53 protein-coding genes and 1 rRNA gene (1 of these 54 running past the window's edge) are annotated in these 56,327 nt (G+C 73.3%); 20 read left to right on the top strand and 34 right to left on the bottom strand.

Annotated features, from left to right (window positions below; all coding sequences use genetic code 11):
• Positions 1-84: the 5' end (the start) of a MarR family winged helix-turn-helix transcriptional regulator gene (locus RM844_RS29375; RefSeq protein ID WP_311670457.1), read on the bottom strand. 405 nt of this gene lie to the left of the window's left edge; only the first 84 of its 489 coding nucleotides appear in the window; the start codon lies at positions 82-84; its stop codon lies beyond the left edge, outside the window.
• 361 nt (positions 85-445) lie between these two features.
• On the opposite strand from RM844_RS29375, the gene RM844_RS29370 reads away from it, so the two are divergent.
• The 7 genes from RM844_RS29370 (at position 446) to RM844_RS29340 (ending at position 8,401) form a co-directional block, all read left to right on the top strand.
• Positions 446-1,396: an alpha/beta hydrolase gene (locus RM844_RS29370; protein ID WP_311670456.1), complete on the top strand. Its 951-nt coding sequence runs from the start codon at positions 446-448 to the stop codon at positions 1,394-1,396.
• A 271-nt stretch (positions 1,397-1,667) separates the two neighbouring features.
• A complete protein-coding gene (locus RM844_RS29365; protein ID WP_311670455.1) occupies positions 1,668-2,030 on the top strand; it encodes a helix-turn-helix domain-containing protein in 363 nt (120 codons plus the stop codon).
• A 20-nt stretch (positions 2,031-2,050) separates the two neighbouring features.
• Complete coding sequence (locus tag RM844_RS29360) at positions 2,051-2,665, top strand: hypothetical protein (RefSeq protein WP_311670454.1); 615 nt, start codon at positions 2,051-2,053, stop codon at positions 2,663-2,665.
• 153 nt (positions 2,666-2,818) lie between these two features.
• Positions 2,819-3,160 carry a DUF2516 family protein gene (locus tag RM844_RS29355; protein ID WP_394814625.1) on the top strand — a complete coding sequence of 114 codons (342 nt, stop codon included), beginning with the start codon at positions 2,819-2,821 and terminating at the stop codon, positions 3,158-3,160.
• Positions 3,161-3,252: 92 nt separating this feature from the next.
• Positions 3,253-3,873, top strand: a complete 621-nt coding sequence (locus RM844_RS29350; protein WP_311670452.1) for a DUF47 domain-containing protein — start codon at positions 3,253-3,255, stop codon at positions 3,871-3,873.
• A 7-nt stretch (positions 3,874-3,880) separates the two neighbouring features.
• Positions 3,881-4,879, top strand: a complete 999-nt coding sequence (locus RM844_RS29345; RefSeq protein ID WP_311670451.1) for an inorganic phosphate transporter — start codon at positions 3,881-3,883, stop codon at positions 4,877-4,879.
• 165 nt (positions 4,880-5,044) lie between these two features.
• Positions 5,045-8,401 (top strand): S8 family serine peptidase, encoded by a 3,357-nt coding sequence (locus RM844_RS29340; protein WP_311670450.1) that lies wholly within the window; start codon positions 5,045-5,047, stop codon positions 8,399-8,401.
• An 80-nt stretch (positions 8,402-8,481) separates the two neighbouring features.
• Here the strand turns inward: RM844_RS29340 and pstB are convergent, their stop codons facing one another.
• The 4 genes from pstB to pstS are packed head-to-tail and all read right to left on the bottom strand — an operon-like array spanning position 8,482 to position 12,468.
• Positions 8,482-9,261 (bottom strand): phosphate ABC transporter ATP-binding protein PstB, encoded by a 780-nt coding sequence (pstB, locus tag RM844_RS29335; RefSeq protein WP_311670449.1) that lies wholly within the window; start codon positions 9,259-9,261, stop codon positions 8,482-8,484.
• A gap of 14 nt (positions 9,262-9,275) precedes the next feature.
• Positions 9,276-10,352, bottom strand: coding sequence for a phosphate ABC transporter permease PstA (gene pstA / locus RM844_RS29330; RefSeq protein WP_311670448.1), 1,077 nt, complete (start codon positions 10,350-10,352; stop codon positions 9,276-9,278).
• The gene (gene pstC / locus RM844_RS29325) at positions 10,349-11,335 is read right to left on the bottom strand and encodes a phosphate ABC transporter permease subunit PstC (RefSeq protein WP_311670447.1); all 987 of its coding nucleotides are present in this window, start codon (positions 11,333-11,335) and stop codon (positions 10,349-10,351) included. Before pstC ends, pstA begins: the two co-directional genes overlap by 4 nt.
• Complete coding sequence (pstS, locus tag RM844_RS29320; RefSeq protein ID WP_311670446.1) at positions 11,332-12,468, bottom strand: phosphate ABC transporter substrate-binding protein PstS; 1,137 nt, start codon at positions 12,466-12,468, stop codon at positions 11,332-11,334. Before pstS ends, pstC begins: the two co-directional genes overlap by 4 nt.
• Positions 12,469-12,664: 196 nt before the next feature.
• Here pstS and RM844_RS29315 point away from each other — a divergent pair, with 196 nt between their 5' ends.
• Positions 12,665-13,021, top strand: coding sequence for a metal-sensitive transcriptional regulator (locus tag RM844_RS29315; RefSeq protein ID WP_311670445.1), 357 nt, complete (start codon positions 12,665-12,667; stop codon positions 13,019-13,021).
• A 17-nt stretch (positions 13,022-13,038) separates the two neighbouring features.
• Here the strand turns inward: RM844_RS29315 and RM844_RS29310 are convergent, their stop codons facing one another.
• Positions 13,039-13,860 carry a hypothetical protein gene (locus RM844_RS29310; RefSeq protein ID WP_311670444.1) on the bottom strand — a complete coding sequence of 274 codons (822 nt, stop codon included), beginning with the start codon at positions 13,858-13,860 and terminating at the stop codon, positions 13,039-13,041.
• Positions 13,861-13,951: 91 nt separating this feature from the next.
• Between RM844_RS29310 and RM844_RS29305 the strand changes: the two genes are divergently transcribed.
• Positions 13,952-14,152: a hypothetical protein gene (locus tag RM844_RS29305; protein WP_311670478.1), complete on the top strand. Its 201-nt coding sequence runs from the start codon at positions 13,952-13,954 to the stop codon at positions 14,150-14,152.
• Positions 14,153-14,199: 47 nt separating this feature from the next.
• Here the strand turns inward: RM844_RS29305 and RM844_RS29300 are convergent, their stop codons facing one another.
• Positions 14,200-14,904, bottom strand: a complete 705-nt coding sequence (locus RM844_RS29300) for a phosphatase PAP2 family protein (RefSeq protein WP_311670443.1) — start codon at positions 14,902-14,904, stop codon at positions 14,200-14,202.
• A gap of 259 nt (positions 14,905-15,163) precedes the next feature.
• Entirely contained in the window at positions 15,164-16,162 is a 999-nt protein-coding gene (locus RM844_RS29295) for a C40 family peptidase (RefSeq protein ID WP_311670442.1), read from the bottom strand.
• Between the two features lie 396 nt (positions 16,163-16,558).
• Between RM844_RS29295 and RM844_RS29290 the strand changes: the two genes are divergently transcribed.
• On the top strand, positions 16,559-16,867 hold the full coding sequence (locus RM844_RS29290; protein WP_311670441.1) for a hypothetical protein: 309 nt from the start codon (positions 16,559-16,561) through the stop codon (positions 16,865-16,867).
• 65 nt (positions 16,868-16,932) lie between these two features.
• Positions 16,933-18,147, top strand: coding sequence for a PQQ-dependent sugar dehydrogenase (locus RM844_RS29285; protein WP_311670440.1), 1,215 nt, complete (start codon positions 16,933-16,935; stop codon positions 18,145-18,147).
• A gap of 49 nt (positions 18,148-18,196) precedes the next feature.
• On the opposite strand, the gene mqnP is transcribed toward RM844_RS29285, so the two are convergent.
• Positions 18,197-19,111 (bottom strand): menaquinone biosynthesis prenyltransferase MqnP, encoded by a 915-nt coding sequence (gene mqnP / locus RM844_RS29280; protein WP_311670439.1) that lies wholly within the window; start codon positions 19,109-19,111, stop codon positions 18,197-18,199.
• A complete protein-coding gene (locus RM844_RS29275) occupies positions 19,108-20,559 on the bottom strand; it encodes a menaquinone biosynthesis decarboxylase (RefSeq protein WP_311670438.1) in 1,452 nt (483 codons plus the stop codon). Before RM844_RS29275 ends, mqnP begins: the two co-directional genes overlap by 4 nt.
• Before the next feature lie 86 nt (positions 20,560-20,645).
• Here RM844_RS29275 and RM844_RS29270 point away from each other — a divergent pair, with 86 nt between their 5' ends.
• Positions 20,646-21,065, top strand: coding sequence for a PLD nuclease N-terminal domain-containing protein (locus RM844_RS29270; protein ID WP_311670437.1), 420 nt, complete (start codon positions 20,646-20,648; stop codon positions 21,063-21,065).
• A gap of 50 nt (positions 21,066-21,115) precedes the next feature.
• Here RM844_RS29270 and RM844_RS29265 read toward each other — a convergent pair whose 3' ends face one another.
• From RM844_RS29265 to hemL, 9 genes are all read right to left on the bottom strand, one after another.
• Positions 21,116-22,000 (bottom strand): M23 family metallopeptidase, encoded by an 885-nt coding sequence (locus RM844_RS29265; RefSeq protein ID WP_311670475.1) that lies wholly within the window; start codon positions 21,998-22,000, stop codon positions 21,116-21,118.
• 145 nt (positions 22,001-22,145) lie between these two features.
• Positions 22,146-22,688, bottom strand: a complete 543-nt coding sequence (locus RM844_RS29260; protein WP_311670436.1) for an ArsR/SmtB family transcription factor — start codon at positions 22,686-22,688, stop codon at positions 22,146-22,148.
• A 142-nt stretch (positions 22,689-22,830) separates the two neighbouring features.
• Positions 22,831-23,532 carry a M23 family metallopeptidase gene (locus RM844_RS29255; RefSeq protein ID WP_311670435.1) on the bottom strand — a complete coding sequence of 234 codons (702 nt, stop codon included), beginning with the start codon at positions 23,530-23,532 and terminating at the stop codon, positions 22,831-22,833.
• A gap of 465 nt (positions 23,533-23,997) precedes the next feature.
• Entirely contained in the window at positions 23,998-25,113 is a 1,116-nt protein-coding gene (gene ccsB / locus RM844_RS29250) for a c-type cytochrome biogenesis protein CcsB (protein WP_311670434.1), read from the bottom strand.
• The gene (gene resB, locus RM844_RS29245) at positions 25,113-27,206 is read right to left on the bottom strand and encodes a cytochrome c biogenesis protein ResB (RefSeq protein ID WP_311670433.1); all 2,094 of its coding nucleotides are present in this window, start codon (positions 27,204-27,206) and stop codon (positions 25,113-25,115) included. The genes ccsB and resB overlap by 1 nt, the downstream gene beginning before the upstream one ends.
• Positions 27,207-27,209: 3 nt before the next feature.
• Positions 27,210-27,953, bottom strand: coding sequence for a cytochrome c biogenesis CcdA family protein (locus RM844_RS29240; RefSeq protein WP_311670432.1), 744 nt, complete (start codon positions 27,951-27,953; stop codon positions 27,210-27,212).
• A gap of 7 nt (positions 27,954-27,960) precedes the next feature.
• On the bottom strand, positions 27,961-28,551 hold the full coding sequence (locus tag RM844_RS29235) for a TlpA family protein disulfide reductase (RefSeq protein ID WP_311670431.1): 591 nt from the start codon (positions 28,549-28,551) through the stop codon (positions 27,961-27,963).
• 101 nt (positions 28,552-28,652) lie between these two features.
• Complete coding sequence (locus RM844_RS29230) at positions 28,653-29,330, bottom strand: histidine phosphatase family protein (protein ID WP_311670430.1); 678 nt, start codon at positions 29,328-29,330, stop codon at positions 28,653-28,655.
• 94 nt (positions 29,331-29,424) lie between these two features.
• Positions 29,425-30,747: a glutamate-1-semialdehyde 2,1-aminomutase gene (gene hemL / locus RM844_RS29225; protein ID WP_311670429.1), complete on the bottom strand. Its 1,323-nt coding sequence runs from the start codon at positions 30,745-30,747 to the stop codon at positions 29,425-29,427.
• A 117-nt stretch (positions 30,748-30,864) separates the two neighbouring features.
• On the opposite strand from hemL, the gene RM844_RS29220 reads away from it, so the two are divergent.
• The 4 genes from RM844_RS29220 to RM844_RS29205 all read left to right on the top strand — a co-directional run bounded on the left by RM844_RS29220 (position 30,865) and on the right by RM844_RS29205 (position 35,116).
• Positions 30,865-31,437 carry a hypothetical protein gene (locus RM844_RS29220; protein WP_311670428.1) on the top strand — a complete coding sequence of 191 codons (573 nt, stop codon included), beginning with the start codon at positions 30,865-30,867 and terminating at the stop codon, positions 31,435-31,437.
• 175 nt (positions 31,438-31,612) lie between these two features.
• A complete protein-coding gene (locus RM844_RS29215) occupies positions 31,613-32,362 on the top strand; it encodes a DUF3558 domain-containing protein (protein WP_311670427.1) in 750 nt (249 codons plus the stop codon).
• A gap of 106 nt (positions 32,363-32,468) precedes the next feature.
• Positions 32,469-33,275: a DUF3558 domain-containing protein gene (locus RM844_RS29210; RefSeq protein ID WP_311670426.1), complete on the top strand. Its 807-nt coding sequence runs from the start codon at positions 32,469-32,471 to the stop codon at positions 33,273-33,275.
• Positions 33,276-33,643: 368 nt separating this feature from the next.
• Positions 33,644-35,116 carry a DUF2637 domain-containing protein gene (locus RM844_RS29205; protein ID WP_311670425.1) on the top strand — a complete coding sequence of 491 codons (1,473 nt, stop codon included), beginning with the start codon at positions 33,644-33,646 and terminating at the stop codon, positions 35,114-35,116.
• A 551-nt stretch (positions 35,117-35,667) separates the two neighbouring features.
• Here RM844_RS29205 and lysS read toward each other — a convergent pair.
• Positions 35,668-37,380, bottom strand: a complete 1,713-nt coding sequence (gene lysS / locus RM844_RS29200) for a lysine--tRNA ligase (RefSeq protein ID WP_394814627.1) — start codon at positions 37,378-37,380, stop codon at positions 35,668-35,670.
• Between the two features lie 365 nt (positions 37,381-37,745).
• On the opposite strand from lysS, the gene RM844_RS29195 reads away from it, so the two are divergent.
• Positions 37,746-38,951, top strand: coding sequence for a S8 family peptidase (locus RM844_RS29195; protein ID WP_311670423.1), 1,206 nt, complete (start codon positions 37,746-37,748; stop codon positions 38,949-38,951).
• Positions 38,952-39,004: 53 nt separating this feature from the next.
• On the opposite strand, the gene RM844_RS29190 is transcribed toward RM844_RS29195, so the two are convergent.
• The 8 genes from RM844_RS29190 to RM844_RS29155 all read right to left on the bottom strand — a co-directional run bounded on the left by RM844_RS29190 (position 39,005) and on the right by RM844_RS29155 (position 47,849).
• Positions 39,005-40,198 carry a serine hydrolase domain-containing protein gene (locus RM844_RS29190; RefSeq protein ID WP_311670422.1) on the bottom strand — a complete coding sequence of 398 codons (1,194 nt, stop codon included), beginning with the start codon at positions 40,196-40,198 and terminating at the stop codon, positions 39,005-39,007.
• Positions 40,195-40,986 carry an SDR family NAD(P)-dependent oxidoreductase gene (locus RM844_RS29185; protein ID WP_311670421.1) on the bottom strand — a complete coding sequence of 264 codons (792 nt, stop codon included), beginning with the start codon at positions 40,984-40,986 and terminating at the stop codon, positions 40,195-40,197. The genes RM844_RS29190 and RM844_RS29185 overlap by 4 nt, the downstream gene beginning before the upstream one ends.
• A gap of 359 nt (positions 40,987-41,345) precedes the next feature.
• Positions 41,346-42,371: a porphobilinogen synthase gene (gene hemB / locus RM844_RS29180; protein ID WP_311670420.1), complete on the bottom strand. Its 1,026-nt coding sequence runs from the start codon at positions 42,369-42,371 to the stop codon at positions 41,346-41,348.
• A gap of 241 nt (positions 42,372-42,612) precedes the next feature.
• The gene (locus RM844_RS29175; RefSeq protein ID WP_311670419.1) at positions 42,613-44,274 is read right to left on the bottom strand and encodes a bifunctional uroporphyrinogen-III C-methyltransferase/uroporphyrinogen-III synthase; all 1,662 of its coding nucleotides are present in this window, start codon (positions 44,272-44,274) and stop codon (positions 42,613-42,615) included.
• A complete protein-coding gene (gene hemC / locus RM844_RS29170) occupies positions 44,271-45,242 on the bottom strand; it encodes a hydroxymethylbilane synthase (RefSeq protein ID WP_311670418.1) in 972 nt (323 codons plus the stop codon). Before hemC ends, RM844_RS29175 begins: the two co-directional genes overlap by 4 nt.
• The gene (locus tag RM844_RS29165; RefSeq protein ID WP_311670417.1) at positions 45,239-46,564 is read right to left on the bottom strand and encodes a glutamyl-tRNA reductase; all 1,326 of its coding nucleotides are present in this window, start codon (positions 46,562-46,564) and stop codon (positions 45,239-45,241) included. The genes hemC and RM844_RS29165 overlap by 4 nt, the downstream gene beginning before the upstream one ends.
• Positions 46,561-47,331: a redox-sensing transcriptional repressor Rex gene (locus tag RM844_RS29160; RefSeq protein ID WP_311670416.1), complete on the bottom strand. Its 771-nt coding sequence runs from the start codon at positions 47,329-47,331 to the stop codon at positions 46,561-46,563. Before RM844_RS29160 ends, RM844_RS29165 begins: the two co-directional genes overlap by 4 nt.
• Positions 47,332-47,561: 230 nt before the next feature.
• On the bottom strand, positions 47,562-47,849 hold the full coding sequence (locus tag RM844_RS29155) for a glutaredoxin family protein (RefSeq protein ID WP_394814624.1): 288 nt from the start codon (positions 47,847-47,849) through the stop codon (positions 47,562-47,564).
• 75 nt (positions 47,850-47,924) lie between these two features.
• Between RM844_RS29155 and RM844_RS29150 the strand changes: the two genes are divergently transcribed.
• The 3 genes from RM844_RS29150 to RM844_RS29140 all read left to right on the top strand — a co-directional run bounded on the left by RM844_RS29150 (position 47,925) and on the right by RM844_RS29140 (position 51,757).
• Positions 47,925-48,908, top strand: a complete 984-nt coding sequence (locus tag RM844_RS29150) for an HAD family hydrolase (protein ID WP_311670414.1) — start codon at positions 47,925-47,927, stop codon at positions 48,906-48,908.
• A gap of 350 nt (positions 48,909-49,258) precedes the next feature.
• Positions 49,259-50,047: an ECF subfamily RNA polymerase sigma factor, BldN family gene (locus RM844_RS29145; protein ID WP_311670413.1), complete on the top strand. Its 789-nt coding sequence runs from the start codon at positions 49,259-49,261 to the stop codon at positions 50,045-50,047.
• Between the two features lie 438 nt (positions 50,048-50,485).
• On the top strand, positions 50,486-51,757 hold the full coding sequence (locus tag RM844_RS29140) for a DUF5667 domain-containing protein (RefSeq protein WP_311670412.1): 1,272 nt from the start codon (positions 50,486-50,488) through the stop codon (positions 51,755-51,757).
• Positions 51,758-51,839: 82 nt separating this feature from the next.
• On the opposite strand, the gene RM844_RS29135 is transcribed toward RM844_RS29140, so the two are convergent.
• The 6 genes from RM844_RS29135 to rrf all read right to left on the bottom strand — a co-directional run bounded on the left by RM844_RS29135 (position 51,840) and on the right by rrf (position 56,327).
• Positions 51,840-52,814 carry a lysophospholipid acyltransferase family protein gene (locus RM844_RS29135; RefSeq protein WP_311670411.1) on the bottom strand — a complete coding sequence of 325 codons (975 nt, stop codon included), beginning with the start codon at positions 52,812-52,814 and terminating at the stop codon, positions 51,840-51,842.
• Positions 52,807-53,841: an NAD-dependent epimerase/dehydratase family protein gene (locus RM844_RS29130; RefSeq protein ID WP_311670410.1), complete on the bottom strand. Its 1,035-nt coding sequence runs from the start codon at positions 53,839-53,841 to the stop codon at positions 52,807-52,809. The genes RM844_RS29135 and RM844_RS29130 overlap by 8 nt, the downstream gene beginning before the upstream one ends.
• A gap of 65 nt (positions 53,842-53,906) precedes the next feature.
• Entirely contained in the window at positions 53,907-54,005 is a 99-nt protein-coding gene (locus RM844_RS29125; RefSeq protein ID WP_003948845.1) for a 30S ribosomal protein bS22, read from the bottom strand.
• A 127-nt stretch (positions 54,006-54,132) separates the two neighbouring features.
• On the bottom strand, positions 54,133-54,342 hold the full coding sequence (locus RM844_RS29120) for a helix-turn-helix domain-containing protein (protein WP_019431885.1): 210 nt from the start codon (positions 54,340-54,342) through the stop codon (positions 54,133-54,135).
• A gap of 622 nt (positions 54,343-54,964) precedes the next feature.
• Positions 54,965-56,134 carry an acetoin utilization protein AcuC gene (locus RM844_RS29115; protein WP_311670409.1) on the bottom strand — a complete coding sequence of 390 codons (1,170 nt, stop codon included), beginning with the start codon at positions 56,132-56,134 and terminating at the stop codon, positions 54,965-54,967.
• A 77-nt stretch (positions 56,135-56,211) separates the two neighbouring features.
• Positions 56,212-56,327, bottom strand: a 5S ribosomal RNA gene (gene rrf, locus RM844_RS29110).

The raw sequence follows: 56,327 nt of genomic DNA, 5'->3' as shown, positions 1-56,327 counted from the left end.
CTCGATCTCGGCTTCCATCTCGGCCACCAGCTGGTGGAGCGGGCGCCAGGGGTCGGGCACCGCGGTGGGATCGGAAGATGTCACAGCGCTAATATAACAGCGCTGTGATAATTTCGGGCCCGTCCGGCGCCCCTGCCCGGGTACCGCCAACGCCGTTACCGAAGTACTGTGTTCGCATGTGTTATCAGTACGTCCGAGTGCGTCTCCGCACCGTCTGAGAGGCGCACGCGCCGCTGGCCGCTGAGGGCCCGGCGCTCGCCGGTTGACCGCTGTCGCCGCCCGGATCCCGGGCCGCCCGGCGCGCTTCCGCGCGCCCAGGCGCCGGCCCCTCTCCTCGACGCACCTCAGTCTCACCACTGACTCGGCGACGCGCCGTGCCATCCCGTGCCGGCAGCCGCCCGCGGGCCCGCCCGCGCGCCGCCTCGGACCACAGGACTCATCACACATGACCGCCACCCCTGACCACGCCACCCACCCGCGCCCGACCGACGGCGCGCGCCCCACGTTCGTGCTCGTGCACGGCTCCGGCTCCAGCTCGTTCATGTGGGCCACGATCCAGCGCGAGCTGGCGCTGCTCGGCCACCGCAGCTACGCCGTCGACCTGCCGGGACACGGCTTCGACGCGCAGTACCCCGTCGCCTACCAGGCCCCGCAGGACCTCGCCGCCTGGGCGGCCGAGGAGTCGACCCTGGCCGGGGTCACCCTGGCGGACAACGTCGCCCAGGTGACCGACGTCGTCCGCCGGCTGGCCGGCCACGGCCCGGTGGTACTGGTCGGCGCCAGCCTGGGCGGCACCACCATCACCGGAGTGGCCAACGAGGTCCCCGAGCTGGTGAGCCGGCTCGTCTACATCTCGGCCTGGTCCTGCGTGACCCACCCCAGCCCGGTGGCCTACATGGGGGAGCCCGAGTTCGCCGCCAGCCTGCTCCCCAGGCTGGCCGGACTGAACGTGGGCGACCCCGGCCAACTCGGCGTCGGCCGGGCCAACTACCGGACCGCGGACCGGGAGCTGCTGGCCGCCCTCAAGGCGGCGACGATGGCGGACGGCACCGACGAGCAGTTCCTCGCCTTCCTCAACATCCTGCAACCGGACGAGTCGCTCGCCGTCATGACGTCCGACGCGCGCGGCCACGTCGACACCTGGGGCACGGTCCCCCGGAGCTACGTCCGACTCACCGAGGACCTCTCCCTGCCGATCGCCATGCAGGACCGGCTGATCGCCGAGGCCGACGCCCTGACCCCGGACAACCCGTACGACGTGCACACCCTGACCACCAGCCACGCCGGCTTCGTACTCAGGCCGGCCGAGGTGGCCGCCCTCCTCGACCGCCTGCCGCGCGCCACCCCGGCGCACGGACCGGCCGAACCGACCGAAGCCCCCGCGTCCGCGCACTGACCGAACCGACCAGCTGACCAGCTGACCACGCCAACCGGCCGCCACGCGCGGCCGGTTGGCCCCGGCCGGCGTGCCGTTCGGGCCCGCTCGAACGGCACGCCGCGGCCTCACCACCAGCCGCGCGCCCCGCCGCCCTCACGCAGCACCCCGGTCACCAGCGGGGTCCACCTCGGAGCCGGCCGCACCGGGCAACCCCGGCGGGTGACGTCGAACACAGCCTGGAGCAAGCATGTCGCTTGCAATAGTTAGCACGCTGCGGCACGCTGGAGGCATGGCTTCACTCGGGGTGGGAGATCTGGGGGCGTTCCTGCGGGAGCAGCGGCGGCAGGCCAAGCTGTCGCTGCGACAGCTGGCCGACGCCGCCGGGGTGTCCAACCCCTACCTCAGCCAGATCGAGCGGGGGCTGCGCAGGCCGAGCGCGGAGATCCTGCAACAGATCGCCAAGGCGCTGCGGATCTCGGCCGAGACGCTGTACGTGCAGGCCGGCTTCCTGGACGAGCGGGTGGCGGACGAGGCCGCCCCGCCGCCGGTGGTCGGAGTGCGGGAGGCGGTGCTCGCCGACCCGGCCCTGTCCGAGCGGCAGAAGGAAGCGCTGCTCCAGATCTACGCCTCGTTCCGCGGCGAGCACGACTGACAAGCAACCGGAGGACCACCATGGCCATCACCGACGACCTGCGGAAGAGCCTGAGCGACTCCACTCCGCTCTATGTCGCGGCGGGCACCGCCGACCTGGCGGCGCAGAAGCTGCGCGAGCTGCCGGCCGCCCTGGAGCGGCTGCGCGCCGAGGCGCCCGAGCGGCTGCCGCAGCTGCGCGAGCGGGCCCAGCACGCGGCGCTGACCGGCGTCGGGCTGGCGCTGGAGTACGCGGTCAAGGCGCGGGAGACGTACGACGGGCTGGCCGAGCGCGGCAAGACCGTGGTCGAGCGGCGGCGCGGCGAGGAGCGGGCGGCGGAGGACGACTGGTCCGAGGTGCGGGTGGAGCGCGAGCCGGCCCCGGCTGCCGCCGAGCCGGTCACCGAGCCGGCCGTGGTGACCGAGGAGGCCGCGGCCGCCGAGGCCGCCGCCGCGCCGGCGACCCCGAAGACGGAGCCTGTGGCCGAGGCCGCGACCAAGCCCGAGCCCGTCGCCGGAACCACGACCACGACCGAGACCGCGACCGCGACCGAGCCGGCCGCCGAGGCCGCCGCCGAGCCGGCCAAGCCCAAGCGGGCCAACGGCAACCGCCGGACCGCCACCCGGGCGCCCAAGAAGATGCCGCCCAAGAACTGACCGCCCCGCCGGATCGGCCGAAGCGACGAGGCGTCAACAACGAGGTGTGAACGGCCGGGAACCCGGGCATTACCGGCCAGGGCTCCCGGCCGGTAGCGTGGAAGACGACACATCGGCAAAGAGACCGCAAACAGACACAGTGGGTGGCGGAGTATGTTTTACGAGACGTTTATGTCGCTGTGGTTCTACCTCTTCCTCGCGCTGCTGCTGATGAGCGGATACGCGCTGATCCACGCGGCGTTGCAGCGCGAGGACGCGTTCCGCGCGGCGGACAAGCAGACCAAGCCGTTCTGGCTGGTGATCCTCGGCGTCTCGGTGGCGGTGCAGCTGGCCATTCCGATGCTGCTGCTGGTGCTGGTGGGCACGGTCGCCACCATCGTCTACCTGGTGGACGTGCGCCCGGCGGTGCGCGCCGTCTCCGGCGGCGGGGGCGGCGGCCGTGGCGGCTGGAGCAGCAGCGACGGCCCGTACGGCCCGTACAACGGCAACCGCTGACCTGAAGCGGCCCCGCGGACAGGTTAGCCGTGGCTGGTTTCTGCCCTTAGCATCGACGGGACAACAGCCACTGAATGCCAGAGGAAACTTCCGTGCGCTTTCGCCTGACGCCGAGGGAGACCAGCTTCTACGAGCTGTTCGCCACCGCGGCCGACAATGTGCTCAGTGGCTCGAAACTACTGATGGAACTGCTGGGCGCCGACCGTGCTACGCGGGTGGAGATCAGCGAACGCATGCGGGCCGCCGAGCACGCCGGCGATGACGTGACGCACGCCATCTTCCACCAGCTGAACTCGTCGTTCGTCACCCCCTTCGACCGGGAGGACATCTACCGGCTGGCCTCGCTCCTCGACGACATCATGGACTTCATGGAGGAGGCCGTCGATCTGGTGGTCCTCTACGAGATCGACGAGCTGCCCAAGGGCGTGGCGAGCCAGATAGAGGTCCTCGGCCGGGCCGCCGAGCTGACCGCCGAGGCGATGCCCAGGCTGCGGACCATGCGGGACCTCAACGAGTACTGGATCGAGGTCAACCGGCTGGAGAACCAGGCGGACCAGGTGCACCGCAAGCTGCTCGCCCAGCTGTTCAACGGCGGCTTCGAGGCCATCGAGGTGATGAAGCTCAAGCAGATCGTGGACGTGCTGGAAGAGGCCGCCGACGCCTTCGAGTCGGTCGCCAACACGGTGGAGACCATCGTGGTCAAGGAGTCCTGAACCCGCCGTGGAGACCTTCGCCCTGGTCGTCGTCATCGGCGTCGCCCTCTTCTTCACCTACACCAACGGCTTCCACGACTCCGCCAACGCGATCGCCACCTCCATCTCCACCCGGGCGCTGACCCCGCGGGTGGCGCTGGGCATGGCGGCACTGATGAACATGGCCGGCGCGTTCCTCGGCTCCGGGGTGGCGAAGACCGTCAGTGAGGGGCTGATCGCGACCCCGACCGGCAAACAGGGCATGGTAATCCTTTTCTCCGCCCTGGTCGGGGCCATCGCCTGGAACCTGGTCTCCTGGCGCTACGGGCTGCCCTCGTCCTCCTCGCACGCGCTCTTCGGCGGCCTGGTCGGCGCCGCGCTGGCCGGCAGTTCCACGGTGCACTGGGACGGGGTGCTCACCAAGATCATCCTGCCGATGTTCCTCTCGCCGCTGATCGGCCTGGTGCTCGGCTACCTGGTGATGGTCGGCATCCTCTGGGCGTTCCGGCGGTCCAACCCGCACCGGGCGCAGCGCGGGTTCCGGATGGCGCAGACGGTGTCGGCGGCCGGGATGGCGTTGGGGCACGGCCTCCAGGACGCGCAGAAGACCATGGGCGTGGTGGTGATGGCGCTGGTGATCGCCGACGTCCAGGACGAGAGCGACGCCATCCCGATCTGGGTGAAGATCTCCTGCGCGGTGATGCTCTCGCTGGGCACCTACGCGGGTGGCTGGCGGATCATGCGGACGCTGGGCCGGCGGATCATCGAGCTGGACCCGCCGCGGGGCTTCGCGGCCGAGACGACCGCGGCCTCGGTGCTGTACACGGCCTCCTACTTCTTCCACGCGCCGATCTCCACCACCCACGTGATCACCTCGGCGATCATGGGCGTCGGGTCCACCCAGCGGCTGAGCGCGGTGCGCTGGGGGGTGGCGGGGAACATCGTGCGGGGCTGGTTCGTCACCATGCCGGCGGCCGGCGGGGTGGCCGCGCTCTGCTACCTGCTGGTCCACCTGGTGGTGGGCTGACCGCGGCCGGCCTCCGCCGATCACGGAACGCCACGGTCACCGACTGAGCACGATTCCCGCACAGAGTTCGCTCCTGCAATCGTGGTTCTGACCGCTTCCCTCTGTTGATGATCGGTTGGGGGGATGAATGACGTCCCCTGCCAACTTCTGTCATCAGGGGGACAGTTGAGGTTCGAATCCGATAGGGATCGACAGCTGGTCAGCCGGCGGCGCCGCCGCCGGCGGGGGACGACCGCCGTCGCGGCCACCGCCGTGGCGCTGGCCATGACGGCGGGGCTCGCGGCCTCGGCCGGCGCCGACGAGGCGACCGGCGGGGCGACCGGCGAGACGCTGCCCACCGTCGCCGAGGCGCGGGCCGGCGGTGAGCGGCTCACGCTGATCACCGGCGACCAGGTGGTGCTCGACGCGACCGGCCGGGTCACCGGGATGCTGCCGGCCGAGGGCCGGGAGGACATCCCGGTACGCACGTTCGACCTGGATGGCCGCGTCCAGGTGCTGCCGGCCGACGTGCTGCCGCTGATCCAGGACGGCACGCTGGACCGCCGGCTCTTCGATGTCACCGCGCTCGCCGAGCAGCGCCAGCACGCCGCGGACGGGCTGCGGCTGATCGTCTCGTACACCGAGGCGGCCGCCGCGGGCGGGGCCGCGGCGCTCTTCACCGAGGCCGACCCGGAGGTCGGCGCCACGCTGGAGGCGGTCGGCGGCGAGGCGCTGACCGTCGCCGCCGAGGACGCGGCGGCGCTGTGGGCCGAACTGACCCGGCCGGCCGACGGCGTCGGCACACTGGACGCCGCACCGGGCATCGCCTCGGTCGCGCTGGACGGCGTGGTCACCAAGTCGCTGGACGTCAGCGTGCCGCAGATCGGCGCGCCCGACGCCTGGGAGAGCGGCTTCGACGGGACCGGCGTGACGGTGGCCGTGCTGGACACCGGCATCGCCAAGGAACACCCGGACCTCGGCGCCGAGCGGGTCGTCGCCGAGCAGAACTTCTCCGAGTCCGACTCGGCCACCGACCGGGACGGCCACGGCACCCACGTGGCCGCCACGGTCGCCGGCACCGGCGGCGCCTACACCGGCGTCGCGCCGGGCGCCGCCCTGATCAACGGCAAGGTGCTGGACGACTCCGGCAGCGGCTTCGAGGCCGACATCATCGAGGGCATGCAGTGGGCCGTCGACGAGGGCGCCGACATCGTCTCGATGAGCCTGGGCGGCGGCGCGGGCAGCGAGATCGACCCGATGGAGGAGGCGGTCAACACCCTCTCCGCCGAGAGCGACGCGCTCTTCGTGATCGCCGCCGGCAACAGCGGCCCGGCCGCCGGCACCATAGGCAGCCCGGGCACCGCGGACGCGGCCCTCACCGTGGGCGCGGTGGACGACGCGGACGCGCTGGCCGACTTCTCCTCGGTCGGTCCCAGGACCCGGGACGGCGGGCTGAAGCCGGACGTCACCGCGCCCGGCGTGGACATCGCCGCCGCGGGCGCCGAGGGCGCCGCGATCTGGGACTACGGCACCCCGGTCGACGACACCCACGTGGCCATCTCCGGCACCTCGATGGCCACCCCGCACGTCTCCGGCGCCGCCGCGCTGCTGGCCCAGGCCAACCCGGAGCTGTCCGGCGAGCAGCTGAAGGCCGTGCTGGCCGGCTCCGCCGTCACCGGCGCCGGCTACTCCGCGTTCCAGCAGGGCAGCGGGCGGATCGACGTGCCGGCGGCGCTCGCCCAGCGGGTGATCGCCGAGCCGAGCAACCTCAGCTTCGGCGCGGTGCCGTTCCCGCACGAGGACGCCGAGCCGGTCACCAGGGAGCTGACGTACCGCAACCTGGGCGAGGAGGACGTCACCCTCCAGCTGACCGCCGAGGGCCTGGACCCGGAGGGCGGCCCGGCCCCCGACGGCCTGTTCACGCTGGGCGCGGACGAGGTCACCGTCCCGGCCGGCGGCACCGCGACCGTCGAGGCCACCGCCAGCACCGCGGCCGGCGAGCTGTTCGGCGGGCACTCGCTCTACGTGACCGCCACCGCCGAGGACGGCAGCACCGTCACCACGGCAGGCGGGGTCGAGCGCGAGGAGGAGAGGTTCACCCTCACCGTGGAGGCCACCGACCGCGCGGGCGCCCCGGCCGCCGAGGTGCCCGCGCTGGCGGTCAACCTGGAGACCTGGGACCTCTACGACGTGTACGGCACCGACGGCACCGCCACCGCGCGGCTGCCGGAGGGCGAGTACGTGGTGGACATCTCGCTCTACCACCAGCCGGCGGGGGCCGAGTACCCCACCGGCGTGGACTGGCTGGTGGAGCCGGTCGTCGAGCTGACCGAGGACACCACCCTCACCGCCGCCGCCGAGGACGCCCGGCCCGTCGAGTGGACGGTGGACGACGAGGCGGCTGAGCTGCTCGACCTGACGGCCGGCTTCGAGGTCCTCGACCCGGCCACCGGGGAGTCGCTGATCAGCACCGGCTGGGCCGCCTTCGGCCTGCCGGACGGCTTCCACACCGCCCAGCTGGACGAGGAGGAGCCCGGCCGGGTCGTCGGCCACGCCAACGCGACCTGGGAGAACCCGGAGACGCTGGCCCAGTACCGGGCGGCCTACCACGACCCGGACGGCTTCTACACCGGGCTCACCGAGCACCTGGACCTGGCCGACACCGCCCGGGTGAACGCCGCCATCGGCGCCTCGGTGCCGGACACCACCGGCGTGCTCTTCGTCTACCCGGAGTCCTTCGGCTTCGCGTCCGGGATCAGCCAGCCGCTGCCGTACGGCGTCGAACTGCACCTCCAGGAGGGCACCGCCTGGGGCGCCGAGTACTTCCAGGACGTCGGCGAGATCTGGGGCGCCATGGTCGGTATCGCGCCGCCCACCGAGTACCCGGCGGGCAGCACCCACGACCTCACGTTCAACGTGGGCGTCTTCGGCCCGACCACGGCCGAGGGGCTCTACCGCGAGGGTGACCTGATCTACGGCTGGATCAACCCGTACACCGACGGCGCCGGGCACCTGTCCTGGGGCGTCCACGAGTCGGGCAGCACCACGCTGTACCGCGACGGCGAGGAGTTCGCCACCGCGAACGACCCGCTGGACGGGGTCGAGTTCGAGGTGCCGGCGGACGAGGCGGAGTACGAGCTGGTCACCACGGTCTCCCGGGGCGCGCCGCTGACCAGTGTGTCCACCGAGATCACCGCCTCCTACACGTTCACCTCGGCGGCCTCCGACGAGGAGCTGGTGGAGCTGCCGTACAGCGCGGTCCGCTACTCCCCCGAGCTGGCGCTGGACAGCACCGCGCCGGCCGGCGAGGCGTTGACCGTGCCGGTGACCGTCGAGGGCGCGGCGGCGGACCACCCCGACGCGCTGACCGTCTCCTTCTCCACCGACGGCGGGGAGACCTGGGAGCCGGTCGAGGTCGTGGACGGCGCCGTGGAGATCGTCGGCCCGGCGGCCGGCGGCAGCGTCTCGCTGCGCGCCGAGACCACGGACGACGCGGGCAACGCGCTGGTCCAGACGATCATCGACGCCTACCGCACCGCCTGATCCCACCCGCACGACCGGCGGCCCGTGGCCCCCTCGACCGGAGGGGGCCGCGGGCCGCCGCGGCGTGCGTGGGCCGCCGGTCAGCCGAAGCGACCCGAGATGTAGTCCTCGGTCGCCTGCACCGACGGGTTGGAGAAGATCCGCTCGGTGTCGTCGATCTCGATCAGCTTGCCCGGCTGGCCGATCGCCGCCAGGTTGAAGAAGGCGGTGCGGTCGGAGACCCGGGCCGCCTGCTGCATGTTGTGGGTGACGATCACGATGGTGTACTCGGACTTGAGCTGGTCGATCAGGTCCTCGATGGCCAGCGTGGAGACCGGGTCGAGCGCCGAGCAGGGCTCGTCCATCAGCAGCACGTCCGGCGCCACCGCGGTGGCCCGGGCGATGCAGAGCCGCTGCTGCTGGCCGCCGGAGAGGCCGGAGCCGGGGCGGGCCAGCCGGTCCTTGACCTCGTTCCACAGGTTGGCGCCGCGCAGGTTGCGCTCCACCAGGTCGTCCATCTCGGACTTGCGCCGCCCGCCGCCGTTGAGCCGGATGCCGGCGGCGACGTTGTCGTAGATCGACATGGTGGGGAACGGGTTGGGCCGCTGGAAGACCATGCCGATGGTGCGGCGCACGGAGACCGGGTCGACGCCGGGACCGTAGAGGTCCTCGTTGTCCAGCAGGACCTTGCCCTCCACCCGGCCGCCCGGGGTCACCTCGTGCATCCGGTTGAGGGTGCGGAGGAAGGTGGACTTGCCGCAGCCGGAGGGCCCGATGAACGCGGTCACCGCGCCCGGCTCGACATGCATCGAGATGTCCTCGATCGCCTTGTGGGCACCGTAGTAGGCGGTCAGCCCGCTGACGTCGATGCGCTTTGCCATGGGGGGCACCTCTCCTAACGACCGGTCTTGGGGGCCTTCCAGCGGGCGATGCCGCGGGCGACCAGGTTGAGCAGCATCACCAGGGCGATCAGCACCAGCGCCGCCGACCAGGCACGGTCGTAGGCGGACTCGGTGCCGTACGCCCACTGCTCGTAGACATAGAGCGGCAACGAGGACTGGGCGCCCTCGAAGACGTTGGCGTTGATCATGTTGTTGCCGAACACCAGCAGGATGATCGGCGCGGTCTCGCCGGCGATCCGGGCCAGCGCCAGCATCACCCCGGTGGTGATCCCGCCGATCGCGGTGGGCAGCACCACCTTGAGGATGGTGCGCCACTTCGGGATGCCGAGCGCCAGGGACGCCTCGCGCAGCTCGCCGGGGACCAGCTTGAGCATCTCCTCGGTGGAGCGGACCACGATCGGCATCATCAGGATGGCCAGCGCCAGCGACCCGGCGAAGCCGGAGTAGCCGAGGTCCAGCATCATGATCCACAGGCTGAGGACGAAGAGGCCGGCCACGATCGAGGGGATGCCGGTCATCACGTCCACGAAGAAGGTGATGACCTTCGCCAGCCGGCCCCGGCCGTACTCCACCAGGTAGACGGCGGTCAGCAGGCCGATCGGGATGGCCAGCAGCGAGGCCAGCGCGACCTGCTGGAGGGTGCCGAGCAGCGCGTGGTAGATGCCGCCGCCGTCCTGCCAGCTGAGCACGCCGTTCATGGAGTGGGTCAGGAAGTACCAGTCGACGCCGGGGGCGCCCCGGGCGATGGTCTCCCACAGCAGCGAGGCCAGGGGCAGCACGGCCACCACGAAGCTGGCCCACACCAGGGTGGCGGCCAGCCGGTCCACGGCCTGCCGGCGGCCCTCGACGGCGCTGGTCAGCACGAACCGGGTGACCACGAAGACCAGGGCGGCGATCAGCCCCCACTGGAGGCGGCTCTCCAGGCCGCCGAGCAGCCCGGCGGCCACCCCCACGGCGGCGGAGCCGAGCAGCAGCGCGGCCAGCGACCAGCGGGGCAGCCGCGGCGGGCGCAGCGTCTTGGGCCGGAGGTCGGCGGTGACGCGGGTGGGTTCCGAGGTGGTCTGGCTCATGCGTTGGCCCCCGAGTACTCCTTGCGGCGGGCGATGATCAGCCGGGCGGCGCCGTTGACCAGCAGGGTCAGCAGGAAGAGCACCAGTCCGGAGGCGATCAGCGCGTCCCGGCCCATCGAGCCGGCCTCCTTGAACTGGCTGGCGATGTTCTGCGCGAAGGTGCCGCCGCCGGACTCCAGCACGGAGGCGTTGATCAGGAAGCTCGGCGAGAGCACGGTGGCCACCGCCATCGTCTCCCCGAGGGCGCGGCCCAGGCCCAGCATCGAGGCGCTGATCACGCCGGACCGGCCGAAGGGCAGCACGGTCACCCGGATCACCTCCCAGCGGGTGGCGCCGAGCGCGAGCGCGGCCTCCTGGTGCGCCTTGGGCGTCTGCTGGAAGACCTCGCGGGTGACCGAGGTGATGATCGGCAGGATCATCACGGCCAGCAGGATGCCCACCGTCATCAGGGACCTGGCGGGGCTGCCGTCGTAGGCGAAGACCCCGGTCCAGCCGAAGTAGTCGTCCAGCCAGTCGTAGAGTCCGGTCATCCTGGGCACCAGGAAGAGCGCGCCCCACAGGCCGTAGATGATGCTGGGCACGGCGGCCAGCAGGTCCACCAGGTAACCGATGGGGGTGGCCAGCCGGCGCGGCGCGTAGTGCGAGAGGAACAGCGCGATACCGACCGCGACCGGCACGGCGAGCGCCATCGCGATCACCGAGCTGACCACGGTGCCGAAGAGCAGCACCGCGATGCCGAAGTACGGCGGGTCGGCGTTGGCGTCCCAGGCGAAGGTGGTGAGGAAGTTGCCGTCGTTGGCCCGGATGGCGACCACCGCGCGGATGGCGAGGAAGACCGCGATGGCGGCCATGATCGCCAGCAGCACGATGCCGGAGCCCTTGGCGAGGTTGCTGAAGACCCGGTCACCCAGCCGGACGGTGCGCTGCCCGCCGCCCGTGCTCGGAGGGGTGGGCGGGGAGGTCGTCGTGTCGTTGCTGGTCATCCCTGGCCTCGGTCCATCGCCTCGACGCGGTCGCGCACCTGCTCGATGATGTCGTCCGAGATCGGCGCGTAGTCGATCTCGGCCAGCGCCCGCTGGCCCTCCTCGCCGGCGGTGTACTCAAGGAAGGCCCTGGTCAGCTCGGTGGTGGCCGGGTCGTTCCCGGTGTCGCAGACGATCTCGTAGGTGACCAGCACGATGGGGTAGACGCCTTCCTCGCGGGTCGCGTAGTCCAGCTCCAGGGCCAGGTCGCCGTCCTCGCCGACGACCTCGGCCTCGGCGATGGCGTTGGAGGAGTTGTCCACCGTGGCCGCCACCGGCTCGTCGGCGCCGGTGTCGATCCGGACGGTGTCCAGGCCGTTCTGGTGCGCGTAGGACAGCTCGAAGTAGGCGATGGCGCCGACGTTCTGCTGCACCATGCCGACCAGCCCGGAGGAGCCGTCGGCGGACTGCCCGCCGTGCCCGCGCCAGGCCTTGTCCGGCTCGTAGGGCCAGGACTCGGGCGCCGAGGCGTGCAGGTAGCTGGTGAGGTTCTCGGTGGTGCCGGAGCCGTCCGAACGGTGGAACGGGGTGATCGCCAGGTCGGGCAGCTCGACGCCCGGGTTGAGCGCGGCGATCGCCGGGTCGTTCCAGCGGGTGATCCGGGAGTCGAAGACCTGGGCCAGGGTGTCGGCGTCCAGGTTCAGCTCGGGGACGCCCGGCAGGTTGTAGCCCAGCGCGATCGGGCCGGCGGCCATCGGCAGGTGGATGGCGCGGCCGTCGTCGCGGCAGACGCGGCGGGACTCGGCCACCTCGCCCTCGGACAGCAGCGAGTCGGAGCCGGCGAAGGCGGTGGTGCCCTGGAGGAACTCCTGGACGCCGGCGCCGGAGCCGGTCGCCTTGTAGTTGATCTGGCTTCCTTCACAATTGGCCTGGTAGGTGTTCACCCAGACCTCCATCGCGTTGGCCTGGGCACTCGATCCGGAGGCCAGCAGCGTCCCGGCGGGGCCGCAGCGCAGGTCGTCGACGGAGAAGTCCACCGCTCCCGGGAGTCCGGAGTTGTCGTCCGAGCCACAGCCAGTGAGGACCAGGGCGCCCGCCGCCAGCGCGGCACCCAGGCTGAGCGCCCGCCGCCCGCTCGTGCGCGAAAGCTTCACTGTCGTTCGACTCCTTCCCGTGAACCGTCTCCACCCGAAAGTAGGTTGATCAGGTGAATCGGCTTACGGTCAAAAGTGAATAGCAAATGAATCAGACAGGACGGTCAGGTTGCCGACGAGGTGCACGATAGTGCCTGGTTGGCGGACGATTCGTTACGCTATACCCGTCAGGGGTATATGAGCAGAAGGCGGCGCTATGACCACGGTAGAGACGATCGCCGACCACGGCGCGGCCGGCGAGGAGGGCTCCGCCGAGCAGCCCCAGCCGGGTCCGCACGGCTACAGCAAGGACAAGGACGCCCACCTGAAGCGGCTGCGCCGCATCGAGGGGCAGATCCGCGGCCTCCAGCGGATGGTCGAGGAGGACGTCTACTGCATCGACATACTGACGCAGGTCTCCGCCTCCACCAAAGCGCTCCAGTCCTTCGCCCTCCAGCTGCTGGAGGAGCACCTGCGGCACTGCGTGGCGCACGCGGCCCGGGAGGGCGGCCCGGAGATCGACGCCAAGGTCGAGGAGGCCACGGCGGCCATCGCCCGGATGCTGCGCACCTGACGGCGGCCGGCCGGCGGTCAGGCGACGGCGCCCCAGTAGACGTCCGCCGGCTCGGGCAGCGTCACCTCCACGGCGACCCCGAAGCCGAAGAGCGTCACCGTGGACGTCACCTCCACCGCCCGCACGCCCTGCGCCAGGCTGAACCGGTGCTGCACCCGGCGCGGCGCCCCGGCCTCGTCCAGATAGGCGTCGAACGGCACCTCGGTGCTGGTGAAGCCGGCCACGGCGGCGGCCAGCTGCTCCCTGGTGGGGGCCGCGGGCGCCACCTCGGCCGCCACCGCGATGTCCGCCACCCCCCGGTAGTGCCGCACCGGCTCGCCGTCGAAGCTCGCCTCCCCCAGGTCGTCCGCGCGCCGCGCCCCGCGCAGCAGCTCGACGGCGGTGATCGGGTCCGTCGCCCCGCCCGTCACCAGGTTCCCGTCGGGGACGCCGGCCACCTCGACCCGCACCCACTTGTCGGCCGGCACCCCGGCGCCCCGGTTCTTCATGAAGAGTTCACCCGGCGCGAAGACCTCGGTGACCGGCCCCGGGCTCCGGGCCCCGCCCGGATCGGGCGGCAGGCTCACGCTCAGCTCGCCGAGCCCGCGGGTGTAGTCGAAGGCGCCCTCGCCGTGGATGGTCAGCTGGGTGCCGCCGGAGGCCATCCGCATCGCGGTGCGGGCCCGGGAGCTGCCGGCCTCGACCAGCTGGTCGGCCGCCTGCCGGACCCGGGTCAGCGGATCGTCCCCGGCCGATCCGTCGGAGGCCGCCGAGCCGGTGCCGGAGCACCCGCTGACCGCCAGCACCACCACCAGCAACCCGCCCCAGCCCAGCGCGGACGCCCACCGCCACACCACCATGGACCCCCTGGCACCCCGGGCTCCTCGCCGCACCGCCGACCGTTCCGACGACCGACTAACGAGGTCCGCGCGGGCCCGTTACGGTAGTGGGGTGAACAACCGCGGGGACGAGCCGGGCCAGCCGTCGATCTCCCCGCCCGACGCCGCCGGCGGCCACCGGATGGAGCTGCTCGAACGCGGACCGTTCCTGGCCGCCCGGTGCAGCTGCGGCTGGTCCAGTCCGGCCCGCCGCTCCCGGCCGCTGGCCAGGACCGAGGCCGCCGCCCACCTGGGGCACCGCTTCCCCGCCTGACCACACCGGCGCCGGCGCGCGTCCGGGACGCGGCCGGGGCTCGGCCGTCAGCCGCTCCGCGCCGGCCGGCCGGTACCCGCCGGCTGGGCCGGGCCCCGGCCGACGGCCGCGTTCCCGCCGGCCAGGCGCGAGGCCGCCGTGCCGCTCGGCCCGAGGAGCCAGCCCAGCCAGCGGGTCCCGGCACCCAGCCGGACCAGCGGCGTCAACGCGGCCAGCGCCAACGGCGCCAGCAGCAGCGCGACGGCCATGCCGAGCGCGTAGCCGCCGACCACGTCCGTCGGGTAGTGCACGCCCAGCACCACCCGGGCCACCCCCTGGGCCAGCGCCAGGGCCAGCGCCAGCAGCCCCAGCGTGCGGTGCACCAGGAAGAGTCCCACCGCGATGGCCATCGCCACCCCGGCGTGGTCGCTGACGAAGGAGTAGCCGTCCTTCTCCGGGATCAGCACCGTGAGGTCCGGGTGGTTCTCGTGCGGCCGGGAACGGGCGACGAACGAGCGGATCGGGACGTTGGCCAGGCAGGTGACGCCGGCGGCCAGCAGCGCCCAGAGGCAGCCGGGCACCGCCTGCGCCGCGTCCGGACGCCGGCGCACCAGCAGCCAGGCGACGAGGACGAGCCCCACCAGCACCAGCGGCAGGCCCCACTCCCCCACCAGGGTCACCGCGGAACGCGCCCAGCCAGGCAACCCGTCCGCGAGGCCGTTCACCCCGTAGAGCACGTCCAACTCAAAGTCTGGATCGTCGAGTTCAGCCATCTGCCGTGCGGCCCCTTCGTGCGGTGGGGGACCCCGCCAGGGTGGGCGGGGAGGAGGAGCCCCTGTTCGGTACAGGTAACGCCCATTGCCTCCCCCGGAGTGCCGACGTCCACGGAATGCCGGCCACAGCGTTATCGAACAGCAACGCGTTGCCGCAGCTCAGCGCGGTATCACTGGCCAAAGCCCTGCCGAGAGTGACCATGCCGGGGGCATGGGACAGCCACCGGCGACGAGCGGCCGAGCGTCGCCGCCGGCCCGGTCAGCTGGCCGAGGGCCGGGTGGCGCCGTAGTAGCCGGCGGTGTCGATCGGGTCGAAGCGGATGGTCGCCCCCGTGTAGGGCGCGTTGATCATGTAGCCGCCGCCGACGTAGATGCCGACGTGGTTGATGCTCCGCGGATCGTTCAGGTCGGTGGCGAAGAACACCAGGTCGCCCGGGAGCAGCTCGTCGCGGGACGGGTGCGGTCCGACCGTCCACTGGTCGTTGGCCACCCGCGGCAGCTCGATGCCGACCGACTCGTAGGCCGCCTTGGTCAGGCCGGAGCAGTCGAACCGGCCGTCGTCCTCCGGGGTGCCGTCGCCGCCCCACAGGTAGGGCGTCCCCAGGTGCTCCTGGGCGAAGGTCACGGCGCCGGCGGCCTGCTCCAACGGGGGCAGCCGGACGTCTTCCGCCTCCTCGGGCGGCGCGGCGAAGCCGGCCTCGGCGGCGCGGATGATCCGCACGTAGTTCTGCGTCTCCTCGTACGGGGGGACGCCGTTGTACCTGATCACCGCGTACGGGCCGGCGTTGTAGGCGGCCAGCATGTTGTCCACCGGGTCGCCCGGCACGTCGGCCACGTAGCCGGCCAGCGCGCAGTCGTAGGCGGCGGCCGAGGGGATCGCGTCCTCCGGGTCCCAGACATCGGCCACCCCGTCGCCGTTGGCGTCCAGCCCGTGGGTGGCCCAGGTGCCCGGGATGAACTGCGCGATGCCCTGCGCCGCCGCGTGGCTCTGGGCGTCCGGGCGCCAGCCGCTCTCCTGGCTGAGCTGCGCCGCCAGGATGGCCGGGGACAGCTCCGGGCAGGTGTTGCCGTACTGCTGCACGAGGTCCGCGTACTCGGGGGGCACGGTGTTCGGCGCGAGGCGCCCGTCCCCGCCGCCCGGCCGGCCGGAGCCGCCGAACAGGTCGGCGGCGGTCCCGTAGACCCCGATCACCAGGAAGCCGACGAAGGCCAGCAGCACCCCGAAGCCGGCACCGACCACCAGTACGACCCGGCGCATCGTCCGCCCCTTCTCCGCACGTTCCCCTGGAGCCGGCGCCAGGACCACCGCGACCCGGCTGGCCGGGAACGGCGGTCACGTCGCCGACCGGCGCCACTCGCCGGCTCGTTCGATGGTGACATGGGTTGCCGGCCGAGCGTCCGGTCTTCCGCCGGTTGTGATCCGGAGAACGCGCCCAGGGCACGGTTTTGCGTCAACCCCGGCCCCCGGCTGGCGAGATCCGGCCAAAGCGGCGGGCCAGGACCCGATGTCCGCGCCCCCGGGCGGGACTTGGCCCGGGCCGCCGCCGAGCGCCGGGCCGGTGAACGGTCGTCACCATCCGGACTCGGCTGTCGGCGGGGCGTGGCACAATCCGATGAGGAGGGGACAAGAGAGCGAGTGAGGCGGTGAGTTCGAATGCTCCTAGCGGCGGAAGAAGACGACATCACCAACATCATCGGCGGCATCGCCCCTGACTGGGGGCCGTTCGCCGCGGTGGGCAACGAGGCCAGGACGTTGATCCAGGTCATCATGGCGTTGGCCATCCTGATCTGCATGGCCATCGCGATCTGGGGCGCGGCCAAGCAGCGGATCGGGTCCACGGCCATGCGGGACAGTTTCAGCGCCGAGCAGGGCAAGGGCCTGATCGTGGCCGGGCTGACCGGCATCTTCATCATCGGCTCGCTGGGCACGTTGTTCACCATCATCTACGGGATGGCGATCTGAGGCGCCGGGCGGTGCGCGCGGGCGCCGGCGGGCGTCCCGGGGTGTGACGGAAGGAACGGCAGCTGATGGGTGAACGCGCCGGGCGCCGGCGGCCGTTGGCGCGCGCGCTGCTCGCCGCCACGGCCGGGGCCGCACTGCTGGCCGGCTGCGCGGGCGGCCCGGCCGCCGACCGCGCCGCCTCCCAGCCCACGGACCCCGAGACCTCGGACACCGGCGGGACCGACGGCCAGGCCGGGGGCCCGAGCGAGGAGCCGGCCGCGGAGGAGCCGCCCCCGGAGGAGACCGCGCCGCCGGCGCCGGCCACCGGCGCGGCCACGCCCGCCGGCGCGCCCGTCGAAGGGCTGGACGACGCCTGCTGCGTGGCGCGGCTGCCCGACGGCGACCTGCTGGTCGGCGCCCGCACCACCGGTGCGTTGACCCGGGTGACGCCGGCCGGCGAGGTGACGCCTTTCGGCCAGGTGAGCGGCCTGACGGGGAACAACGCCGGGGAGTTGCTCGGCCTCGCGGTCGACCCCGCCTTCGAGGGCGACGGCGGGAACGGCGACGGCATCTACGCCTTCTACAGCGGCGCCGACGGCAACCAGCTCTACCGCTACCTCTACCAGCCGGATGCCGAGCCCGGCGCCCAACTGGGCGGCAGCGGGAGCAACGTCCTCCGCAACGTGGCCGCCCCCCTGCCGCGTGGTGACCAACGCAACGGCGGGGTGCTCGCCTTCGGCGCGGACGGGATGCTCTACGTCGGCACCGGGGACGCCGGCGAGGCCGGGCTGGCCGACGACCCGGACTCCCCGGCCGGCAAGATCCTGCGCCTGGAGCCGGACGGCTCCGTCCCGGACGACCAGCTCAGCCAGGGCTCCCCGATCTACTCGCGGGGACACCCCGAGGTGCTGGGCATGGCCTGGGACGAGCGAACCGAGCTGCTCTGGTCGGTCAGCCGCACCGCGGAGGGGACGGTCGAGGTGGCCTCCAACGCGCCGGGCTCCGCCGGCGGCGACGCGCTGCACAGCTGGACCACGGACGAGGTCGAGCCGGCCGGGCTGGCCCTGGTGGCCGGCTCGCTCTGGGTGCCATCGACGGTGGGCCCGAGCCTGTGGCGCCTTCCGCTGGCCGGCGCCGAGCTGGCCGGCGCACCGCAGGAGCTGCTGGCCGGCGAGCTGCCGGCGCCACTGGCCGTGCTGCCCGGCGCCGAGCCGGACGAGCTGCGGCTGCTCGCCGGCGGCGGCACCGACGCCGCGGGCGAGGAGGGCCCGGGCAGCCTCCTCGGCTTCACCGTGGAGTGACGCCCCCGGCCGCCGCGCCCGCCGCCACGACGGCGCCGGCCCGCGGGGCTCAGAACGTCAGCCCGCGGGCCACCAGATCGAGCAGGGCGAAGCCGAACAGCGCTATCCCGACGAAGCCGTTGACCGTGAAGAACGCCCGGTTGAGCCGGCTGAGGTCGTCCGGCCGGACGATGGCGTGCTCGTAGCAGAAGGCAGCGGCGACCACCAGCAGCCCCACCCACAGCAGTGGCCCGGCGCCGCTGGCCGCCGCGTACCAGGCGAACAGCCCCAGCGTCAGCAGGTGGCAGACCCGGGCGCCGCGCAGGGCGCCGGCCACGCCGAACCGGGCCGGCACCGAGCGGACCGCGCCGGCCCGGTCGGACGCCACGTCCTGACAGGCGTAGATCAGGTCGAAGCCGCCGATCCACAGGCCGACGGCCGAGCCGAGCAGCACCGCGTCCCAGGACCAGCTGCCGGTGACCGCGAGCCAGCCGCCGACCGGGCCCATCGCCTGGGCCAGCCCCAGGATGGCGTGCGGGTAGTCGGTGAACCGCTTGCCGTACGGGTAGACCACCATCGGCACCACGGCGAGCGGGGCCAGCGCCAGGCAGAGCGGGTTGAGCAGCGCGGCGGCGCCGAGGAAGACGGCCAGCGCGACGCCGGCGCCCACCCAGGCGGTGCGCACCGAGACGGCGCCGGTGACCAGCTCCCGGCCGGCGGTGCGCGGGTTGCGGGCGTCGATCTCCCGGTCGATGACCCGGTTCGCCGCCATCGCGAAGGTGCGCAGCCCGACCATGGCGACGGTCACCAGCAGCAGGGTCAGCCACTGCACGGTGCCGTCGTCCAGGAACATGGCGGTCAGCGCCGCCATGTAGCCGAAGGGCAGCGCGAAGACCGAGTGCTCGATCATCACCAGCCGCAGGAAGGCCCGGACCCGGCCGCGTCCCGCCGCCGGCGCGCCGGCCGGGGAGGACACCGCCGTCACAGCCCGTACTCCTTCCAGCGCTTCGTCACCCGGTCCACGACGGCCGGGTCGGAGACGATCATCTCCGGCCAGCCGCCGTCCCGGGTGTAGCCCTCCTCCGGCCACTTGGCGGTGGCGTCGATCCCCGCCTTGCCGCCCCAGAACTGTTGGTAGGAGGCGTGGTCCAGGTGGTCGACCGGCCCCTCGACGTGCAGCACGTCGCGCGCGTAGTCGACGTTCCCCAGGGCCCGCCAGGCGACGTCCCGCGGATCGTGCACGTCGCAGTCGGCGTCCACCACGATGACCAGCTTGGTCAGCGACATCATGTGGGCGCCCCAGACCGCCGACATCACCTTCTGCGCGTGCTTCGGGTACTTCTTGTCGATCGAGACGATCGCGCAGTTGTGGAAGCCGCCGCTCTCCGGCAGGTGGTAGTCGACGATGTCCGGGATGATCACCTTCAGCAGCGGCAGGAAGAACCGCTCGGTGGCCCGGCCCAGCGGCCCGTCCTCGGTGGGCGGCCGGCCGACCACGATGGACTGGAGGATCGGCTTGCGGCGCATGGTGACGCAGTCGATGGTGAGCGCGGGGAACGGCTCCTGCGGGGTGTAGAAGCCCGTGTGGTCGCCGTACGGCCCCTCGGGCAGCGTCTCGCCCGGCTCCAGCCAGCCCTCCAGCACCACCTCGGCGGCGGCCGGCACCTGGAGCGGCACCGTCTCGCAGTCCACCAATTCGACGCGCCGACCGCCCACGAATCCGGCGAAGAGATATTCGTCGATATCGCCGGGCAGCGGCGCGGTGGCGGCATAGGTGACGGCCGGCGGGCAGCCGAACGCGATGGCGACGGGAAGTCGCTCACCCCGGCGGGCGGCCACCTGATAGTGATTCCGGCTGTCCTTGTGGATCTGCCAGTGCATTCCGATGGTGCGTTTGTCGTGGCGCTGGAGCCGGTAGAGCCCGAGATTACGCACCCCGGTTTCCGGGTCCTTGGTGTGGGTGAGTCCCAGGTTGAAGAACGAGCCGCCGTCCTTGGGCCAGGTGAAGAGTGCCGGCAGCCGCTCCAGGTCGACCTGGTCGCCGCGGAGCACGACCTCCCGCACCGGACCGCTCTTGACCTTCTTCGGCGGCACGTGGGTCATCGTGGCGAGCTTGCCGAACGCCTCGCGGAAGCCGACGAAGCCCTGGGGCAGCTCCGGCTTGAGCAGGCCGCCGATGCGTTCGCTGATCTCCTCGTAGGAGCGCAGGCCGAGGGCCTTCAGCAGCCGGCGGTCGGTGCCGTAGACGTTCATCGCCAGCGGCAGGTCGGAGCCTTTGACGTTCTCGAAGAGCAGTGCGGGGCCGCCCGCCTTGTTCACCCGATCCGTGATCTCGCCCACTTCGAGATGGGGATCGACCTCGGCTTTGACCCGCTTGAGGTCGCCGTCCTTCTCCAGGGCCTTCAGCAGGGCACGAAGGTCGTCGTATGCCATGGGCCTCAGTATTCCGGACGCATTACCCTGGGCCTTAGTCAGGGGTTGCGCTCCGCGCCCACGCCATCTCGCCCTGGGGGACTACCATGCTGCGGGTGCTGTTGTTTCTGGTACCGCTGGCACTGGCCATCTACGCCTTGGTTGACTGCATCAGCTCCAAGGACGAGGAAGTACGCCACCTGCCCAAGCTGGTCTGGCTGGCGCTGATCGCCCTGGCCTGGGTCATCGGTCCGCTCGCCTGGATCCTGGTGGGCCGCAAGCGCGGCGCGCGCGGCGGTGCCGCCCGGCGCGGGAGCGGCGGGTGGGTCGCGCCCGACGACAACCCCGAGTTCCTCCGTTCGCTCAACGACGAGCGGGACCGCGGCCAGAGCGAGCAGGACAAGGAGCTGCTGGAGAACTGGGAAGAGGACCTGCGCCGGCGCGAGGACGAGCTGCGGCAGCGCGGCGACGGGGACGAGGGCCCCGGCACCCCGCCCGAGCCGCCGGCCGGCGGCGGCAAGCAGTAGCCGCCCCGCACACCGCGCGTACCGAGGCCGGCGCCCTGGAGGCGCCGGCCTCAGCGCTGTCCCGGGGGCGCCTCGCCGCCCGCGCCGGCCTCCGGGGCGGGGGTGCCGGCGTCGGCCGGCTCGGCGTCGTCGGCCGGCACGGTGAACCAGGTCCCGGCCGCCGGGACCCCGACGCCCGCCCAGCGGAACGGCAGCCCGCTGGCCACGTCAGGGACCGGGTGGTCCATCAGCTGGAAGTGCAGGTGCGGCTCCGAGGAGTTGCCGGTGTTGCCGCAGCGCGCCACCAGCTGACCGGCGCGCACCCGGTCTCCGGGGCGCACGGCGAGCGATCCGCGCCGCAGGTGCGCGTAGAGCGCGTAGGTGCCCCCGCCGAGATCGAGCACCAGGTGGTTGCCGATCACCCGACGGGCGCCGAACAGGTCCCGCAGCACGCCCTCCGCCAGCAGGTAGGGCAGGGCGGGCCAGGAGTTCCGGCTGAGGTGGTCGCGCTGCCGGTCGGTGGCCCGCACCACCACCCCGTCGGCGACGGCGCGCAGCGGGGCATCGAAGCCCGGGAACGCGGCGTTGCGCCGGGCCGGCGGCCACCAGCCGAAGCCGGGGCGGGGCGGTCCTGGCGCGCCCGGCCCGACCTCGGCGACCACGTCGATGGCGTGGCTCTGGCCGTAGGCGCGGGTGCCGTGGCTCGGCACCCGGTCCGCCGGGCTGTTCAGCGCGGACCAGGTGCCGGTCACCGGGGGCCGCACGGTCCGGGGCGCGGCGTCCGGCCGCTCGTCCCGGCGGCCGACCAGGGCGGCGGCGAGCTGGCTGGCCAGCGCGGCGCCGATCGGCAGCCAGCCGCCGAGCCAGGGCAGCCGGCCGGTCGCCAGGTCGATCAGCAGGTAGGCGAGGAAGACCAGCCAGCAGGCCCGGCCCAGCCGGACCAGCGTCCGGCGCAGCCGGCGCGGTGGCGGCCCGGCCGCCCGGGGGCCGGCGGTGGGCCGGGCGGTGGGCCGGTGCTCGGTCTGTGGCACGGGGCTCTCGTCTCCTCCGTCGCGGGTGAGCCGTTCGCCGCCCGGCGGGGCGGCCGCGGGGCCCGGGGGGTCAGGGGCGGGCGGCGGTGACGGCCACCAGCAGCGGCACGACCCGCACCGGGGGCACCTGCCACTGGCCACGGCCCGCGCTGGTCAGCCAGCCGGCCGCGGCGAGCTGCCGCAGGTGGTGGTAGATCTGGCCGGTGGTGCCGGTCTCGGGCAGCTCGGCCAGCTCGCCGGCGGTGCGGCGGCCGGCGAGCACCGCGCGGAGCAACCGCAGCCGCACCGGGTGCCCGAGCGCGGCGAGGGACTCGGCGGTCAGCGCCCAGTCGGCGTCCAGCAGCGCTTCCAGGGCCTGGCCGTACTGCCACTCGTACCGCTCGTCGGTGGGCAGCCGGACCGCGCCGGTGAAGAGCACGCCGCCGTCCGGGGCGGTGTCCCGCAGCCGGCTCTTGAGGCCCTCCAGGGCCCAGAAGTCGCCGCCATGCGCCCGCTCCGTGGGCTCCGGGGCCTCCGTCGCCCCAGCCGCGGGCGCGGGCGCCTCCCGGGCTTCCAGCGCCGCGAGCCGGGCCTCCAGCGCGGCCACCCGTTCCGCCAGTTCCGCCACATCCATGACCCGGAGATTACGTAATTACGTAATCCCTGGCAAGCCGCCCCGGCCCGGCCACCGCCCGCCCAGCCGACGACGGCCCGGGCGCGGCTTGCGCGCCCGGGCCGTCGTCACGGGTCATCCGGTGCGGGGGGCGACCCCCGCGTCACACCTTGGCGTTCTCGGCCCGCAGGAACTCCATCGGGTCGATGGCGGTGCCGTACTCGGCGCTGGTGCGGACCTCGAAGTGCAGGTGGGGGCCGCTGCTGTTGCCGGTGTTACCGGACAGCGCGATCCGCTCGCCGGTCTCCACCCGGTCACCCGCGGCCACGTCCACCTCGGAGAGGTGCGCGTACTGGGTGAAGGTGCCGTCGTCGTGCTCGATCACCACGGCGTTGCCGTAGGCGGGGCCGTCACCGGCGCCGTTGCCGCCGGCCTTGACCACGGTGCCGCCGTGCACGCTCTGCACCTCGGTGCCGGTCGGGACGGCGAAGTCCTGACCGCTGTGCTTGGCGGTCCAGCGGTCACCGCTGTTGCCGTAGGTGGCGGACAGCTCGTAGTCGCCGTCGATCGGCGCCACCCAGTCCTCGGCGGTGGGCTCGGCCTCGGCGGCCGGCTCGCGCTCGGTGGTCTTCTCGGTGCTCGCGCCGGCGGGCTCCCCGGCCGGCTCGCCGGTGCGCTCGCCGCCGACGGTCCCGACCAGGTCGGAGACGGTGTGGGCGGCGTACACGTCGGCGGGGTTGCCATCGGCCGCCACCGCCGCGCCCGTGAGGACGACCGACGCGGTGACGCCGGCCGCCGCGACGGTGGCGACGCGGGTGCGCAGACGGAGGTTCTCGCGGATGCGGTGCGTGGTGATCTTCGGCATGGAGGTCCACCTCAAAGAATCGGGGCAATCCGGCCAAATCGGCCGAACGACTTCATTGATAACCCGCCCCGGAACCCCTGACAAGACCCCCAGGTACGAAGCCTCCTCGTAGCCGAAAGGGGCCGCGAACGGCCACTTACCACCGCTTCGGGAAAGCGTCGCCGCGCGCTTTACCGGCGCCGTCCCACCCGCCCGCGGAGGCCCTTTCCGCCCAGGCCCCGCCGACCTGGACTTTCCGCGGACGAGCCGGTCCCGACCGAAAGCCGACGGCCGAAGGGTCCGAATTCCCGGGCCGCAGGGGACGAAAGTCCCGGCCTTTCGTCCCAGCCCGCTACTAAACGACCGCGTACGCCTTTTCGGCGTGTGGCGGGGGTCACCGGAAAGGCTCCGAAGCGGGCGTGGAAAAGCGCCCGGGGACGCCGTTTCCGACGTCCCCGGGCGCTCGGGCCGGCCCCGGGACCGGGGCTAGACCCCGGAGTACGAGTGCAGGCTGTTGAAGAAGATGTTCACTCCGTAGTAGTTCACCAGGAAGCAGACGAAGCCGATGATGGCCAGGTAGGCCGCCTTCCGCCCCTTCCAGCCGACCGTGGCCCTGGCGTGCAGGTAGCCGGCGTAGGCGACCCAGGTGATGAAGGACCAGACCTCCTTCGGGTCCCAGTCCCAGTACCGGCCCCAGGCCACCTCGGCCCAGATCGCGCCGGCCACGATGGTGAACGTCCACAGCGGGAAGACCGCCGCGTTGATCCGGTAGGACAGCCGGTCCAGGAAGACCGAGGAGGGCAGCCGGCCCAGCACGGAGGCGGACAGCTTCCCGACCTGCGTCCCGGCGGCCAGCTTCGCCTCGTAGCGGTCCCGGAACAGGAAGAGCACGCTGCTGATCGCGCCCAGGTAGAACAGGCCGCCGCAGATGATGGCCAGCGGGACGTGGATCCACATCCAGATCGAGTCCAGCGCCGGCACCAGCTGCTGGGTCTCGGTGTAGAGCACGGTGACGGCCAGCCCCAGGTCGAGCAGGACCGTGCCGACCAGGACCAGCCCCAGCCAGCGCACGTTCACCCGGCACACCAGCAGGATCAGGAAGGCCGCGACCACCACCATCGAGAAGGCGGTGGAGAACTCGTACATGTTGCCCCAGGGGCCCCGCTCGACGGCGATCGCCCGGGTCACCACGCCACCGAGGTGCATCAGGAAGGCCAGCGAGGTCAGCGCGACCGCGATCCGGCCGTAGGTGTCGCCCCGCTCGTCGCCGCCGGCGGCGCCCGGGCCGTCCGGCACCTCGGCCCGGCCCGGCTGGGCCGCGCGGGTCACCACCCGGGGGCGGTCCAGCACGCTGGTGGCGCCGTTCTTCCGCACCGTCACGGCCGGCGCGGCCGCGCCGGCCGCCGCCTCGCCGGCGTCCCCGGCGGTCGCGGCACCCTCGGCGTCCTCGGTCAGCGAGGCCGAGGAACGGGCCACCTTGCTGCGTCCGCCGAAGATCCACTCGGCGACATAGGCCAGGAAGGCCAGGGCGTAGACGGCCATCGCCGTGTAGACCAGCAGGTTGCTGGTATCGGCGAGGCCCTGGTCTGCGGCGAGCATCATCAGCGCGCTCCTTCGGCGGACGAGGCGGGGTCTTCCGGCTTCGGGTCGGGGTCTGCGGTCTGCTGGTCGGCGGATTCGGCGTCCGTGGCGGCGACGGTCTCGGGGTCCGTGGCGTCCCCGGCCCCGGCGCCCGTGGCGGCGTCGCCCTCGGGACCGGCCGCGCCGCGGGCGTCGGCCGCGGTCCCCGCGGCGGCCTCGACGTCAGCCCCGCCCGCGGTCTCGCCCTCGGCCCCGGCACCCTCAGCCCCGGCGGCGTCGGCCCCGGCGCCGTCGCCCCCGGCGTCCGTGGCGGCGTCGCCCTCGGTGGGCTCGGGCTCCATCGGGGCGTCGGGTTGCAGGGCGGCCGCCAGCTCGGCCAGCTCCTCCGGCACCCGGTGGGACTCGGTGCGGCCGAGTGAGGCCATCTCGACCACGGTCAGCCCCTCCGCGTCGGTCCGCGCCCGCACCCACACCCGGCGGCGTTGCAGGAAGAGCGAGCCGACCAGGCCCAGGATCGCCGCCAGCGCGCCGATCAGCGCCCAGCTGTTGCCCTCCCGGCTGGCGATCTGGAAGGTGGCCCAGTTCTCGAACCGCTCGAAGGTGAGGGTGCCGCGGCCGTCCGGCAGGTCGATGGACTGCCCGGGCATCAGGTCGAACCGGAACAGGTCGCCGCTCTCGTCGGTCAGCTGCTCCATGTTCTCGGTGTCGAGCTGGTAGACGTTCTGCGGCAGGCCGGCCGAGATGCCCAGGTCGCCGTGGAAGGCGTTCAGGGTGAGCATCGGGCGGTCGGGCTCGGGGAAGGTGGAGTGCGGGCCGCGCACCTCGTCCAGGTTGTAGGTGGGGTTGAAGAAGCCCTGGAAGCCGAGCTGGTCCCGCTCCCCGTCCGGGCCGACCGCGCTCGGCACCTTGATCACGCCGGTCGAGGTGAAGCCGTTGTCCTGCGGCAGGAAGGGCACCGGGCCCTGGTAGGCGGTGTTCCCCTCGGCGTCGGTCACGGTGACCACCGGGGCGTAGCCGTGGCCGAGCAGCCGGACCTTGGCGTCGCCGATCCGGAGCGGGTGGTTGACGGCGATCTCGCCGGACCGCTCGGTGCCGTCGTCCGTCCAGTAGGTGATGTCGGCCCGGAAGTCGGTCGGCGTGCCGATGTCGATGCCTTCCCGGCTGTACTCGTAGTGGAACCGGTCCAGGGTGAAGCCGAACCGCTCCAGCTCGTCCACGTCGTAGAGCTGGCCGGCGGAGAAGTCGTCGTACTGCGGCAGCGCGTTGGTGAAGCCGGTGCCCTCGACCACCAGCTTGCCGCCCTCGGAGTGGTACAGCTGGCCGGCCGCGAAGGCGATCAGCATCACCAGCAGCGCCAGGTGGAAGAGGAGGTTGCCGGCCTCCCGCAGGAAGCCCTTCTCGGCGGCCACCTGCCCCTCCCGGCCGGGCGTGTCCGCCAGGTCGGTGCGGAACCGGCGGCGCCGCAGCCGGCGCCGCGCGGCGGCCAGCACCTCGTCCGGCGGGGTCGCGGTGCGCCAGGTGGTGTAGGCCGGCATCCGGTCCAGCCGCCGCGGCGCGCGCGGCGGGCGCCCGCGCAGCTGGCCGACGAACTGCCAGGTGCGCGGCAGGATGCAGCCGATCAGCGAGATGAAGAGCAGGAGGTAGATCGCCGAGAACCAGACCGACGAGTACACCTCGAACAGCTGGAGCCGGTCGTAGAGCTGGGAGAGCCCGGGGTTGCGCCGGCGGAAGTCGTCGGCGAGCGCGGCGTCGGCCCGCTGCTGCGGGATCAGGGAGCCAGGGATGGAGGCCAGCGCCAGCAGCAGGAGCAGCAGCAGCGCCACCCGCATCGACGTCAGCTGCCGCCAGAACCAGCGCGCCCAGCCGAGCAGCTCGCGCGCCAGCCAGGAGAGCGCGCCACCCACTCCGGGGGCGCGCGTGCCCGCGAACGAGCCGGGGACGGCGGTGCCGGCCGGGCCGGCCGGCTGGTCCGCGTCGAGCGGCGCCGTGGTCAGGCCCGCGCTCGCGGACTCCTCCTCCCGCCGCTGCTCGGGAACGTCGGGGCCGTCGGGCGGAGCTGGCTCCGTCGGCGGCTCGCTCGCGGCGCCGGTTCGGGAAGCGCCTTCCTCAGTCATGGCTCAGACTCCCGGGGTGAACTGGACGCTCCAGACCTGAATTTCGTACACCATCCGGTCCCAGGCGCCACTGACCAGCAGCAGCCCGGTGACCATCAGCATCGCGCCGCCGATCCGCATCACCCAGCGGTAGTGGCGCTTCACCCACCCGAACGCGCCCAGCATTCGCCGGAACGCGATCGCCGCCAGGATGAACGGCAGCCCCAGGCCCACGCAGTAGGCGAAGGCGAGTATCGCGCCCCGCCCGGCGGTGCCCTCGTTGATCGCCAGCAGGTTGACGGCGGCCAGCGTGGGCCCCACGCACGGCATCCAGCCGACGCCGAAGATGATCCCCAGCATGGGCGCGCCGGCCAGCCCTATCGCGGGCCTGGTGTGCAGCCGGAACTCGCGCGGGGTCAGCCAGGGCAGCGCCCCGACGAAGAACAGCCCCAGCAGGATGGTGAGGACGCCGAACACCTTGTTCAGCACGTCCCGGTGCTCCAGCAGCGTCGAGCCGAAGCCGCCGAAGAGCGCGCCGCCCGAGACGTAGACCGCGGTGAAGCCGAGGACGAAGAGCGAGGCGCCGGCGACCATCCGGCCGCGCCGCGCCTGGGCGAGGTCGGCGCCGCCGACCCCGGTGACATAGGAGAGGTAGCCGGGCACCAGCGGCAGGACGCACGGCGAGAAGAACGACACCAGCCCCCCGAAGAGGGCGACCGGGAGCGCCAGCAGCAGCGCCCCGCTCAGCACCGTCTCGTTGTACCCCATGGGTGGGTCAGCCCTCCGCGATCACCGGAGCGAGCGCGTCCCGCAACTCGTCCTCGGTGAGCGCCTTCAGCAGCCGGACGGCGATCCGCCCCTCCCGGTCCACGATCAACGTGGTCGGGATGGCCTGCGGGTTGAGGCTCCCCTTGGGGAACTCCAGCAGCAGCCGCCCGTCGGGGTCGTAGAGGCTGGGGTAGGGCACCCCGTGCTCCTCCTCGAAGGCCACGGCCGGTGCCGGGGAGAGGTCCCTGGTGTTGATCCCGACGAACTGCACGCCCTGGTCGGCCGTCTCCTCGGCGATCGCGACCAGGTTGTCCGCCTCGGCGATGCACGGCGCGCACCAGGAGCCCCACACGTTGAGCACCAGGATCTGGCCCTCGTAGTCGGCCAGGCTCAGCTGCCCACCGGTCACCGTCTCCCCGGAGAGCACCGGCACCGGCTGCCGGTCGTCCGGCGCGACGACGGTGACCTGCCCCGTGCCCTGCACGATGTTGCTGTCACCGCCGGACGCTCCGGCGCCGTTGCCGGAGCACGCGGTCAGCGTCAGCAGGCTGGCCACGGCCAGGCCCACGGCGCTCTTGACAACCCGGATCTGGATCATGTGAAAAGTTTCCCATGCGTCCCTGAACGATCTTTCGCGCCCCCCTTGTCCCGGCCGCCGACCCCTCCGACCGGCCCGGCCCGACCGCGCACCGGCTCCGCTCAGGCGCCGAACCCCTTGGCGCCCTTGACCGGCCTGGCCCCCGCCCGCAGATGCCGCGGCACCAGGTCGAGCGCCGGCTCGGTGTAGGCGACGGACACGATCCGGTCCCCCTCGTAGGTGAAGCTGGTCAACGAGGCCAGCGTGCACTGCCGGTTGCGCGGGTCGTGCCAGAGCCGCCGCCGCTCGACCCAGCTGCGCAGCACCCAGATCGGCAGCTGGTGGCTGACGCAGAGCGCCTCGTGGCCGAGCGCCGCGTCCCTGGCCGCGTCCAACGCGCCCTTCATCCGCACCGCCTGGTCCACGTACGGCTCGCCCCAGGAGGGCCGGAACGGGTTGCGCAGGTGCCGCCAGTTGGCCGGGCGGCGCAGCGCGCCGTCCCCGATGCCGAAGGTCTTGCCCTCGAAGACGTTGGCCGCCTCGATCAGCCGGGCGTCGGTGGCCACCGCCACACCCCGCGCCTTGGCGACCGGCTCCGCCGTCTCCTGGGCCCGCTCCAACGGCGAGGCCACCACGTGCACCACGTCCCGGTCGGCCAGCGTCTCGGCCACCCGGTCCGCCATCCGCCGGCCCAGGTCGGAGAGGTGGAAGTCCGGCAACCGCCCGTAGAGCACGCCCTCCGGGTTCGCCACCTCGCCGTGCCGCATCACATGGACGGTCGTTCGCTCGTTGCCGCTCATCGCTCCACTCACTGTCTCGCTGTCCTGGACCCCGCCGATATGCGCGCCCCGCGCACCGCTCGCTCCGCCCGTCGTTCCCCGGGGCCGCCGTCCGTCACGCCGGCGCCTCGGCCGCTGCCGCCGCCCGCGCCGCCGCCGGCAGCGCCTCGGCGATCCGCTCCAGCGCCCGGTCGTCGTGCGCGGTGGAGACGAACCACGCCTCGAAGGCGGACGGCGGCAGGTAGACGCCGCGCTCCAGCATCGCGTGGAAGAAGGCGGTGTACTGGTGAGCCCGCTGCGCCTTGGCGGTGGCGAAGTCGGTCACCTCGGCGTCCGTGAAGAACACCGAGAACATGTTGCCGGCCGCGCTCACCCGGTGCGGCACGCCAGCCGCCGTCAACGCCTCGCCGGCCAGCTCCCGCAGCCGCGCCGAGGTGGCGTCGAGGCGGGCGTAGGCGGCGTCGTCCAGCAGCCGCAGCTGGGCCAGGCCGGCCGCGGTGGCCACCGGGTTCCCGGAGAGGGTGCCGGCCTGGTAGACCGGGCCCGAGGGAGCCAACTTGTCCATCACGTCGGCCCGTCCGCCGAAGGCCGCGGCCGGGAAGCCGCCGCCCATCACCTTGCCGAAGGTCAACAGGTCGGCCTCGACGCCCTCCACGCCGTACCAGCCCTGCCGACTCATCCGGAAGCCGGTCATCACCTCGTCCGAGATCAGCAGCGCGCCGTGCCGCTGACACAGCTCCCGCAGCCCGGCGTTGAACCCGGGGCCGGGCGGCACCACGCCCATGTTGCCCGGCACCGCCTCGGTGATCACGCAGGCGATCTCGGCCGGGTGCGCCTCGAACGCCTCGGCGACGGCGGCCAGGTCGTTGTACGGCAGCACCAACGTCTCGCCGGCCTGGGCGCCGGTCACCCCGGGCGTGTCGGGCAGCCCGAAGGTGGCGACCCCCGAGCCGGCCGAGGCCAACAGCGCGTCCACGTGGCCGTGGTAGCAGCCGGCGAACTTGATCACCTTGGCCCGGCCGGTGAAGCCGCGCGCCAGCCGGATCGCCGACATGGTCGCCTCGGTGCCCGAGGAGACCAGCCGCACCCGCTCGACCGGCCCGATCCGGGCCACGATCTCCTCGGCCAGCTCCACCTCGCCCGGTGTCGGCGTGCCGAACGAGGTGCCCCGCTCGACGGCGGCGCGCACCGCGGCGAGCACCTCGGGATGGGAATGGCCGAGGATCATCGGCCCCCAGGAGCACACCAGATCGACATACTCCCTCCCATCCACGTCGGTCAGGTACGGGCCGGTACCAGATGCCATGAACCGGGGCGTACCGCCCACGGCACCGAACGCGCGCACCGGAGAGTTCACGCCACCGGGGGTCACACTGGCCGCACGGTCGTAGAGCGTCTGCGAGACTGGAGCTTCGATGGATCGGGTCACGCCGTCCATGGTGACATCAGCCCCTCACAGCTCGGTGTCAGGGCGTTTCGCAGCCGCCTGAGGGGGGAGGTGTCTGGAACGATGATCGGGTTTGCGCGGCGGGGTCGCGAGTAGTCAGGTGGTGACATGCAACGCGGTGGCGAAATCGGCGAGGGGACCGGGGATCTCGGGCCCGAGCCCTCACCCCGCGCGCGTTCCCGCCGGGGCCGGCACCGCCGCAAGTCGGAGAACGGCGAGCCGGACCTGCGTGGTCGGGGCAGCCGGATGTCCGTGACCTACAAGTACTTCGGCGCCCCCGACGGCGCCACCGCCGCCCGGGTGCCGCTCTCCATGCGGCCCGAGGAGCTGGGCGGCGACGAGCTGGGCCAGGGCATGTTCACCCGGATCAAGCCGGAGACCATGGCCGCCATGGTGCTCACCGGCATCGAGGGGATACCGCTGCACCGCGTCCCGCCCCTGGAGCTGGTGGTGCTCCACCCCGACTACGCGGTGGTCAAGTTGCCGACCACGGTGGTGGACCCGCTGCGCGGGATCGGCGACGAGACGGTGGGCGCCGCCGCCTTCATCTGGTCCACGGTGCCCGACCGCAGCGGCCCCAACGACGCGTTCGGCGTCTACCGCCTGCTCAACGAGTGGCAGGACTTCTCCCGACGGCTGCACGAGGCCGGCCACCAGCCCTACTGCCTGGTCTGGCCCTGAGGCCCTCTCCCCCGCCTCGCGGCCTCCCGGTCCGGGAGCTTCGGCGGGGGCCGGCCCGCACCTGACGGACGCCGCCCGTCGGGCTGAGGGTTACCCGTTTGGCGGTCGCCTGCGGTAGACATGGACCTCTGCGAACGTTCGCCGGACGGCGAGAAGTCCGATGAGGAGGCCAAGGGTGCGAGGCGGGGCGAAGGTCGCGGGTGCCGTACTGCCGATAGCGCTGATAGTCGGCGCCTGCTCCGGGGGCCTCGGCGGCACCGAGGAGACCGGCGGCGCTGACCCGGCGGGCGACGCCCGCACCGCGGCCCAACAGGGCCGCTACTCCGGCCTCCCCGAGCCCTGCGGCGCGGTCCGCCAGGAGACCCTGGTCGAGCTGCTGCCCGACGCCGAGCCGGAGGTCTACGCCGGCGACCCGATGGCCACCTACGACACCGGCCGGCGCGTCGGCTGCGACTGGCGGTACGCCAGCGGCTCCGACACCCGCCGCCTCACCGTGGACTTCCAGCGGGTGATCTCCTACGAGCCCCGGGTCAGCGACGACGACCAGGCCGAGATCGACTTCGAGGCCCAGGCCGCCGAGGCCGGCGTCACCATCGCCGAGAACGGCTCGGACACCGACACCGACACCGACGCGGACGCGGACGCGGACGCGGACAACAGCTCGCCCGCGCTGGGCGACGGCACCTCGACCGACACCAGGCAGCTGGATGGCATTGGTCACGTCGCTTTTCTCGATGACCGTTTGACCAGCAACGACGCCGGAGGCCGCCGGGACGTGACACTCGCCTTCCGCAACGCGAACGTTATCGTCACCGTGCACTACAGCATCTCGACACCCCTGCCGGACACCGCGCCCGACAGCGCCCAGGCGCAGCGGAGCGCGGAGACGGTGGCCCGGCAGCTCGCCGAGGGCCTGGACGGCTGACGCCGCCGCGCCCCTCCGGGCTCCCGCCCCGCCCCGGGCGTACCGTGGCGGAGCAACAACCGGGCCCCACAGCAACGAGTGACTGGTAACGGAAGCGAAGAAAACCATGGACCGTAACGCCTCGCGACGCGCCGTCCGCCTGCTGGCCCTGGCCACCGTGCCGGTGCTGTTCGCCGCCGGCTGCTCCTCCTCCGACCCGGCTCCCGAGGAGGACAACGAGCCCCAGGCCGAGGCCCCGACCCCGGAGCCGGTCAGGTTCGCCGAGCTGCCGGGGGCCTGCTCCCTGGTGACCGAGGACACCATCGGCGACGTGGTGCCGGAGGCCGACCCGGCGGAGGGCGAGGAGCTGGAGTCGAGCAACAGCACGACGTCCGGCGCCTGCCTCTGGAGCGGCCTGGACGACTACCAGTTCCGCTCGCTCACCGTCTCGCTGCGCCGCTTCGACTCCGACCTCGCGGTGGGCAGCGGCGACGAGCGGGCCACCGCGTACCTCCAGCAGATGGTCGACGAGATCACCGGCGACGAGGCCAACCGCGAGCCGGCCGCCGAGGAGCTGGCCGAGACGGGCGACGAGGCGGTCTCCGTCGCCTACCAGGTCACCCGTGAGTCCGGGGACGCGGAACACGACTACCAGCAGCAGCGCGTGGTCGTTCGCAGCGGCAATGTGGTGCTGACCTTGGACTACTCGGGCGCGGGCTTCGAGGGCGACGACCCGCCCGGGGCCGGCGACGTCAAGGAGGCGGCCGACCGCACCGCCGCGGAGGCCGTGACCCGGCTGGACGCCAGCGCCGATGAGGAGGACGGCGGCGACGCCGAGGAGAACCCCGACGCGACCGAGGAGACCGACGGGGCCGACGGGGCCGGCGAGGGCGGGGACGGCGCGGAGGGCGCCGAGGTCGAGCGCGACAACTGACCGCCACGCGGCGGTGCCGGGCGGGACCCGCTGACCACGGGGGCCGCCCGGCGCCCGGGTGGCGGGCGCAGCGGCACGGCCCCACGGGATCGTGCGGAGGCGCTCGTGGCGCCCGGGGCCGCCTCTCGGGGGCGCGTGCGTTCTCGGGGCCGCGTTCGGAGGGCGGGCGCCGGCGCTCGGAGCGCGGAAGCTGGCGTGCGGGGCCCAGGGGTCGGCGGTCGGTGTGTGCGGGTTGGCGTGCGGGGCGGGAGCGGTAACCGGCCGGTCGCAGCGGGGAGTTGACGCGGTCGGCGGACAGCTGGCCGAACGGGTGTGCCAGTCTTGGCCCGGTACCAGGACCCGTCAGCGACCTCTGGGGAGGCACCACAGTGGCCGCGATCAAGCTCACCCGCGCCCATCGCGTTCTGATCGGCATCGTGCTGGCCGGAGCCGTGGTCATCGCCGCCATCGGCTTCGTCGGCTCCTACTCCGCCGTGCGCGACCTGGCGGAACGCAAGGGCTTCGGCGCCTTCTCCCCCTTCTTCCCGATCGGGGTGGACGCCGGCATCGTGGTGCTGCTCGCCCTGGACCTGCTGCTCACCTGGCTGCGCATCCCCTTCCCGCTGCTGCGCCAGTCCGCCTGGCTGCTCACCGCGGCCACCATCGCCTTCAACGGCGCCGCGGCCTGGGGCGATCCGCTGGGCGTCGGCATGCACGCAATCATTCCGGTGCTCTTCGTGATCACCGTCGAAGCCGCGCGGCACGCCATCGGTCGGATCGCGGACATCACCGCCGACCGGCACATGGAGGGGGTGCGGATGTGGCGCTGGTTCCTCTCCCCCATACCGACCTTCCGACTGTGGCGGCGGATGAAGCTGTGGGAGCTGCGCTCCTACCAGGAGGTCATCGGGATGGAGCGGGACCGGCTCGTCTACCAGGCGCAGTTGCGGGCCGAGTACGGCCGGGCCTGGCGGCGGCGGGCGCCGGTGGAGGCCAGGATGCCGCTCAAGCTCGCCCGCTACGGTGTGCCGTTGCGGGAGACGGCGGACACCGGGCTGCGGGCCGCGCGGATCCGGCCGGCCGTGGGGCAGCAGCGCTTCGCGCTGCTGCCCCAGGAGTCCGAGCCGGCGGCCGGCTCACCGGCCGGGCCGGAACCGCGCCAGGAGGCGGTGGCCGCACCGGCGGCGACCGGCCCCTCGCTCGCCGAGGAGGAGCCGGCGGGGCGACGGCGGCCGGCCGACGGGCCGGACGGCCCGCCGGTGCGGCATCCGGAGGACGGCTCGGGCGCGGCCGAGGTGGTCGAGGACGCCGTCGAACCGCCGGCCTGGCCGCGCCTTGGCGGCGCCGCGCACGGCGCCGAACCGGCCGCGGCGGCCGAGGAGTTCGCGCCGAACGGCGGGGGCGGCGGGCCGACCGTCGAGGCGGCGGCGAGGGCGGAGGCGGCCGGGCCGGTCGCGGACATCGGCTACCCGGGGCCGGTCGGGGCCGGCGGCCATCCGGAGCCGGTGGAGGCCACGGTGACGGTCCCGGTCGGGCCGGGACGCCGGCGCGCTCTGGGCAGCGCCCACGGCGGCACGGCGACCCAGGAGGCCGGGACGGCGCGGGACGCCTCCCCCCGGGCCGAGGCCCCCGTGGCACAACTCCCGGACGCGGCACCGCCCAACGACGCCTTCTACGACGCCTACCGGCAGTACGTGTACGAGCAGGGCAGCTTCCCCAACGCCCGGCAGCTCTCCCGCTTCCTGCACGAACGATTCGCCATCACCGACGACGACGGCACCCTGCTGAGCGAGCAGTATCTCCGGTCGTACACCCGGGGGTTCAGGGAGCGGTACAGCGCGGAGATGGGCACCGGGGTCTGAGCCGGGCCGGTCCGGACGGCCCGTCAACCGGCGGCCGGCGCAGCGGACGTCAACCGGCGGACGTCAACTCGGGGCACCGGGAGACCACCCGCAAGGGTGACGACAGAGGGTAGCGAGCCACCCCACAATGGTGACTGTCCGTAAGGAGTCACGGTGCGCCCCGTCGAGGGGCGCCGAAGGGAAGCCGCATGTCGCCCTCAGCCACCGCCCCGCCCCGCTGTCCCCAGCTTCTCGCCCCGGTCCTGGCCGTGGTGGTGACGTTGGCCTGCCTCCTCACCCGAGCCGGCCGCCCCGGCCGAGGCAGCCGGGCCGCTGTCGCCGCACCAGCCGCGCGGCCCGGCGCGGCCCCCGGGTCCGCGCCGGCCGGCCCATCCGGCCGCCCCCCTCAGCCCTGCCGCCCGACACGGCCCCGTCGTGCGGCGGGGCGCCGTCGTATGGCATGGCTGCGCCGTATGGCATGGCCCTGTCCTATGGCATGGCCGCGCCCCTCGGCGGCCGGGCCGTCGAGGGGCGCGATCAGGCTCGGGCCGGCCTCGCGGGCGGCCCCGGCGTCAGCCGCCCAGCAGCCGGCGGACGCGCTCGGCGCCGACGGCCAGCAGCAGCGTGGGCAGCCGGGGCCCGGTCTCCCCGCCGATCAGCAGCCGGTAGAGCAGCGCGAAGAACTCCCGTTGCGCCACCTTGAGTTCGGGCGTCGGCTTGGCGTCCGGCGGCAGGCCGGCGCGGATCTTGGGCACCCCGTACAGCAGCGTGGTCAGCCCGTCGAGGGACCAGTGCTCGTCCAGCCCGTCCAACAGGAGCGCCAGCGAGGCGCGCGCCTCCTCGCCGAGACCGGCCAGCAGCTCGGTGTCCGGCTCGGTCCGCACCCAGGTGCGCTGCTCGGCCGGCAGCTGGGTCTCGACCCAGCGGGCCGCGCGGTCCAGCCGGGGCCGCACCTCGTCCAGCGACCGCACCGGGTTCTGCGGATCGACCTCGGCCAGGATGCGGAGCGCCTGCTCCTCGTCCCCGGTGGTGATGTCCAGCACGGAGGCCAGCATCCGGTAGGGCAGCGGGCGCTCGGTGGCGGGCAGTTCACGGGTGGCCGTGCGCACGGCGCGGTGGTACGCCGCGAGATCGGCCGGCTGGGCCGTGCCGGCGGCCACCCGTCGGGTCAGCGCGTCGAACTCGTCGTAGGTGCGCTGGATCTCCCCGTCGAAGGCGACCTTGAACGCCTGGTTCGGCCGGCGCCTGGCGTAGAGCCAGCGCAGCAGCGGGGCCTCCATGATCTCCAGCGCGTCCGCCGGGATCGGCACCCCGCCCTTGGAGCTGGACATCTTGGCCATGCCGCTGATGCCGACGAAGGCGTACATGGGGCCGATCGGCTGCTTGCCGCCGAAGATCTCGGAGACCAGCTGCCCGCCGACCACCCAGGAGGAGCCCGGCGAGTGGTGGTCGACGCCCGAGGGCTCGAAGATCACTCCCTCGTAGGCCCAGCGCATCGGCCAGTCGACCTTCCAGACCAGCTTCCCCCGGTTGAACTCGGAGAGCTTGACGCTCTCCTGGTGACCGCAGGCACAGAGGTAGCGCAGCTCGGTGGTCTCGTCGTCGTAGTCGGTGACGGTGGTGGTGTCCCGGCCGCAGACCCCGCAGTAGGGCTTGTAGGGGTAGTAGCCGCTGCTCCCGGATCCGCCGTCGTCCTCGGTCGCGGCGCCCGAGCCCTCGACGGCCGCCAGCTCCGCGGCGTCCTCGCTGGCCGCCGCGGCGGCGTCCTGGGCGTTCTTGCCCTTGGTCCGGTAGCGCTCCAACACCGCGTCGATCCGCCGCCGTTCCCGCATGGCGAAGAGGATCTGCTCCCGGTAGGTGCCGGCCGTGTACTGCTCGGTCTGGCTGATCCCGCGGACCTCGATGCCCAGCGCGTCCAGGGCCGCCTTCAGCGGCGCCTTGAAGTGCTCGGCCCAGTTCGCGTACGGGCTGCCGGCCGGGGCCGGCACCGAGGTCAGCGGCCGGCCGATGTGTTCCTGCCAGCTCTCGTCCACCCCGGGCACGCCGGCGGGCACCTTGCGGAAGCGGTCGTAGTCGTCCCAGGAGACGAGGTGCTCGCAGGGCACGCCGCGCCGCTTGATCTCGTCGGCCACCAGGTGCGGCACCATCACCTCGCGGAGGTTGCCCAGGTGGATCGGGCCCGAGGGGCTCAGGCCCGAGGCGCAGACAACGGGTTTGCCCGGAGCGCGACGCTCCGCCTCGGCGATGACCTCGTCGGCGAGTCGGGAGACCCAGTCGGTCTCCATTGCGGTCTGGGCCACGGCTGGCACTTCTCCTTCTGGCAACTGGTGACCACGTCATTGTCCCATTCCGGCCGCCTGGCCCCGTACCGCGTATCCCGCCGCGCCGCGCGGCGGGGCGGGCGCCGCCTCTGGGCGGCCGGGTGGCCGGGCCGCGCGGAGGCGGTCATTTCCGGCCGAACCACCCGCTCCGCGTTTTATCTTTACATGACAAACACGCATCTTCCGTCCACGGGCCCTTGCCCAAGTCCCCTGATTCGGCGAGGGTTTCGTGAGACAGGTGATGAGCGCAAAGATGTCATGCTCACGCCCGTTACTCAGAGCATCTCCCCCACACATGTTCGCGCTTCACCTCTGAGGAGGACCCCTCTATGGCAGGGACGCGTATCACCCGCACCACGGTGGCCACCATGGCAGCGCTCGGCCTCGGCGCCGGCGTGCTGCTCCCCACAGCGGCCACGGCGAGCGAGACGCAGATCGACGCCCGCAGCGTGATCTCCAACGCCAACGCGCCGGGCACCGTCGACGACAGCTACCTGGTGGTGCTGAAGGAGAGTGCCTTCAGCGCCGAGTCCGCCAGCGCCGACGCGCTGGCCGAGCGTTACGACGCGGAGATCACCAGCACCTACGACACGGTCCTCAACGGCCTGGCGATCACCGCCACCGAGGCCGAGGCCGTGGCCCTGGCCGCCGACCCGGCGGTGGCCGAGGTCGTGCAGAACCAGGAGTTCACCGTCAGCGGGACCCAGTCCCCGGTGCCTTCCTGGGGCCTGGACCGGCTGGACCAGTCCGAGCTGCCGCTGGACGACTCCTACACCTACCCCGACCACGGCGGCGAGGGTGTGACGGTCTACGTCCTCGACACCGGTATCCACTACAGCCACGAGGACTTCGGCGGTCGCGCCGAGTTCGGCTTCGACTCCTTCGGCGGCGACGGCAGCGACGGCCAGGGCCACGGCACGCATGTCGCCGGCACGGTCGCCGGCAGCGAGTACGGCGTCGCCAAGAACGCCACGGTGGTCTCGGTCAAGGTCCTGGACGACTCCGGCTCCGGCACCACCCAGTCCGTGGTGGACGGCATCGAGTGGGTCACCGAGAACGCCACCGGCCCCTCGGTCGCCAACATGAGCCTGGGCGGCGGCGTCGACCAGGTGTTGGACGCCGCGGTCAGCGAGTCCATAGCCGCCGGCATCACCTACGCGATAGCCGCCGGCAACGACTACGGCGCCGACGCCTCGCTCTCCTCGCCGGCCCGGGTCCCCGAGGCGATCACCGTCGCCGCCAGCAGCTCGGACGACAGCTCGGCGTTCTTCACCAACATCGGTTCGGTCGTGGACATCTACGGCCCGGGCGAGGACATCACCTCCGCCTGGAACACCGGTGACAGCGCCGAGAACACCATCTCCGGGACCTCGATGGCGGCCCCGCACGTGGCGGGTGCCGCCGCGCTCTACCTGGCGGACAACCCGTCCGCCACGCCGGACGACGTGCTCGCCGGCCTCACCTCGGCGGCCCTGCCGGACGCGGTGAGCAACCCGGGTGCCGACACCACCGGCGACCTGCTCCAGGTGGGCTGACCCACCACCCCCGGCCGGTCGTCGACCGGCCGGGGCCCGGGCGGCGTGGCCGGTCACCGACCGGCGCGCACCGCCCGGGCCAACGCCGCGGCCGCGGCCCGACGGTAAGCGCCGTCGGTGCCCCGGTCGCGGCTCGGGTGCACCCGGTTGGTCAGCAGCACCAGCAGGGCCCCGGTGGCCGGGTCGGCGACCAGGCTGGTGCCGGTGTACCCCCCGTGCCCGAAGGCCGTGGGAGAGGCCAACTCCCCCATGATCGCGGGCTGGTCGAGCTGCCAGCCCAGCCCCCGCGCGGCCGCCGCCCCCAACTCCGGGTGCTGGTGCCGCAGCATCTCGGCCACCCAGCCCTCGCCCAGCAGGCGGCGCCCGTCGTAGGCCCCGCCGTTCAGCAGGGTCTGCCCCAGCACCGCGAGGTCGCCGGCCGTCGAGAACACCCCGGCGTGGCCGGCGACGCCGCCCAGGTAGTGCGCGTTCTCGTCGTGCACCAGCCCGCGCAGCATGCCGCGCCCGGTCCACGGCTGGTACTCGGTGGCCGCGCACCGCTCCCGCAGCGCGGCCGACGGCAGGTAGCCGGTGTCGGCCATGCCCAGTGGTCCGGTGACCAGCTCGGCCACCAACGCGTCCAACGGGGCCCCGGCGGCCCGTTCCACCAGCGCGCCCAGCGCGATCGGCCCCAGATCCGAGTAGCGGTAGCCGCTGCCCGGCGGGTACTCCGGCGGCTGGGCGCCCACCGCCGCAAGCCGCGCCGCCCGGTCCGGATAGCGGCCCAGGGCGATCTCCGCCGGCCAGCCGCCGGTGTGGGTCAGCAACGACCGCACCGACAGCGCCGGGAACCCCGGCAGCCAGCGGGAGATCGACGCGTCCAGCGCCAACACCCCACGCTCCGCCAGGCGGACCACCACCAGCGTGGTGAACAGCTTGGAGAGCGAGGCCACGTCGAAGACGGTGTCCGGCGTCATCGGCACCCGCTCCGCCGCCGGCAGCTCCACCACCTGGCCGCCGCGCTCCGCGTACCGCACCGCGTCCCCGCCGGCCGCGTGCACGGCGACGACCCCGTGCCGCGCCGCGAGCACCACGAACCCGGCGAAGGCCGGCTCGGGGCCGGCCAGGAACGCGGCGACGGACGGCACCAGTGCGGCGAGCGCCCCCGGGTCGAGCCCCGCCTCTTCGGCCGTGCCCGGCCGCAGTCGCCCAGCCGCCGCGCCGCCCGCCGCGGCCGACTCCCCTGGCGACGCCCCCGACCCGTTCACGACTCCGGCGTCCCGCCCGCCGTGGGCCCGCGGTGCACCTTGCTGTTGGACGCCTGGGCCCGGGGCCGCAGCACCAGCAGGTCGACGTTGACGTGCGGCGGCCTGGTGACCGCCCAGCCGATGGTGTCCGCGACATCCTCAGCGGTCAGCGGCTCCGCCACCCCCGCGTAAACGGCCGCCGCCCGTTCCCGGTCGCCGCGGAACCTGGTGAGCGAGAACTCCTCGGTGTGCACCATCCCCGGGGCGATCTCGATCACCCGCACCGGTCGGTCGACGATCTCCAACCGCAGCGTCTGGGCCAGCACCCGGGCCCCGTGCTTGGCCGCCGCGTAACCGCCCCCGCCCTCGTAGGTGCCGTGCCCGGCGGTGGAGGTCACCACCAGCACCGTCCCGGCGCCCGAGGCGGTCAACGCCGGCAACAGCGCCTGGGTGAGATGGAGCACGCCCAGCACGTTGACCTCGTACATGGCGCGCCAGTCGGCCGGGTCCGCCTCGGCCACCGGCTCCAGTCCGATGGCGCCCCCCGCGTTGTTCACCAGCACGTCGCAGCGCGCCAGGGAGGCGGCGAAGGCGTCGACCGCCTCCCGGTCGGTGACGTCCAACGGCCGGGCCTGGGCACGCAGTCCGGCGCCCCTCAGTTCCTCGGCCAACGCCTCGATCCGGTCCCGCCGCCGCGCGGTCAACACCACCTCGTACCCCTCGGCGGCCAGCCGCCGCGCGGTGGCGGCACCGATCCCGCTACTGGCACCGGTGACGACGGCGAGCGGGGTGAACGACACAGAAGCCACAGAAGCCTCCCGGGGCAGACTGGCACGGACTCCCCGCCATCATCCCCCGCGCCCCCGCCCGACCGGCGGCGGCCGTCCCGACGGAGCCGCTCAGGACCGGGCCGGCTACCGGCTACCGGCGAGGCCGGTTCGGTACGGGACCCGGTGCGGGAGCCGGGGGCTGGGCAGCCCAGCCACGGGGCACGGCCGGCCACGGCCAAGCCCGGCCATGGGCCGGGCCCGGAGATGGGCCGGGCCCGGAGATGGGCCGATACCGGCAGTCGGCAGGCCCAGAAGCGGGCCCGTTCCGGAGCGGGATGCTTCTGGAGCGGTCCTGTCCAAGGGTTCTGGAGCAGGCCCGTCCAAGGAGCGGGGCCGGTTCAGGAGTGGGCGCGCAGCCAGCGGGCGAACTCGGTGGCCCAGTAGGTCAACGTCAGGTCGGCGCCAGCCCGCTTGAAGGCCATCAGCGTCTCCTCGATCGCCCGCTCCCGGTCCAGCCAGCCGCGTTCCGCCGCCGCCTCGACCATCGCGTACTCGCCGGAGATCTGGTAGGCCGCCACCGGCACCGTGACCCGGTCGGCGATCTGCCGGAGCACGTCCAGGTAGGGCAGCCCGGGCTTGACCATCACCAGGTCCGCCCCCTCGGCCAGGTCGAGCGCCAACTCCCGCAGCGCCTCCCGGGCGTTGGGCGGGTCCTGCTGGTAGGTCCTGCGGTCGCCGCGGAGCGAGGAGTTGACCGCCTCGCGGAACGGCCCGTAGAACGCCGAGGTGTACTTGGCGGTGTAGGCCAACAGCCCCACGTCCTGGTGCCCCGCCGCGTCCAACGCCCGTCGGATGGCCCTGATCTGACCGTCCATCATGCCGCTGGGGCCCAGCATGTGGGCGCCGGCCTCGGCCTGGACGACGGCCATCTCGGCGTACCTGACCAGCGTCGCGTCGTTGTCCACCCGGCCGTCGGCGTCCAGCACGCCGCAGTGCCCGTGGTCGGTCACCTCGTCCAGGCAGGTGTCGGCCATCAGCACCAGCGCGTCGCCGACCTCGGCGCGCACCGCGCGCAACGCGACCTGGAGGATGCCGTCCGGGTCGGTGCCCGGCGTGCCGACCGCGTCCTTCTTCGCCTCGTCCGGCACGCCGAAGAGCATCAGGCCGCTGACCCCGGCCTCGGCCGCGTCCACCGCGGCGGCCCGCAGCGAGTCCAGTGAGTGCTGCACCACGCCGGGCATCGAGGAGACCGGGACCGGCCGGTCCGCGCCCTCCCGCACGAAGGCCGGCAGGATCAGGTCGGCCGGGTGCAGCCGGTGTTCGGCCACCATCCGGCGCATCGCCGGGGTGGTGCGCAGCCGCCGCGGCCTGACATCCGGGAAGCCGCCCGACTCCGCCGAGGACTCCGCACCCGCTCCACTCAACGCGACCACCGCTCCACACTCCCTGGCTCTCGCCATGACCTGGTTTCCGCCACGACCTGCTTCCGTCCCGGCCCGGCGTCCGCCACGAACGTGCGCCGGCCGGCCTGCCTGCCGCCCGCCCGGCGCGCCGGCTACCGGCGCGCACCCCATCCAAGCAGCGGCGGCCGGGCCGCACCGCACCCACACCCGGGCGGGGCGGCCGCGCCGCCACCCGGTCCCGCTGGCCGGCGCCCCGCGCGACCTACGAGGTCCGCGCGCGGCGCCGCTGCGGGCGCTTCTCGCTCGGCCGCTTGAGCACCTCGCCCGCGCGCAGCGCGGCGTCCCGCCGCTCCGCGCCGAACTCGGCCAGCGCCTCGGCCAGCTGGTGCACCGAGGGCTCCGCCGCCTGCACGTCGACCCGCAGCCCGTGCTCCTGCGCGGTCCGCGCCGTCGCCGGGCCGATGCAGGCGATCACCGTCACGTTGTGCGGCTTGCCCGCGATGCCGACCAGGTTGCGCACCGTGGAGGACGAGGTGAAGAGCACCGCGTCGAACCCGCCGCCCTTGATCGCCTCCCGGGTCTCCGCCGGCGGCGGCGACGCCCGCACCGTGCGGTAGGCGGTCACGTCGTCCACCTCCCAGCCCATCTCGACCAGGCCGGCCACCAGCGTCTCGGTGGCGATGTCGGCGCGCGGCAGGAAGACCCGGTCGATCGGGTCGAAGACCGGGTCGTAGGGCGGCCAGTCCTCCAGCAGCCCGGCGGCCGACTGCTCGCCGCTGGGCACCAGGTCGGGCCGGACCCCGAACTCGACCAGCGCCCTGGCCGTCTGCTCGCCAACCGCGGCGACCTTTATCCCGGCGAACGCCCGGGCGTCCAGGCCGTACTCCTCGAACTTCTCCCGGATCGCCCGGACCGCGTTGACCGAGGTGAAGGCGATCCACTCGTACCGCCCGGTGACCAGGCCCTTGACCGCCCGGTCCATCTGCTGCGGGGTGCGCGGCGGCTCCACGGCGATCGTCGGCACCTCGCTGGGCACCGCGCCGTAGGACCGCAGCTGCTCGGAGAGCGAGGCCGCCTGCTCCTTGGTCCGCGGCACCAGCACGTTCCAGCCGAAGAGCGGCTTGGACTCGAACCAGGCCAGCCGGTCCCGGCGGGCGGACATGCCCCGCTCGCCGACCACGGCTATGACCGGGCGCTCGGCGCCCGCCGACGGCAGCACCTTGGCGGACTTCAGGGTCCGCTCCACGGTGCCCAGCGTCGCCGTCCAGGTGCGCTGCCTGGTGGTGGTGCCGGCCACGGTGACGGTCAGCGGGGTGTCCGGCTTGCGGCCGACGGAGACCAGCCGGGCCGCCAGGGCCGCGACCGACTCCAGCACGCAGCTGACCACCACGGTGGCGTCGCTGCCGCCGACCTCGTTCCAACAGCGCTCGTCCGCGGTACGCGCGTCAACGAACCGCACGTCGCCGCCCTCCGGGTCGCGCAGCGGCACCCCGGCGTAGGCGGCCACGCCGACCGCGCGGGCCACCCCCGGCACCACCTCGAAGGTGATCCCGGCGTCGGCCAGCGCCAGCATGTCGTCGGCCGAGTCGGTGTCCATCCCCGGGTCACCGACCACGGCACGCACGACCCGCTTGCCGGCGGTCGCGGCCCGCATGACAAGATCAGCGGCATCGTCACCCGCGGCGGTCGACGGCTCACCGTCGGCCGCGCGCTGCAACGGGGTGTCGGTGCCCGGCCGGACGTGGTCGCGCACCACCTCGTAGGCGGCCGGGTCGGCGACCAGCACATCCGCCTGCGCCAGTGCGTCGACGGCGCGCAGGGTCAACAGGCCCGGGTCCCCGGGTCCCGCACCGAGGAAGGTGACGTGTCCCAGGGCGCCCGTGGTCGGCTCGGCGCGCGCGAGGCGCGCGGTGGTGGGGTTCAAAGTGCTCGCTCCCCCATCAGACCGGCCGCGCCCTTGGCCAGCATCTCGTCGGCGAGCTGGCGGCCGACGGCCGCCGCCTCCTCGACGGAAGCCGGTAGGGGACCGGTGGTGGACAACTGCACCAGCTGCGCGCCGTCGGGGGTGCCGACGACGCCGCGCAGGCGCAGTTCGGTAACGGTCTGCCCGTCGGCCAACAGGTCGGCGAAGGCCCCGACGGGGGCGCTGCATCCGGCCTCCAAGGCGGCGAGCAGGGTTCGCTCGGCGGTCACGGCGATCCGGGTGTGGGGATCGTCGAGCCGCGCGAGTTGGGCGACCAGCTCCGGGCGGGCCGCGGTGCACTCCACCGCCAGCGCGCCCTGGCCGGGAGCCGGCAGGACCGCGTCGGGCGCGAGGAGGTCGGTGATCTCCCCGGTCCGGCCGAGCCGGCCCAGGCCGGCGGCGGCGAGCACGACGGCGTCCAGCTCACCGGCGCGGACGTACCCGATCCTGGTGTCGACGTTGCCGCGGATCGACACCGTGTCGATCTCCCGCCCCAGGCCCCTGGCCCAGGCGTTGAGCTGCGCCATCCGGCGGGGCGAGCCGGTGCCGATCCGGGCCGGCCCGGCCGCGCCGCCGGCCATCACCAGCTCCTCGAAGCCGAGCCCGTCGCGGGCCACCAGGGCGTCCCTGGGGTCGGCCCGCGGCGGCAGCGCCGCCAGGGCCAGCTCGGGCGGCTGCGCGGTGGGCAGGTCCTTGAGGGAGTGCACGGCGAAGTCGATCTCCCCGGCCAGCAGCGCGTCGCGCAGCGCCGAGACGAAGACGCCGGTGCCGCCGATGCTCACCAGGCTCTCGCGGGAGACGTCCCCGTAGGTGGTGATCTCCACCAGCTCGACGGGCTGCCCGGTCAGCCGGGTCACCTCGTCGGCGACGCCACGGGACTGCGCCGTCGCCAGCTGGCTCCGGCGGGTGCCGAGCCGCAGGGCTTTCATGACCGCTCCTGTTCCGGGTTGCGAACGGCGACCGCCGCTCGCGGGTCGAGGTCGAACAGCTGGCGCAGCGCCGTCGCGTAGTGGTCGCCGCCCGGCTCGCCGGCCAGTTCCTTGACCCGCACCGTCGGCGCGTGCAACAGCTTGTCCACCACCCGGCGCACCGTCCTGGTGATCTCGGCCCGCTGTTTGTCGTCCAGGTCGGGGAGCCGACCGTGCAGCCTGGTCAGCTCGGCGGCCACCACGTCGGAGGCCATCTCGCGCAGGGCGACCACGGTCGGGGTGATGTACGCGGCCCGGCGGGCGGCGGAGAAGGCCGCCACCTCCTCGGCCACGATGGCGCGCACCGCGTCCACGTCCGCCGCCATCGGGGCGTCGGCGGAGGCGGCGGCGAGCGACTCGATGTCCACCAGGCGCGCCGCGTCCAGCTGGTGCGTCGCCGCGTCGATGTCCCGCGGCATGGCCAGGTCGAGCAGGTCCAGGGGGCGCTCACGCTCGCGCAGGGCGTGCGCCACGGTCGGCGCGCTGAGCACCAGCCCACGGGCGCCGGTGCAGGAGACGACCAGGTCGGCGACGGCCAGCTCGGCGGCGACCGAGATCGCGTTGATCGGCACCGCGCGGGCCTTCACGCCGTCGGCGGCCAGCCCGGCGGCGAGCCGCTCGGCGCGCTCCAGAGTCCGGTTGGCGATCACCAGTTCGGCCACACCGGCGCGGGCCAGCGTCGCCGCGGCCAACGAGGACATCGACCCGGCGCCGATCACCAGCGCCCGCCGGCCGGCCGCCCAGTCCGCCACCTCGGCGCCGGCCGCCAGCTGCTGGAGCCCGAAGGTGACCAGCGACTGGCCGGCGTGGTCGATGCCGGTCTCGCTGTGTGCCCGCTTGCCCACCCGGAGCGCCTGCTGGAACAGCTCGTTCAGCAGCCGGCCCGCGGTGTGCTCGTCCTGCGCCAGCGCCAGCGCGCCCTTGATCTGGCCGAGGATCTGGCCCTCGCCGACCACCATGGAGTCCAGGCCGCAGGCGACCTCCATCAGGTGGCGGACCGCCTGGTCCTCGTAGTGCGCGTAGAGGTAGGGCTGGAGCTCCTCCTCGGCCACCCCGCTGTGCCGCGCCAGCAGCGCGGTCAGCCCGTCCACGCCCGGGTGGTAGCGGTCCACCTCGGCGTAGATCTCGATCCGGTTGCAGGTGGCGAGCAGCGCGCCGGCGAGGGCGGTGCCGTCCACCAGGTCACGCAGCAGCTTCCCGGCGACGTCCGGGGGCAGCGCGGCCCGCTCCAGGAGGCTGACCGGGGCGCTGCGGTGGCTGAGTCCGACGACCAACAGCGTCATGCCGGCATCACCGCCGGGATGTCGCCGTCCGGGCCCTGGTCCCGCCCGGGAGCCGGCGCCGCGGCCCCGGGGGCCAGCGGCTCCGGCACGTCCTGGGTGAGCGACTCGGCGGCCTTGCGCTGCTCGTGGAAGGCGAGGATCTGCAGCTCGATGGAGAGGTCGACCTTCCGCACGTCCACCCCGTCGGGAACGGTGAGCACGGTCGGCGCGAAGTTGAGGATCGAGGTGACGCCGGCCGCGACCAGGCGGTCGCACACCTGCTGGGCGGCGCCGCCCGGGGTGGTGATCACGCCGATGGAGACGCCGTTGGTCTCGATGATCGACTCCAGCTCGTCGACGTGGCGCACCCCGATGCCGGCGACCTGCCGGCCGGCGAGCGCCGGGTCGGCGTCGATCAGCGCGGCCACCCGGAAGCCGCGGGAGGCGAAGCCGCCGTAGTTGGCGAGCGCGGCCCCGAGGTTGCCGATCCCGACGATCACCACGGGCCAGTCCTGGGTCAGCCCCAGCTCCCTGGAGATCTGGTAGACGAGGTACTCGACGTCGTAGCCGACTCCCCTGGTGCCGTAACTGCCCAGGTAGGAGAAGTCCTTACGGAGCTTGGCCGAGTTGACGCCGGCGGCGCTCGCCAGCTCCTCCGAGGAGACCGTGGGCACCGAGCGCTCGGAGAGCGCCGTCAGCGCTCGCAGATACAGCGGAAGCCGGGCGACGGTCGCCTCGGGGATTCCTCGGCTTCGGGTCGCCGGTCGGTGATTTCGGCCAGTTGCCACGGTGCTCCTGCCGGTCGGGCCATCCGGAAGGCGGCTCCCTGCGGGGTATCCGCAGCAACCGCTCAACCGTGCCCAGGCTATGCCTTTGTGAACGCGTGCACAAAGATTGTGTCCGCTTTGTCCGGGCAAAGTGACCGGTGCCACATGGACCAACGCGGACACCCGGTCACACTCCTCACCTATGCGCACCCGAAGGGAAAAATCGACCCCGAATGCTAATCCAAATCGGGTCAAGCCCCCAAAGCGCGCCGCAGCCGCCGCTCGTCCACCCGCCAGAAGTCGTGCTGCTCGCCGTCCACCAACACCACCGGGATCTGCTCCCAGTACCTGCGGTACAGCTCCGCGTCCTGCTCGATGTCCTTCTCCTCCCACCGGGCCCCGACCTCCCCACAGACCGCGCTGACCACCGCCCGGGCATCCGCGCAGAGATGGCAGCCGGGCCGCCCGACGAGCGTCACCAGGCGTTCGGTGGGGGGCTTCTTCCGGGAGGCGCGGCGCAGCGGGTTCATGCCGCCCATTCTGCCGCCCGGCGGCCATCCGGGCGCCGTTCCGGCGCCATCATCGGGACTTCCCCGGGTGGTTATGCTCGAACCATGGCCAGGCGTCCCCGTACCGACCTGCCCTCGTCTCGGGCGAACCGCCCCCGGCGCTGGTTCGGCGCGCGCCGCCGACCGGCCACCGAGCGCAGTGTGGTGGCCGGGGAGGCGGCGGCCGAGGCCGCGCGCCAGGCCGCGCGCGCCCCGGCGTCCGCCGCGCCGGAGGCGCCGGACGCCCCGCGCGAGGAGGAGCCCTTCCCCGCGCCGGGCGACCCGAAGGCCGCCGCGTTCTTCGACCTGGACAACACGGTGATGCAGGGCGCGGCGATCTTCCACCTCGGGCGCGGTCTGTACAAGCGGAAGTTCTTCACCAAGCGCGAGCTGCTGCGGTTCGCCTGGCAGCAGGCGTACTTCCGGCTGGCCGGCGCCGAGCACGCCGGGCACATGGCGGACGCCAGGGACAGCGCCCTCTCCATCGTCCAGGGACACCGGGTCGCCGACCTGGTGGCGATCGGCGAGGAGATCTACGACGAGTACATGGCCGGCCGGATCTGGCCGGGCACCCGGGCGCTCGCCCAGGCGCACCTGGACGCCGGCCAGCGGGTCTGGCTGGTGACGGCGGCACCGGTGGAGACGGCCACCATCATCGCCCGCCGGCTGGGGCTGACCGGCGCGCTGGGCACGGTCGCCGAGTCGGTCGGCGGCGTCTACACCGGGCGGCTGGTCGGCGAGCCGCTGCACGGGCCGGCCAAGGCGGTGGCCGTCCGGGCCCTGGCCGAGGCGGAGGACCTGGACCTGGACCGCTGCGCGGCGTACAGCGACTCGGCCAACGACATCCCGCTGCTCTCCCTGGTCGGCTACCCCTACGCGATCAACCCGGACAGTCAACTGCGCGCGCACGCCCGGGAGATGGGCTGGCGGCTGCGGGACTACCGGACCGGCCGCAAGGCGGTGCGGATCGGGGTCCCGGCCGCGGCGGGCGCGGGGGCCGTGGTGGGCGGCGCAGCGGCGGCGATCGCGGCGCACCGCCGGCGCCGCTGACCGGGGCGGTTCGGGTGGGGATGTGACCATCCCCAGGTCGGGTCGTTGGTTTGGCTGACCCACCCGCCGCCAGGCACAACGGGCCTGGCCAGACCCCGTTGATCAAAATCGATCATTCCTTGATCAGAAGAAGCCCCTCTGCGATCAATTTCACCCTGGCGTTGCCGTGGCGCAGCGAGCACAACGCGTAACTCTTCAAACCGAATCGGCGATTTACGCAACTGGGCGTAGCACCCCCTGCACGAAGCGTTATTCTCCTCAGACGCGTTCCGGTCTCCACCCGTCTCCCGCCAGGTGACGGCACCGGATCAAGCACCGCTCGTCTTGGAAGCTCTGCCTCTGGGAGTCCCGTGTACCCACACGTCGGGGTTATCGCCTCGGGCCTGGCTACGCTGCGCACGACGGTCCTCGACCGGCTGCGCGACCTCGTCCCCCGCGCGTACGCCACGCCTGCCTTCGCCACACCGACCCCCGCCGGGGCGTTCGCCTACGCCCTGGCCGAAAGCCCGGCGACCACCACCACCGTGGGCAGACGCGCCCGCGCCGGCTCGGCCGGCGCCTCCACCGCCCGCCGGCCCGCCGCGGACAGCGACAGCCGCCGGATGATGGATCTGGTGGAGCGCGCGCAGAACGGCGAGTCCGAGGCGTTCGGCAGCCTCTACGACCACTACTCGGACACCGTCTACCGGTACATCTACTACCGGGTCAGCAGCCGGGCCACGGCGGAGGACCTCACCAGCGAGACCTTCCTGCGCGCGCTGCGCAGGATCGGCACCTTCACCTGGCAGGGCCGGGACTTCGGCGCCTGGCTGGTCACCATCGCGCGGAACCTGGTCGCCGATCACTTCAAGTCGAGTCGCTTCCGACTCGAAGTGACCACGGGCGAGATGCTCGACGCGAACGAGGTCGAGCGCAGCCCCGAGGAGTCGGTCCTGGAGTCGCTGGCGAACTCCGCCCTGCTGGACGCCGTCCACAAGCTCAACCCCCAGCAGCAGGAGTGCGTCACCCTGCGCTTCCTCCAGGGGCTCTCGGTCGCCGAGACGGCCCGCGTGATGGGGAAGAACGAGGGCGCCATCAAGACGCTCCAGTACCGCGCCGTCCGCACCCTGGCCCGGCTCCTGCCGGACGACGCCCGGTAGCCGGACGGGGCGGCCCCCACGGCGCCCCGTCCGCCCCCGTCCGCCCCCCGGGGCCCCGTCTCTCCCCCGGCACCGCGCGCGGCGCCCGATCGCCGCACCACCCGCCGCCGGGCGATCACCTCGTCGATCGCCTCACCGATCAGCGCGGGTCGCGGCATGCCACACCGAACGCTCCGATCCGTTCACTTCAGGTCACCACGACCGGCCGACCGCGGCGGAACCCGTCCGGAAAGCACGGCGGAGGGTAGGCATGCGCGGTCACTCAGTCACATAATCTGTCAGCCGTAACCCGAGCGCCTGTCCGCTCGTTGTCCGGTTCGCAGGCTCCCTACGGCCACATTCCGCCAGGGCTTTCACTCTTCCGGATGCTCCTGGCGGAAGCCCGAAACTTCCGACCCCGTCAGGGAGTCCTTCGTGTGACGAGAGGAGGTGCCGTCCGTGATCGGTTCCGTGTCGGCAAACCGCCGCGCCCAAGCCTTCGCCCAGTTGCTCGACGAGGCCCGACCGTCCGCAGCGCCCGGGCAGGGCGACGAGCCCCCGCACAGCCAGGAGCCCGCAGCGGCGGCCGGCCGGTCCGCCGCCCAGGAGTCGGACCAGTCGGCGCTGTTGACGGTGGTCGAGCGGCTGGCCGCGCTACCCAAGCCCGAGTTGGCCGCCGAGACCCGGGCCGCCCAACGCGCGGCGCTGCTGGCCGCGATGGAGGCCCCGGCCGAGGCCGGCGCCGCCGGCCAGGCGCGGGTCCCCCAGCAGCAGCGCCGGAGCCGGCAACAGCGCCCGGCCGGCAGCCCGTTCGGCCGGCTCCGGCCGCGCAGCCGGCTCACCAAGGGGCTGGCCGCCGGCGGGCTGACGGTCGGCGTCGCGGCCGGCGCCTTCGGCGGCGTCGCCGCCGCCTCGGGCGACGCGCTGCCGGGGGACACGCTCTACGGCCTGAAGCGCGGCATGGAGGATCTCCGGCTCGACTTCGCCAGCGGCGACGCCGACCGCGGCCAGCTCTACCTCGACCAGGCCGCCACCCGGCTGCACGAGGCGCGGGACCTGCTGTCCCGGCACCTCGCGGAGAACATCCCGGACCACGAACGGCTCGGCGACGTCCGGCGCGCTCTCTCCAACATGCGGGACGACGCCTCCGAAGGCCACCGCCTGCTCACCCGGGCCTACGAGGACCAGGGCTCCATCGGCTCCATCCAGTCGCTCTCCAGCTTCTTCGAGGGCCAGAACGCCACCTGGCAGGAGGTGCGCGGCCTGCTCCCGCCGCAGCTCGGCGACGTCAAGGCCGAGGTGACCGACGTGCTGGACGCGATGCGGGCGGACATCGCCCCGCTGCGCTCCCTGCTGCCCCCCGAGCCGGCGGACGACGCGGCCGCCGAGCGGCAGAACACCTCGCTCGGCCCCCCGGCGGCGGCCGGCGAGATCGAGTCCGCCCCGGCCAGCGAGCCCACCCCGGAGACCTCCGAGACCGGCGCCGAGCCCCGGGCCCGGGACAGCGCCGCGGAGCCGACCGGCGAGGCGGAGGGCCTGCTGGAGGGCTCCGGCCTGCTCGCCGGGGTCACCCCTGAGCCGGCCGACACCCCGGCGGAGAGCCCGGCCAGCACCCAGGACACCGGCTCAGGCGGGGAGCAGGACGAGGCCGACATCACCATCCCGCCCCTGCTGGAGGACCTCATCCCGAACCTCGAACTGGGCGTCACCCCCACCGAGGACGGCCGCTGACCCACCCCGCCCACGGCAGCGCGACCAGCCCGCCGCGCCCCCGGCGAGCCCGGCTCCCCGGGAGACCGCGCGGGGGGCCGGCTCAGAAGAAGACCGACCGCCGGGCCACCAGCAGCTTGTAGAGCGTGTGCTGGATGGTCTCCCGCACCTGGTCGGTCAGTTGGAACATCAGCATCGGGTCCTCAGCCGCCTCCGACGGCTGGTCGTCGGTCGCGATCGGCTCCCCGAACTCGATGGTCCACTTGGTCGGCAGCGGTATCAGCCCCAGCGGCCCCAGCCAGGGGAACGTCGGGGTCACCGGGAAGTACGGCAGGCCCAGCAGCCGCGCCGCCGTCCGCGCGTTCCCGACCATCGGGTGGATCTCCTCCGCGCCGACGATGGTGCACGGCACGATCGGCACCCGGGCCCGCAGCGCCGTGGCCACGAAGCCGCCGCGGCCGAAGCGCTGCAACTTGTACCGCTCGGCGAAGGGCTTGCCGAGCCCCTTGAAGCCCTCCGGCATCACGCCCACCAACTCGCCGCGCTCCAGCAGCTCCTGGGCGTCCTCCGCGCAGGCGAGCGTGTGTCCGGCCTTCCGCGCCAGCTCGTTGACGACCGGCAGCTGGAACACCAGGTCGGCCGCCAGCAGCCGGAGCCGCCGCTCGGCCGGGTGCCGCTCCCGCACCGCCACCTGGAGCATCAGGCCGTCCCAGGGCAGCGCGCCGGAGTGGTTGGCGACGATCAACGCGCCGCCGTCCGCCGGTATGTTCTCGACCCCGCGCACCTCGACGCGGAAGTACCGCTCGAAGACCGGCCGGAGCAGCGGCAGCAGCACCTCGTCCGTGAGGTCCTGGTCGAAGCCGAAGTCGTCCACCTCGTAGTCGCCGGTCAGCCGCCGGCGCAGGAACTCCAGGCCGCGCGTCACCGTGGCGTCCCAGCCGGCCGCCGGGCCCTCCACCGGCTCGGAAGACGCCTCGGGAACCGCCGTCGGGGCCGCCTCCGGTGCCGGCTCCGCCGCGGCCGCCCGCCGGGACCGCCGCTCCCCCTCGTCAAAGGGAATCACCTTGGCGTCAGCCACGGCGTACCGCCTCCTCGATCCGATCAACCACCCGGGCCAGCCGATCCGGCGCCAGCGGCCCGGTGCCGTGCGCGGCCACGAAGTCGGCGAAGGTCTCGGCCGTGGTGTGCGGCAGCGGCCCGCCCAGCGCCTCGCACAGCCGCCTGGTGCGCGCCACCCGGCCGCCCAACAGGGCGCCGAACTGCTCGGCCGACAGGCCGGAGACCCCCACGGTACGCAGCGCCGAGCCCAGCCAGGGGGCGGCCGCCGACCACACCGGCACCGTCGGCCGGCCAAGTCGCCGCGCGGCCTGCGCCAGGGTCAGCACCCCGTCCCCCGCCACGTTGAACACCCCGAGCCCGGCCGCCCCGAGCCCCGGCTCGGCGGCGGCGCGGCCCAGCACCGCCAACGCGTCGTCCTCGTGGACCAGCTGGAGGCGCGGATCGTAGCCGAAGACCGTGGGCAGCACCGGAAGCCGGAAGTAGGCCGCCAGCGCCGAGTCGGCGCCCGGGCCCAGCAGGTGCGCGAAGCGCAGCACCGTCACGGCGACCGCGGGCCGGCGGCGGGCGAAGCCCCGCGCGTAGCCCTCGATCTCGGCGACGTCCTGCGCGAACCCGCCACCGGCCGGCGCCCGCGGCGGACTGTCCTCACCGAAGACGGCCGGCTCCCTGGCCGCCCCGCCGTAGACCTGGGTGCTCGACCGCACCACCAGCCGGCGCAGCCCGGGAATCCGCTGGCAGGCACCGAGCAGTTGGAGGGTGCCCAGCACGTTGCGTTCCTTGACCGCGGAACGCCCCTCGGTCGGGACGTCCGAGCCCTGCCGCACGTCGAGGTGCACCACGGTGTCCACCGCGTGCTCGGCCAGCACCGAGACCAGCGTCGGCCGCCGCAGATCCGTCCTCACGAACTCGACCCCCGGCGGCTGGCTTCCGGGCAGCCGACTGTCGACCGCGATCAGCCGCCCCACCGACGGGTCCCGGCGCAACTGCCGGACGAACCGCGCACCGAGCCCGGCCGCGGCCCCCGTGACCAGCACCGTCCTGCCCATGGCACCCCCTCCACGCACGTCGGCCCTCCCGCCAGCAGGCGGGAGGGCCGGTCAGCAGCGTTCGCTCACTTCTTGTTGCGACGCTGCACACGCGTGCGCTTCAGCAGCTTGCGGTGCTTCTTCTTCGCCATCCGCTTGCGCCGCTTCTTGATAACAGAGCCCACGACTACCCTCGCTCACTTCGATTACTCGGTGCGGGGCGTCCGAGCCCACACGACCTACATGGGCTCAGCCTACCGTTCACCGGGTGATACGGGTTAATCGAGGGGTCCGCTGGGACTCCGTCCGATGTCAGGCGCTTTCCACGCCGACAAAGGACTCCCGGAGGTACTCATGGACGGCCTGCTCGGGAACTCGGAAGGACCTTCCCACTCGAATCGCGGGCAGATGACCGGCGTGCACCAAGCGGTACACGGTCATCTTGGAGACTCGCATCACCGCGGCGACCTCCGCCACGGTCAGGAACTTGGCCTCGCTCAGAAGCCTTTCACCAGCAGCCATGTCACACCTGACCTTCCGCACATGTCGGACACCGGCTTCCCCTCCGGTGACTCCCTCTCGCATGTGCGCTCCTCCCCAGATTAGGTGCGGGTGATGCGAGTGGGGAAGAGGTGCCCCAACCGGCCTTTTCCAGCGAGCCGTCCCTTACCACGACAGAGAACACCCTTTGTCACATAGTGCGTACGCCCTGCGTAGCCCCCGTCTCACGGGGCGATGATCGGCCAACACGCCCCGCCCCAGGCCGGGTTGGGCAGACAGCCCAGCCCGGCGCCCAGGCCGGCCCACCGTCCCGTCGTGCCGCGTCACCCGGCGTTCTGACCAGCGCGGCGAGCGCGCCGCCCACGGCGCCGGGAACTCGGCCGGCACGTCAACTCGGCGCAGACATACACCGCTTGAACGGGTGACAGGCGACGCCCCCCGGCCAACCAGCGATCGGCCGCGCACGCCGATCGCCCCGGGGCGGCTCGTCGGGGGAGCCGGCTGGCGTAGCGACAATCGGGTTGCTTTGTCGATAGATCCCCACCACGTTGAGCGCAGGGAACTGCCGTCATCTCGGGGCCCCTGCCCGCCCCATCCGCCGTAGCGCGGGCTGCGGTCGGGCCGGCCACCGGGGCCCAACAGGTCAGGCCAGCAGACCATGGAGCGGGTAGACCGCCCTGCGGGTCGCCAGGATCGCCTGGTCCACCCGGTCCGCCGGATCATAGCCAGCGCCCCACTCCGCCCAGCGTGGGGCCCGGCCGTCCGTCATCCGGCCCGGCCCCCAGCCCCGGGTCAGGGCGTAGACCCGTTGCCGCCACTCCTCGGGCACCACCGTCTCGGGCGGCACCGGGGCGTGCGCGGCGATGCCCACCAGGTGACTCCAGATCCGCGGCACCACGTCGACCACCGCGTAGCCGCCACCGCCCAACGCCAGCCAACGCCCGCCGGCGTACTCGTGCGCCCACTGGTGGGCCGCCTCGGCGCCCAGGCGCTGAGCGTCGAGGCTGAGCGTCAGATGCGCCAACGGGTCCTCGAAGTGGGTGTCGGCGCCGTGCTGGGAGACCAGCGCCTGGGGGCGGTAGGCGGCGAGCAGCTCGGGGACGACGGCGTGCAGCGCCCGCAGCCACTCCTCGTCGGAACTGCCGGCCGGCAGCGCCACGTTGACGGCGGTGCCGGCGGCGGTCTCGGCGCCGGTCTCGGTGGGGTGCCCGGTGTGCGGGAAGAGGGTCCGCGGGTGCTCGTGCAGGGAGATGGTCAGGACCCGGGGGTCGCCCCAGAAGATGTCCTGCACCCCGTCCCCGTGGTGGACGTCCAGGTCCAGGTAGACGACCCGTTCGGCGCCGAGCCGCAGCATCCGGGCGATGGCGAGCGCCGGGTCGTTGTAGACGCAGAAGCCGGCGGCGGCGCCCGGCGTGGCGTGGTGCAGGCCGCCGGCGAAGTTGACGGCGTGTGGGACGGTCCCGCGCCAGACCTCCTCGGCGCCGGCGACGGACTGGCCGGCGATCAGTGCGGCGGCCTCGTGCATGCCGGCGAAGGCCGGGTTGTCGGCGGTGCCGAGGCCGCGCTTCTCGTCGGCCTCGGCCGGCTGCCGGGACGCCCGGCGCACGGCGGCGACGTAGTCGGGGTCGTGGACCAAGGCCAGGGTCGCCTCGTCCGCCGGCGGCGCGCCGCGGACGGTGATCGCACGGTCCAGACCCAACGTCTCGACCAGGGCCCGGGTGAGGACGAGCCGTACCGGGTCCATGGGGTGACCGGGGCCGAAGTTGTACCGGGTGACGCCTTCGTCCCACAGCAGACGCGCTTCTCCGCTCATGGCCTCACCGTAACCGAAAACAAGAGGGCCCTGTCGGAATCGAAATCCCGACAGGGCCCTCTTGTTATTCAAAAATTGTCCGGCGGCGTCCTACTCTCCCACACGGTCCCCCATGCAGTACCATCGGCGCTGAAGAGCTTAGCTTCCGGGTTCGGAATGTAACCGGGCGTTTCCTCTCCGCCATGACCACCGG

The organism is Streptomyces chisholmiae (assembly GCF_031845445.1).
Taxonomy (GTDB): Bacteria; Actinomycetota; Actinomycetes; order Streptomycetales; family Streptomycetaceae; genus Streptomyces; species Streptomyces chisholmiae.
Note: the sequence above shows the minus strand (reverse complement) of the source record. Positions and strands in the feature narration are given on the sequence as shown.

Bases quoted from the DNA above. Each gene is read 5' to 3' on its own strand.
- RM844_RS29315 (WP_311670445.1), top strand. From the start codon at position 12,665: ATGACCACGGTAGAGACGATCGCCGACCACGGCGCGGCCGGCGAGGAG.
- RM844_RS29195 (WP_311670423.1), top strand. From the start codon at position 37,746: ATGGCAGGGACGCGTATCACCCGCACCACGGTGGCCACCATGGCAGCG.
- RM844_RS29155 (WP_394814624.1), bottom strand. From the start codon at position 47,849: ATGGGCGGCATGAACCCGCTGCGCCGCGCCTCCCGGAAGAAGCCCCCC.
- RM844_RS29310 (WP_311670444.1), bottom strand. From the start codon at position 13,860: ATGGTGGTGTGGCGGTGGGCGTCCGCGCTGGGCTGGGGCGGGTTGCTG.
- RM844_RS29365 (WP_311670455.1), top strand. From the start codon at position 1,668: ATGGCTTCACTCGGGGTGGGAGATCTGGGGGCGTTCCTGCGGGAGCAG.
- RM844_RS29285 (WP_311670440.1), top strand. From the start codon at position 16,933: ATGGGTGAACGCGCCGGGCGCCGGCGGCCGTTGGCGCGCGCGCTGCTC.
- RM844_RS29275 (WP_311670438.1), bottom strand. From the start codon at position 20,559: ATGGCATACGACGACCTTCGTGCCCTGCTGAAGGCCCTGGAGAAGGAC.
- RM844_RS29370 (WP_311670456.1), top strand. From the start codon at position 446: ATGACCGCCACCCCTGACCACGCCACCCACCCGCGCCCGACCGACGGC.
- pstC (WP_311670447.1), bottom strand. From the start codon at position 11,335: ATGACCAGCAACGACACGACGACCTCCCCGCCCACCCCTCCGAGCACG.
- RM844_RS29165 (WP_311670417.1), bottom strand. From the start codon at position 46,564: ATGACGCTGTTGGTCGTCGGACTCAGCCACCGCAGCGCCCCGGTCAGC.
- RM844_RS29355 (WP_394814625.1), top strand. From the start codon at position 2,819: ATGTTTTACGAGACGTTTATGTCGCTGTGGTTCTACCTCTTCCTCGCG.
- resB (WP_311670433.1), bottom strand. From the start codon at position 27,206: ATGACTGAGGAAGGCGCTTCCCGAACCGGCGCCGCGAGCGAGCCGCCG.
- RM844_RS29260 (WP_311670436.1), bottom strand. From the start codon at position 22,688: ATGGATGTGGCGGAACTGGCGGAACGGGTGGCCGCGCTGGAGGCCCGG.
- RM844_RS29120 (WP_019431885.1), bottom strand. From the start codon at position 54,342: ATGGCTGCTGGTGAAAGGCTTCTGAGCGAGGCCAAGTTCCTGACCGTG.
- lysS (WP_394814627.1), bottom strand. From the start codon at position 37,380: ATGGAGACCGACTGGGTCTCCCGACTCGCCGACGAGGTCATCGCCGAG.
- RM844_RS29235 (WP_311670431.1), bottom strand. From the start codon at position 28,551: ATGATCCAGATCCGGGTTGTCAAGAGCGCCGTGGGCCTGGCCGTGGCC.
- RM844_RS29270 (WP_311670437.1), top strand. From the start codon at position 20,646: ATGCTGCGGGTGCTGTTGTTTCTGGTACCGCTGGCACTGGCCATCTAC.
- pstB (WP_311670449.1), bottom strand. From the start codon at position 9,261: ATGGCAAAGCGCATCGACGTCAGCGGGCTGACCGCCTACTACGGTGCC.
- ccsB (WP_311670434.1), bottom strand. From the start codon at position 25,113: ATGATGCTCGCCGCAGACCAGGGCCTCGCCGATACCAGCAACCTGCTG.
- hemL (WP_311670429.1), bottom strand. From the start codon at position 30,747: ATGGACGGCGTGACCCGATCCATCGAAGCTCCAGTCTCGCAGACGCTC.
- RM844_RS29210 (WP_311670426.1), top strand. From the start codon at position 32,469: ATGGACCGTAACGCCTCGCGACGCGCCGTCCGCCTGCTGGCCCTGGCC.
- RM844_RS29360 (WP_311670454.1), top strand. From the start codon at position 2,051: ATGGCCATCACCGACGACCTGCGGAAGAGCCTGAGCGACTCCACTCCG.
- pstA (WP_311670448.1), bottom strand. From the start codon at position 10,352: ATGAGCCAGACCACCTCGGAACCCACCCGCGTCACCGCCGACCTCCGG.
- RM844_RS29220 (WP_311670428.1), top strand. From the start codon at position 30,865: ATGCAACGCGGTGGCGAAATCGGCGAGGGGACCGGGGATCTCGGGCCC.
- RM844_RS29240 (WP_311670432.1), bottom strand. From the start codon at position 27,953: ATGGGGTACAACGAGACGGTGCTGAGCGGGGCGCTGCTGCTGGCGCTC.
- RM844_RS29300 (WP_311670443.1), bottom strand. From the start codon at position 14,904: ATGGCTGAACTCGACGATCCAGACTTTGAGTTGGACGTGCTCTACGGG.
- RM844_RS29130 (WP_311670410.1), bottom strand. From the start codon at position 53,841: ATGGGCAGGACGGTGCTGGTCACGGGGGCCGCGGCCGGGCTCGGTGCG.
- RM844_RS29150 (WP_311670414.1), top strand. From the start codon at position 47,925: ATGGCCAGGCGTCCCCGTACCGACCTGCCCTCGTCTCGGGCGAACCGC.
- RM844_RS29255 (WP_311670435.1), bottom strand. From the start codon at position 23,532: ATGCCGAAGATCACCACGCACCGCATCCGCGAGAACCTCCGTCTGCGC.
- RM844_RS29295 (WP_311670442.1), bottom strand. From the start codon at position 16,162: ATGCGCCGGGTCGTACTGGTGGTCGGTGCCGGCTTCGGGGTGCTGCTG.
- RM844_RS29290 (WP_311670441.1), top strand. From the start codon at position 16,559: ATGCTCCTAGCGGCGGAAGAAGACGACATCACCAACATCATCGGCGGC.
- RM844_RS29115 (WP_311670409.1), bottom strand. From the start codon at position 56,134: ATGAGCGGAGAAGCGCGTCTGCTGTGGGACGAAGGCGTCACCCGGTAC.
- RM844_RS29230 (WP_311670430.1), bottom strand. From the start codon at position 29,330: ATGAGCGGCAACGAGCGAACGACCGTCCATGTGATGCGGCACGGCGAG.
- hemC (WP_311670418.1), bottom strand. From the start codon at position 45,242: ATGAAAGCCCTGCGGCTCGGCACCCGCCGGAGCCAGCTGGCGACGGCG.